Raw genomic sequence first — 55753 nt, 5'->3', positions numbered from 1 at the left:
TCCTGCATGTAGCCCTTGAGGATGCCGTCCTCGATCAGCACGGTCTCTCGCGTCGGCGTGCCCTCGTCGTCGATCGTCAGCGACCCGCGGCGATCCTGGAGCGAGCCGTCGTCGACCACCGTCACGCCCTCGGCCGCAACGCGCTCGCCGATGCGACCCGAGAAGGCCGACGTGCCCTTGCGATTGAAATCGCCTTCGAGCCCGTGACCGATAGCCTCATGCAGCAGGATGCCGGGCCAGCCATTGCCGAGCAGCACGGTCATCTCGCCCGCCGGCGCCGCAATCGAGCCGAGGTTCACCAAGGCCTGCGACAACGCCTCGTCGATCGCGCGGTTGTACGTCGCCGGCTCGAACAGGTCGTTGTAGAGATAGCGGCCGCCGATCCCGTAGCTGCCCGTCTCGCGACGCCCGTTCTGCTCGGCGACGATCGAGACGTTGAGGCGTACCAGTGGGCGGACGTCGGTCGCGACGAAGCCGTCCGCACGGACGATCTCGACCACCGACCATGTCCCCGAAAGGCTGACCGAGACCTGCGCGACGCGAGGATCACGTGCACGCGCGGCGGCGTCGATCGTCTGGCACAGATTCACCTTGTCGGCGAAGGGGACGAGGTCGAGGGGATCGGCAGCGGTGTAGCGGCGCTGGTTGGTGCCCTGCGGCGGGCCGGCCTTGGCAGCCACGCCGGGCTCGATCAGCGCCATCGTCTCGGCGGCGCGACGGATCGCGGCGGGGGTCATCTCGTTCGAATGTGCGAACGCAGTCATTTCGCCCGAGACGGCCCGCAGGCCGAAGCCCGAGCTCGTATCGTAGGAGGCGGTCTTCAGCCGGCCGTCGTCGAACCCGAACGCCTCGGCCTTGCGGTACTGGAGATACAGCTCGCCGTCATCGGCCTTGCCGAGCGCCTTGGCGGTCAGCGCCTGCGCCTGTTCGGGGTCCAGGGTATCGCGGTAGAGGAACGAACGGGGGTCTGCTGCTATCGTCATCCGATAGATATAAGAGGCTTAGCGCCCTGCGCCATCCCCGTGATCGCGCAAAGTCGCCTGGTCCGCGCCATCGGCGGCGCCGCCGACGAGGATGAAGCGCCGGTCGCAATAGCCGCAATCGACATAGCCGGTCTCGTCGATCTGCAACCAGACGCGCGGGTGGCCGAGCGCTGCGCCGCCGGGAATGTCGGTGGCGCCATCGCAGGCGACGCGGGCGTGGGTGACGCGGGTGGTTTCGAGCGGCGGATGCATGAGGGCGCGATAGCAAGCGCGCGCGGGCCGGGCAATTGGTTCTTCCACCCGCGTCCGTTGCCCTGCGACAGAAGATGGTTCACGCGAAGGCGCAAAGGCGCGAAGATGTTGCGCTTGTCGCACGGCGACTTTTCAATCGCCTATGGCGGGGCAGTTCGTTTTGTCAGCCGACCGATCGTCTGCGCGCCGCGTCCTTCGCGCCTTTGCGCCTTCGCGTGAACACATCTTCTTGCAGCATCAGGGGATGACCCGCCTTGCGGCCGCCGCTATGCCGCTGGCATGACCGAAGCTGCTATTGCCATCAAGAACCTCTGCAAGACCTACGCGCCCGTCGGCACCGCCCCGCCGAAGCGCGCGCTCGACGACGTGACGTTCGACGTGCCCCGCGGCCAGATCTTCGGCCTGCTCGGACCGAACGGTGCGGGCAAGTCCACGCTGATCAACATCCTCGCCGGGCTGGTCAACAAGACCGACGGCAGCGCCGCGATCTGGGGGTTCGACATCGACGAGCACCCGCGCAACGCCAAGGCGTCGATCGGGATCGTCAACCAGGAGATCCTGTTCGACCCGTTCTTCTCGCCGTTCGAGACGCTGGAGATCCAGGCCGGCCTCTACGGCGTCCCCAAGGCGAAGCGCCGCACGATGGAACTGCTCCGCGCCGTGCATCTGGAGGACAAAGCGCACGCCTATGCCCGCACGCTGTCCGGCGGGATGAAGCGTCGCCTGATGGTGGCGAAAGCGATGGTCCACTCGCCGCCCGTCCTCGTCCTCGACGAGCCGACCGCGGGCGTCGACATCGAACTGCGTCAGCAACTCTGGACCTATGTCCGCAGCCTCAACCAGGCCGGCGTGACGGTGGTCCTCACCACGCATTACCTCGAGGAAGCCGAAGAACTCTGCGACCGGATCGCGATCATCAACAACGGCCGCCTGATCGCCAACGAACCCACGCGCGAACTCGTCGGCAAGGCGCAGGAGAAGATCGTCGCCGTCACCGTCGATCGCGACGTGACCGACATCCCCGCCAACGCCTGCTTCCAGAAGATCACGCTCAAGGGCACGCGCACCCTCGAAATCACCTACAAGAAGGACCGCGTGAACGCCGGTGAAGTCCTCGCCGCGATCCAAGGCAGCGGCTTCGGCATCGTCGACGTCTCGACCAAGGAACCCGATCTCGAGGACGTCTTCCTCAGCCTGACTCGCGCCGCCAACGCATGACGAGCGACATCCTGATCGTCGGCTCGGGCGCCGCAGGTCTTACTGCGGCGCTCAACCTTGCCGACCGCTTCAAGGTCACGGTGCTAGCGAAGGGCGCGCTCAACGAAGGCTCGACCGCCTGGGCGCAGGGCGGGATCGCCGCGGTACTCGAACCCGGTGACACGTTCGAGAACCATGTCGAGGACACGATGGTCGCCGGCGCCGGCCTCAACGACCGCGCGATCGTCGAGATGGTCGTCGAGGGTGCCCCCGCCGCGATCGAGCGCCTGACGCATCTCGGCGTGCCGTTCGAGACCGAGGGCAACGCGCTGCACCTGACTCGCGAGGGCGGGCACTCGCACCGCCGCATCGTCCACGTCGCCGACGCGACCGGCTGGGCGGTGCAGGAGGCGTTGCAGAAGGCCGCCGAGGCACATCCGAACATCACGCTGGTGCCCGACCAGATCGCGATCGACCTCGCGACCGGCCGCCACGAGGAACGCTATTCGGGCTCCGGCAACGTCTGGGGCGTCTACGCAGTCGACCGCAAGACCGAGCGCGTCGCCCTCTACACCGCGCGCGCGACGATCCTCGCGACCGGCGGCGCAGGACGCACCTACCTGTTCTCGACCGCCCCCCGCGGCGCGACCGGCGACGGCATCGCGATGGCGTGGCGCGCGGGCGCGCGCGTCTCCAACATGGAGATGATGCAGTTCCACCCGACCTGCCTCTACAATCTGGAGGTCAAGAATTTCCTGATTACCGAGGCGGTCCGCGGCGAAGGCGGGCGGTTGATCAACCCGTCGACCGGCAAGCGTTTCATGACCTATTACGATCCTGCGCGGATGGAGCTCGCGCCGCGCGATATCGTCGCGCGGGCGATCGATGCCGAGATCAAGCGCTACGGGCTCGACTACGTCCATCTCGACATCAGCCACATGCCGCCCGAATTCATCCGGCACCACTTCCCAAATATCCACGAGAAGCTGCTCGGTCTCGGCATCGACATGACGACGCAGCCGATCCCGGTCGTCCCCGCGCAACATTACACGTGCGGCGGCATCGTAATCGATGAACACGGCAAGACCGATCTGCCCGGCCTGTACGCGGCAGGCGAGTGCACCGAGTCCGGCCTGCACGGTGCCAACCGTCTCGCCTCCAATTCGCTCCTCGAATGCTTCGTGTTCGGCGAGGCAGCGGCAGACAGCATCGCCGCTGCGTGGGACTCGCTCCCCCCGCCCCCCCCGATCCGCCCCTGGGACGAAAGCCGCGTCACCGATTCCGACGAAGAGGTCGTGATCAAGCAGACCTGGACCGAAATCCGCCGCTTCATGTGGAATTATGTCGGCATCGTCCGCACCACCAAGCGGCTCGAACGTGCCAAGCATCGCATCGAACTGCTCAACGACGAGGTCGCGGAATATTATCAGCATTTCCGCGTCACGCCCGACCTGATCGAGCTGCGCAACCTTCTCCAGACCGCCGAACTGATCGTGCGATCCGCGCTGCATCGGCACGAGAGCCGCGGACTGCATTTCACGCTCGACTACCCCGAGACGCTGCCCGAGGCGGTCGATACGGTTCTCGTTCCATAGCGTGACGGCGGCTCGGCGCATCGTCGGCGCGCTTCGTCGCAGCGACGTGCTGCCGCAGTTTCGCGTGGCCGATCAACGGATAAGGATCGATGCTTCAGTGCAGGGCGTTCAATCCATCATGACATCGGCGAGTGCGTTCAAGCGTCTTCTGGCAACCGCCCTGTTCGGCACGGCGCTCGCCGGATGCGGATCGGCGTCGCGACCGACCCCGCCCGCCGTCTCCCCGGTGCATCAGTCCGAGGGGTTCGTGTCGATCCCGGTGCCGCCGCCCCTGCCCCGTACGCCGCGCCCCGCGCCCGCCGGTCTCGTCAACGCGATCTCCGAACTGCAGAGCGGGTTCCAGGGCAAAGCTGGCATCGCGATACGCGCGGTCGACGATGGCTGGACGGTGGAGGCCGGCGGTCGCCAACTGCTGCCGCAGCAATCGGTCAGCAAGCTCTGGGTCGCGATGACCGTGATGGACCTGCGCGACCAAGGCAAGATCCGCCTTGACGAGCCGATCGTCGTGCGGCCGCAGGACCTGACGCTGTTCCACCAGCCGATCGCGATGCTGGTCAAGGGCGACGGCTACCGGACGACGGTCGGCGAGTTGCTGACGCGCGCGCTGACGCATAGCGACAATACCGCGAACGACCGGTTGCTCACGCGTGTCGGTGGGCCATCCGCGGTGCGGTCGATGATCGCGCGCAAACAACTCGGCGCGATCCGGTTCGGGCCGGGCGAGCGGCTGCTGCAAAGCGGCACGGCGGGGCTCGTCTGGCAGCCATCCTACGCGGTCAATGGTGGCTTCATGACGGCACGCAACCGGCTGTCGCCCGCGGTGCGCGAGGCTGCGCTGAACGCGTACGTGCGCAATCCGCCCGACGGTGCCGCGCCGATCGCGATCGCCGATGCGATTGCCCGGCTGGCGAAGGGCGACCTGTTGTCGGAGACCTCGACGAAGATCCTCCTGGACACGATGGGCCGCTCGGTAACCGGCCGCGCCCGCCTGCGCGCGGCACTCCCCGGCGGCTGGGAGATCGCGCACAAGACCGGCACCGGCCAAGATTTCGGCCGTCGCAACGCCGGCTTCAACGACGTCGGTCTGCTCACCGCCCCCGATGGACGTCGGTATGGGATTGCGGTCATGATCGGCGACACGGTTCGACCGATGCCCGAACGCCAGAAATTGATCCAGGCAGCCGCGGCGGCGGTGGCCAACTATGCGGGCACCACGCGCCCAAGAGGCTGAGCTTCTGCTCCCCTCCCTGAAAGGGAGGGGTTGGGGGTGGGTCGGCCGGTTCGAGCCACCAACGTCTGGAATGCGTGGAAGCCGACCCACCCCCTGCCCCTCCGTTCCAGGGAGGGGTAAGAAGATGCCCTCAGTCGAACCCGTTCGTCAGGAACCGCTCCGCCACCGCGCAGTGCATCGCGATCCCGTGCGCCATCACGCGCTCGTCGATCGTCATCTTCGTGTTGTGGAGCGGCGGGTTTGTACGCGGATCGCTACCCTCGGGCGCCGCGCCGATGAACGCCATCGCGCCGGGCAGCTTTTGGAGCACGTACGAGAAGTCCTCGGCACCCATCATCGGCGGCATCACCTGATACGCGCCCTCGCCACCGATCGCGGCCGCGCACGCCTTCATCAAATCGGTCGCGCGCTCGTCGTTGACGGTGACCGGATAGCCCTCCTCGATCGTCGGCGTACCGACCGCGCCATGCGCCGCGGCGATGCCCTCGACCATGCGGATGAACGCCGCGCGGACCTGCTCGCGCGTGCGCTCCGAAAGGGTGCGCATCGTGCCGAGCATTTCGACGGTCGACGGGATGACGTTGTGTGCGCTGCCGGCGTTGAGCTTGGTGATCGAAAGCACGGCGGGGTCAGTGACGGCGACCTGCCGCGCGACATAGGTCTGCAAGGCCGTGACGATCTCGCAGGCGATCGGCAGCGGATCGAGGCAGTCCTGTGGCATCGCGGCGTGGCCACCGCGACCGGTGATCGTCGCGCGCAGCGTATCGGTCGACGCCATCAGCGTGCCCGCGCGGCTGACGACATGCCCCATCGGCATGTTCGGCGAGATGTGCAGCGCGAAGCCCGCCTCGGGCAGCGGCGAGTCGAGCAGGCCGTCGGCGATCATATGCCGCGCGCCGTGATGCCCCTCCTCGCCGGGCTGGAACATGAACACGACCGTGCCGGGGAGCTCGTCACGCCGTGCGCACAACGCCTTCGCGGCACCAACCAGCATTGCGGTGTGCGAGTCATGGCCGCAGGCGTGCATCGCGCCGTCGATCTTCGATGCGAACGGCAGACCGGTTTCCTCCTGCATCGGGAGGGCGTCCATGTCGCCGCGGAGGAGGACAGTGCGCCCGTTGCCGCCGGCGTTGCCTGCGCGGCCACCGCGCAAGATCGCGACGAAGCCGGTGGTTGAAGTCCCCTCGCGGATCTCGAGCGGGAGGCCGGCGAGCGCAGCCTTCACCTTGTCCGAGGTGCGCGGGCAATGGAGGCCGACCTCGGGATCGGCGTGGATCGCACGACGGAGCGTGATGGCTTCGTCGAGGCTGTCCTCGCCGACAGCGGTCCAGTCGGTCGGCGTCCAGTCGGCCGTGGATTCGAAATCGAGGGACATGTCTGGCTCCTTGAAAACTGGCTTCCACCCCGGCAGAGGCCGGGGCCCAATTGAGAAGGTCGATATAACGGAGCGCCATCCGACGTTACCTCCGTTCCCCAATTGGGCCCCGGCATCCGCCGGGGTGGTGTGTTTGTTTGGGGGCGGCTCAACCCCTGGTCATGCGGGCAGTCTACCCCCGGAAGAGCCCGCCTAAAACCCCGCGCAGTACCGTGCCGACCAGACCACCGCTCGACGACGAGCGGCGGGACTTGGTGCCAAAGACCTGCTTGCCGATCTCGTTCGCCACCTGCCGCCCGATCGACGAACTCGCCGCGCGTGTCGCCGACGATGCCATCTTGGTCCAGGGCGAATTCGCCGCGTCGCGATCGGCTTCACGCTGCTGCCGATCAGCCTCGCGCTGGTCTGCAATCCGGGCCCGCTCCGCCTCTTTCGCCGCCTTCGCATCGAGCTTCGCCTGCGCCGCCGCGGCCTTCTCCGCCGCGGTCGTCGCCTTCGCCTCCGCCGCCGCGGCACTCGCCTCCTGCGTCTTAGCGGCCAGCAATTCCTCCGCAGACTCCCGATCGACCAGCGTGTCGTACTTCGCCCCGACCGCATCGGTCTCGATCATCACCTTCCGCTCGGCTGGCGTGATCGGCCCGACGCGCGACGCGGGTGGCTTGATCAGCGTCCGCTCGACCGGCGTCGGCGCGCCGTCCGGCTGGAGCAACGACACCAGCGCCTCACCCACCTTCAGCTCGGTGATGATCGTCGCGACATCGACACCCGGGTTCGCCCGGAACGTCTCCGCCGCCGACCGCACCGCCGCCTGGTCGCGCGGCGTAAACGCGCGCAACGCATGCTGGACGCGGTTGGCGAGCTGGCCCGCGACCGTGTCGGGAACGTCGATCGGGTTCTGCGTGATGAAGTACACGCCCACCCCCTTCGAGCGGATCAGACGGACGACCTGTTCGATCTTCTCCAGCAGCGCCTTCGGGGCCTCGTCGAACAGCAGATGCGCCTCGTCAAAGAAGAAGCACAGCACCGGCTTGTCGGGATCGCCGATCTCGGGAAGATGCTCGAACAGTTCGCTCATCAGCCACAGCAGGAACGTCGCATACAGCTTCGGCGAGGCCATCAGCTTGTCGGCGGCGAGGATGTTGACGATCCCCCTGCCCCGATCATCGACACCGATGAAGTCGTTCATCTCAAGCGCGGGTTCGCCGAAGAAATTCTCTGCACCTTGCGTACGCAACTGGAGCAACGAGCGCTGGATCGCACCGATCGACTGCTTCGAGACGTTGCCGTACGTCACCGTCAGCTCGTCCGCCCGCCCCGCGCATTCGGTTAGCATCGCCTGTAGATCGTCGAGGTCGATCAGCAGCAGCCCCTCCTTGTCGGCGACGTGGAAGGCGATCGTCAGCACGCCTTCCTGCACCTCGTTGAGGTCCATCAGCCGCGACAGCAGCAGCGGCCCCATCTCGCTGATCGTGGTGCGGATCGGATGGCCCTGCTCGCCGAACAGGTCCCAGAACTGGACGGGATTGTCGGCATAGGCCCAGCTATCGTCGCCGATCGCCCTGGCGCGCTCGGCAAAGCTCGCATGCGTTTTCGCGGTCGGCGAGCCGGCCATTGCGAGCCCCGACAGGTCTCCCTTCACGTCGGCGACGAAGCACGGCACGCCGTTCGCGGAGAAGCCCTCGATGATCCCCTGCAACGTCACTGTCTTGCCGGTGCCGGTCGCGCCCGCGATCAGGCCGTGGCGGTTGGCGCGTTTGAGTTCGAGCGTCTGCGGCTTGCCGTCCACGCTCGCGCCGATGAAGATGCCGTCGGTCATGGGTCTCGTCCTCGTTACTCGGCGTCGACCCTAACTCCGCGCGCCGCAAAGAAAAAGGACCGCCGCTCGGGGGAGCGACGGTCCTTCCAGGTCAGTCGTGGCGGTCGTGGGTTACTTGATCTTCACCGCAATGAAGGCCGCCGCACCGCGGCCGCGCTGGATCAGCAACAGCACCTGCGGCCGTCCCGCAGCCTTGGCTTGCGTCACCGCGGCCGACAGCTCGGCGGCAGTCCGCACCGGCGCGCCGTTGACCGCCGAAATCACGTCACCGCGCTTCAGCTTGCCGTAAGCGTCGCTCGACGCGTCGACCTGCGCGATCACGAGGCCCTGCACGGTCGCATCGACGCCGATCGAACGAGCAATCGCCGGCGTCAGCGGCTGCACGGTCATGCCGATGCCATTGCCTGCCGCCGGTGCCACCGTACCGGGCGTATCGTCGTCACCATCGGTGCTGAAGGCATCGTCACCACCGCCGGCGAGCGCCTGAAGCGCCTCGTTGGTCGGGCGTTCCGCGACCGTCACGTTGACGACCTGAGGGCGACCGCCACGCAGAACGTCGAGACGCGCGGTCTGGCCGGGCGTGACGCGCGAGACGAGATAGGACAGCGTCTGGTCGGGGCTGACCGGCTGGCCGTTGACCTTGGTCACGACGTCGCCGAGCTTCAGACCGCCCTTTGCCGCCGGGCCGTTGGGCTCGACCCGCGCGATCAGCTCGCCCTGATTCTTGGGAATGCCGAGCGCTGCTGCCGCGTCGTCGTCGACCGGACCACCAAGCCCGACGCCGAGATAGCCACGCTTGAGCGAGCCACCCTTCATGAAGGTCTCGATGATCGGCTTGGCCTGCTCCGCGGGGATCGCGAAGCCGATGCCGATATTGCCACCCGACTGGCTGAAGATCTGGCTGTTGATGCCGATCACGTTGCCGTTCAGGTCGAACATCGGCCCGCCCGAGTTACCCTGGTTGATCGAGGCGTCGGTCTGGATGAAGCGGTCATATGCGCCACCCTGGCCCGTAACGCGGTTGATCGCCGAAATGATGCCCGCCGTGACCGTGCCGCCGAGACCGAACGGCTCGCCGATCGCGAGCACCCAGTCGCCGACACGGGCGCGCGACGAGTCGCCGAAGCGAACGAACGGCAGGTTGGCGGCATCGATCTTCAGCAAGGCAAGATCGGAGTCCTGATCCTGACCGATGACGCGGGCGACATATTCCTTCTTGTTGGTGAGCGTAACGGTAATCGAATTGACCGTTGCGCCCTTCGCTCCAGGCCGGATCACGTGCGCGTTGGTGACGACATAGCCGTCCGGCGAGATCAGGAACCCCGAACCAAGCGACGCGCCTTCGCGCTTCACGGGCGCACCACCCTGGCCGCCGCCGCCCATCCCGCCGAACAGGTCGCCGAACGGCGTACCCGCGAACGGGTTGGCCTGCTGCGCCTGAACGATGGTCTGCTTGGTGGAGATGTTGACGACCGCGGGCTGGAGCTTGGCGACCATGTCGGCAAAGCTCATCGGGGCACCGGGGCGCGGGGCTGCGGCCTGGATCTGGCCAGGGTCGTTCTGCGCGACCTGCGCACCGCTCGGCTGGAGTGCAAGCGTCGCGGTAGCACCGCCGAGGAGAAGAGCACTGGTAATGGCGTAGGCGTAACGCACTAGATGTTGTCCTCTCGTTTCATCAATCGAAACAGGTTGCCGTTAGGCAAGCCGTCCTGAACGATGCTTGAATATGAACGGGACGTTCAAAGGTTCCGCAGGCTCAACGCCCGCGGCCCTCGAATTCCCGCAAATAACTGTTGTTCGGCGAAAGAATGATCGAGGTCGATCCTTCCGGCGCCGGGCCACCATCCGCACCGAACGTGTGCCGATACGACTGCATCGCGCGGTAGAAGTCGTAGAAGTCCGCATCCTTGCCGAAGCTTTCGGCGTAGATCTTCGCCGAATCCGCATCCGCCTGCGCACGGACGATCTGCGCCTGCTTCTGACCCTCTGCACGGATCGTGATCGCCTCCTGCTGGCGTGCGCTCGACATGCGTTTGAGCGCGCTTTCAAGCGGCAGGCCGACCGGCAGGTTCGCCTGCTTGATGCGGACGTCGACGATCTCGACACCGTATTGGCTGGCGACGCGCTGGAGACCCTTCTGGATGTTGTCCATCAGCTCGGACCGTTCGGGGCTCAGCAGTTCGACGAAACGCCGCTTGCCGAGTTCGTTGCGCAGCGCCGAGCCGAGGATCGGGCGAAGCTGATCGGGGATCCGGTCCTCGCTGCCGACCGCGTTGCGCATCTTGCGCGGGTCGACGATCCGGTAACGCGCATAGGCGTCGACTTCGAGCCGGAGCTGGTCGGTCGACAGCACCAGCGTGTTGTCGAGCTCGAGATCCTGCACGCGCTTGTCGATCCAGACAATCCGGTCGACGAATGGGATGCGCGCGATCAGGCCAGCGCCGGTCTGGCCGAACGGGGTGTTCGGCTGCCACGCGTTGACGGTGCGGATCGGCTGGCCGAAGCGCAGGATCACCGCCTGCTTGGTCTCGGGGACGATCGCGAAGGTCGATGCCACGAGGATCACCAGCAATAGCGCGATGATCCCGGCGACGATCGGGTTGCGGAAACTCACGGCGTTCACTGGGCAGCTCCAGACTGAGCTTGAGGCGCCGCAGCGGCAGCCGCAGGCGCTGGCGTGGTCGCCTCGGGGTTCGGGAGACGCTTGGCGTTCGACAGCGGCAGATACGGCACCACCCCGCCCGGCGTCTCGACGATCGTCTTGTCGCTCTTGGCGAGCACCGCTTCCATCGTCTCGTAATACATGCGGCGGCGCGTCACCTCGGGCGCGAGCTTGTACTGCTCGTACACCTTGTCGAACGACGCTGCCTCACCCTGCGCGCGCGCCACGACCTGCTGCGCATAGGATTTCGACTGGTTGAGGTTGGCGATCGCCTCCTGCTGTGCGGCAGTGACAGCGTTGAAGTCCTCGACGATCCGCGCGGGCGCAGCGGCCTGCTTGATCGCGACGCCCTGGATACGGACACCCGACTTGTAGTCGTTGAGGATTTGCTGCGTGAGTTCCGCGACACGCTGTTCGATCACGGTACGGCCGGTACCGATCGCCTGGTCAAGCGTGGTCGTCGCGACAACCGCGCGCATCGCGCTCTCGGCGGCGGCGCGGACGGTGTCGTTCGGCTCGGCGAGCTGGAACACGTAATCCCGTGGATCCGAAATGTCCCAACGGACCGAATAGGCCAGATCGATGATGTTCTGGTCGCCGGTCAGCGTCAAATTCTCACCGTCACCGACGGGGAAGTTATCGGTGCGGATCTTCTGCACGTCGACCACTGCCACGTCGGCGATCGGCGCGGGCATCGTCAGGCGAATGCCGGGATCGAGCGTGCCGGCGTATTTGCCGAAATAGGTGACGACGCCGCGTTGCTGCGGGCCGATCTGGTGGACCGAGGTGAACAGGATCCAGACGACCGCGATGATCGCGACGCCGATCGCCCAGAGTGCACGGGCGTTGGCGCCCGACGGCAAGCCGCCGAACCCACCAGTGCCGCCGCCACCGCCGCCCGAGCCCCGCGCCTTGCGCAGGAACTCGTCGAGCGCGGTTGGCTTGGCCGCAGGCTTGCGCCCGCCGGGCGGGAGTGCCCAGGGGTTGCGCGGGCCGGAGTTACCGTCGTCGCCCGAGCCGCCCCAGGGGCCTTTCGGTGTTTCGGTGGCGAGAATATCGGGGCGCCGGAACCAGCGCGAGAAGATCGTCATACCAACCTTTATAGGTGTGCGCTGGCGGAAAAACAGTGCCAAGCGCCCTTAGCGGTCCTATCTGGCGCGGATGATCGACATCGAAGGCGTAAAGGCGGCGGTTGCTGCAGTGGCGGGCAAGCGGGCGACCGTCCGGCTCGAAGGGACCCGAGCGGGCATCATCATCGACGCGACCGGGCTCGACCCGCAGGCGCGCGATGCGCTGGAGGCTACCGTGCGGATGGCCGCGACGCAGCCCGGCATTTCCGAAGTGCGGATCGCCGTGACCGCCGAACGCTCGACGCGGAGGCTCATTGCGGTCGCCAGCGGCAAGGGCGGCGTCGGCAAATCGACGCTCGCCGCCAACCTCGCCATCGCGATGTCGCGTGCAGGTCGCCGCGTCGGGCTGGTCGACGCCGATATCTACGGGCCGTCGCAGCCGCGGTTGATGAATGTCGAGGGCACCCGCCCGACCGCGAAGGACAAGGTGCTCGATCCGGTCCCGACCCCCTACGGCGTACCGCTGTTGTCGATGGGTCAGCTGGTCGAGCCCGGCAAGGCGATCGCGTGGCGCGGGCCGATGGCGGCAGGTGCGCTCGGCCAGTTGGTCGAGGCGGATTGGGGCGTGACCGATACGCTGGTGCTCGATCTCCCCCCCGGCACCGGCGACGTCCAGTTGACGATGGTCCAGAAGTACCGGCCCGCGGGCGCGGTGATCGTCTCGACCCCGCAGGATCTCGCGTTGATCGACGCCCGCCGCGCAATCGACCTGTTCGAGAAGGCGGGCATCCCGATCATCGGGTTGGTCGAGAACATGGCCGGCTATATCTGCCCGCATTGCGGCGAGGCGTCGGACCCGTTCGGCAATGGCGGCGCGGAGGCAGCGGCGCGCGAACTCGGCATCCCGTTCCTCGGCCGCGTGCCACTGACGATCTCGATCCGCACCGCATCCGATGCGGGCACGCCGCCCGCGTCAAATCCCGACGATACGGTATTCATGCCCATCGCGGCTCAGGTCGTCGCATGGCTCGAAAAACTGTGAAACCGGCGGGCTGCACCGACGTTGTCCTGCTACCGGTCGTACCTGGCGCGTAGAGCCACGGTACGAGCGGCCCAAGTTTCCCCATCGAGAGGCATCGATGCCATTAACCACCGATGCCGATATCAAGACCCTGCTCGAGAACGCGCGGACGATCGCGATGATCGGCGCCTCCGACCGTCCGGACCGGCCATCCTACGGCGTGATGGCCAAGCTTCAGGCGCATGGTTACCGCGTGATCCCGGTCAACCCGCAGATCACCGGCGAGCACGTCCATGGCGAGTTCGTCTTCCGCGACCTGTCGCAGCTCGGCGATCCGATCGACATCGTCGACATCTTCCGTAATTCCGCTGCCGCAGGCGAAGCGGTCGACCAGGCGATCGCGGCGGGTGCGAAGGCGGTCTGGATGCAGCTTGGCGTCGTCAACGCGGAGGCTGCGGCACGCGCGGAGGCCGCCGGGCTGCACGTCGTCATGGACCGCTGTCCGGCGATCGATATCCCCCGGCTCGGAGTCGCCCGGATCGAGCAATGACGCTTGCCCCGGCGGACGATCGCGGCCAGTCTGCGGTCCTGCCCGGGAGGCGCCGATGCTTGCGATGCTGTTGTCGATGATGATCGAAGACCCGTTGATGGCGACCGCAAGGGCCCGGATGGCCGCCGAGCAACCGTGTATCCAAAGCGCCGACGATACGGACATAACGGTGTGCGGAATGCGCACCGCCGACCGATTTCGCGTTCCGTTCGTGGTACATGACGCCGGCGATCCCAAGCATGAGAGCGTACGCAACGAGCGCACCCGCCTGCTGAACCGCACCTCCCCGCTTGGCGACCTCAGTCCGTTCCAGGTCGGCGGCGGCATGGCGGGCGTAACCATGACGGTCGGCGGCGAAGGTGGCACATCGTTCCGCAAGCCCGCGCCGTAAGGACCAGATCATGCTTGCAACAGTCCTCTCCGCGCTGCTCCAGGTGACCGCGCAGCTCCCTGCCCCACCGTCCCCTGCCGCACCGACCCCTTCCGTGCCGGATCGCTTCTCGATCCTGGTCGACCCGTGCGCGACGCAGACCAAGGACGGCAATGAGATCGTCGTCTGTGGCAAGTCCGCAACGACGACCCCGCGCCTGCCGATGCGCGACGATCGCGGGCCGCCCGACCACGCGGTCGCCTCCAATCCCAACCTCAGCGCGGTCCGCGCCCTGGATTTGTCGGATGCTCCGTGCGCCGCTCGACAGGGGGGATGCCAAGTCGGTTTCGGCCCACCGATCGCCCCGATCGCGAAAGCCGCGGTAGGGTTGATCAAGAGCGCTCTCGCGAAGAAACCCGACAAGCGGGGGCGCGTGCCGATCGATCTCGACGGCCCCGTCGGCACCGTGAACTAGGCGGAAGGAAGAAGCCAGACCAGTCAACCGCGTGTCGATCGTGCTGCGTGCGGCGATGAAGTCAGTTGGGATCAATCCACAACTTCGACGTCATCGCCCCGCCGCAAGTCAGGCGACGGTACCACCCCGGCGTAGACCGGGGCCCAATCGGGGGCTTTGGCAACAACGCCCGCGCCGTTACGGCGACCGTTCCAAATGGACCACGGCCTTCGCCGGGGTGGTAGCCTCCAAGGTCGCGGGCGGACCCCTCAATCCAGAATATGCATCCACATCGGCTGGCCGACGAGACTCTGCGATCCCCGCAGCTTCTCTAGCGCCTGCGCGATCGAGCGTTCGGGGCTTTCGTGAGTCACGATCGCCACCAGGACGCTGCCGTCGGCGATCGCACCACGCTGGATCAAACTCTCGATCGAGACGCCCGCGTCGCGCATCGCCGCGGCGATCTCGGCCAGCACGCCGACGCGGTCCGCCACGGTGAAGCGGAGATAGGCACGGCCGCGGCGCTCGCCGCTGTCCGCCTTGGGGGCTGCGGTGAGCGATACTACCGGCATCGCGAACGGAGGGCCGAATTCGCCGCGTGCAATGTCGATCAGGTCGGCTACCACCGCGCTCGCCGTCGGGCCATCGCCCGCGCCGGCGCCCTGGAACAGCAGGCGGCCGACGAAATTACCCTCTGCGACCACCGCGTTGAGCGATCCGGTAACGTGCGCGAGCGGATGATCGATCGGCACGAGATGCGGATGGACGCGCTGAAACAGGCCTTCCGCGCCCGCTTCCGCCAGCCCCAGCAGTCGCACGCGATACCCGAGCGCCGCTGCCTCGGCGATGTCCGCGCCCAGCAGGTGCCGAATGCCGCTGATCGCGACGTCATCGAACGCAGGCTGCGTCCCGAAGGCAACCGCAGCCAGGATCGACAGCTTGTGCGCCGCATCGACGCCGTCGATGTCGAAGCTTGGATCGGACTCGGCAAACCCCAGCGCCTGCGCTTCCGCCAGCACCTCGGCAAAGTCGCGACCTTCCGACTCCATCTTGGACAGGATGAAATTGCACGTGCCGTTGAGGATCCCGTAGACGCGGGCGATCTCGTTCGCGGCCGCGCCCTCCCGCAGCCCCTTGATGACCGGGATGCCGCCCGCGACCGCCGCCTCGAACTTCAGCGCGACCCCGGCCGTCTCCGCCGCCTGCGCGAGTTCGAGGCCGTGATGCGCGATCATTGCCTTGTTCGCGGTGACGAAACTGCGTCCTGCCGCCAGCGTGCTGCGCGCCAACGTCAGCGCGGGGCCGTCCGACCCGCCGATCAGTTCGACGACGACGTCCGCACCCGGCTGTTTCGCCAGCGCGGTCGTATCGTCGACCCACGCGAACCGCGACAGATCGACGCCGCGATCCTTGCTACGGTCGCGTGCGGAGACCGCGACGATCTCGATCTCGCGTCCGGCGCGGCGCGCAATCAATTCACGGTTCGCATCCAATAACCGGATTACTCCGCCGCCGACTGTCCCCAGTCCCGCAAGGGCTACGCGCAATGGTTCGCTCATTTTCGTCCTCCACTCGGGCGTCCGGTTACGTTTCGGCGGGCATTTGCGCAATCCTGATGACGCAACGACGTGGTGTCCCTATCTGAGCACCATGTCCGGCCGCTTCGATCATCTCCCCAACCGTCGCACGATCATCGATCGCCGCGCCGTCTCCGAAACCATCGCCGCGCTGGAGGGCGTCGACGCCACCGCGCTACGCCGAGACGCGACCACGCTGTTGAAGACCGCGCTCGATAAGGGTCGGGTCGAGGTCGAACGCCGCCTCGTCGAACATCCGTCGCGTGGGTTGGAAGCCTCGAGCGCGCAGGCGTATCTGATCGACGCGCTGATCCGCATCCTGTTCGATTTCACCACGCAGCGACTGTACCCGCTGCCCAACCCGACGATCGGCGAGCGCCTCACGCTGATCGCGGTCGGCGGTTATGGCCGTGCTGAGATGGCGCCGCATTCGGATGTCGACATCGGCTTCCTCACGCCGGGCAAGCAGACGCCGTGGGCCGAGCGTGTGATCGAATCGATGCTGTACGCGCTGTGGGATCTCGGGCTGAAGCTCGGCCAGTCCAGCCGCTCGCTCGACGAAATGGTCTGCCAAGCGAAAGCCGACGTCACCGTCCGTACCGCGCTGCTCGAGGCGCGCTACGTCTGCGGCGACACGGAACTGTATGAACAGGCCTCGCACCGCTTCAAGACCGAGGTCCAGGCCGACACCGCGCGCACCTTCATCGCCGACAAGCTCGCCGAACGCGATGCGCGCCACCGGAAGATGGGCGACACGCGCTACGTCGTCGAGCCCAACGTCAAGGAGGGCAAGGGCGGCCTGCGCGATCTCCACGCGTTGTTCTGGATCGGCAAATACATCTACGACGTCCAGCGCGCCGCCGAACTGGTCGAGGTCGGGCTGTTCACCAAGGCCGAGTACCGGCTGTTCCACCGCGCCGACAATTTCTTCCAGGCGGTACGCTGCCACTTGCACAGCATTACCGGGCGCGCCGAGGACCGGCTGACGTTCGACCTGCAACGCGAGATCGCCGACCGGATGCGGTTCTCCGACCGACCGGGCAAGTCGAAGGTCGAGCGGTTCATGCAGTTCTATTTCCTGCAGGCGAAGACCGTCGGCACGCTCAGCGGCGTGTTCCTCGCGCATCTCGACGAGAAGTTCGCCGCGCGGGGACGGCGCTTCGGGTTGCCGACGATCCGCCGATCGCCGCGGAAACTCAACGGGTTCGTGCTGGATCGCGGGCGGTTGGCGCTGCCGAGCGACGACTTCTTCCAGGCCGACCCCGGACGCTTGATCGAGATCTTCCAGCTCGCCGACAAGCACGGCGTCGAGATCCATCCGCTCGCGATGCGCGCCGCCGCGCGGGATGCGAAGCTCGTCGACGACGTCCGCAACAGCCCGACTGCGAACACGCTGTTCCTCGACGTGCTGACCTCGCCGCGCGATCCCGAACTTGTCCTGCGCTGGATGAACGAGGCGGGTGTGTTCGGCCGGTTCGTGCCCGATTTCGCGCGCGTCGTCGCGCAGATGCAGTTCGACATGTACCATCACTACACGGTCGACGAGCACACCATCCGCGCGATCGGCCTGCTCGCGCGGATCGAAAGCGGCGCGTTGAAGGAGGATCACCCGCTCGCCAGCGCGATCTTCGAACAGATCGTGTCGCGGCGCGCGCTGTACGTCGCGGTGCTGCTCCACGACATCGCCAAGGGACGTGGCGGCGATCACTCGATCCTCGGGGCGGAAGTGGCGCAGCGGCTCTGTCCGCGCCTGGGACTCTCGCCCGCCGAGACGGAGACCGTCGCCTGGCTCGTCCGCTGGCACCTGCTGATGTCGGCGACCGCGTTCAAGCGCGACCTCAGCGACTTCAAGACGATCCTCGATTTCTGCGACGTGGTGCAGAGCCCGGAACGCCTTCGCCTGCTGCTAACGCTGACGATCGTCGACATCCGCGCGGTCGGGCCGGGCGTCTGGAACGGCTGGAAACGCCAGTTGCTCGGCGACCTGTACGAGTCCGCGGAGGAGGTGCTGCGGCTCGGTCACAAACAGAAGGGTCGGGCCGAGCGGATCGCCGCCAAGCAGGCGCATCTGCGCAACGAACTCGGCTGGAGCGAAGAGGCTTTCGCGATGCTCGTGCACCGTCTGCCCGAAGCGTATTGGATCGCCGAACCCGAGGACGTGCTGGCGCATAACGCGCGCTTCCTCGCCACTACCGGGGATGCGCAACTCGCGATCGACGCGCATGTCTATCCGGGACGCGGCGCAACTTTGGTGACGATCTACGCGGCCGATCATCCGGGGCTGTTCTACCGCATCGCCGGGGCGATCCACGTCGCCGGGGGCAACATCATCGATGCGCGAATCCACACGACGCGCGACGGGATGGCCGTGGATAATTTCCTGGTGCAGGATCCGTTCGGGCGGCCGTTCGATGAATCCGGCCAGCTGTCGCGGCTGAAGACCGCGATCGAGGATGCGCTCGCCAATCGCGGCAAGCTTGCCGATCGGCTGGTCGCGAAACCCCTGCCCCGAACCCGCGCGGAGGCGTTCGACATCGTTCCCAACGCGTTGGTCGACAACAAGGCGTCGAACCGGTTCACGGTGGTGGAGGTCAACGCACGCGACCGGCCGGCACTGCTGAACCAGCTCGCCAATGCGCTGTTCCAGTCGAAGGTGACGATCCACTCCGCGCATGTCGCGACGTACGGAGAGCGCGCGGTTGATACCTTCTACATCACTGACCTGACGGGCGACCGGATCACCCAGCCCGCGCGTTTGCGGACGCTGGAGCGTAGATTGCTGGCAGCGGCGGCGGGGGAAGAGATCGATCTGGCGGCGTAGGATACTGGTTGCCGAGCCTCCACCACCATGCGGAACGGGTGGGGCTCGAGTTGGCCCCTTCCCTCCTCGTCATCCTCGCGCAGGCAAAGATTCGTATCCTCGAACGTTCGCGATTCCACCGCGAGGTTAGCCAATACGAGGTTCTACCCTCGGGGAATGACGGTTGGACGACGCAAAAAAGCCGGTCCGCACTTGTGTGCGGACCGGCTTTCTCATGCGTGCCGCGGGATCAGAAGCGCGAGCGCAGCGTCAGGCCGTAGGTCCGTGGTTCGCCCAGATACGACGAGAAGATCTGGTTGGCCGTGGTGCCGAACGCCTGGGTTTGCGCCTGGCTGCCGGCACCCTGGAACGGTGCGCTGAACGCAACCTGCTGATAGTTGGTGTCGAGCAGGTTCTGCGCCCATACTTCCAGCGCCCATTTCTGCTGAGGACCACGGATACCGACGCGGGCGTTCATCAGGAAGAAGCCGTCCTGTGCCTTTTCGGGAAACAGGTCCGAGCCGGTGTTGTAGTCGCTGGTCATGCGGCCATCGACGTAAAACAGCGCCGTGAGCCCGGTATGGCCGATGTCCGGCGTCCACGCGGTCGAGGCCGTCACGGTATGCTTCGGCGCATTCGACAGGTTGCTGCCCGAGAGTAGGAACAATGCGGCGTCGAGCGGCTGGCCGTTCTCGCTGCCGACCAGATCGTTGCGGAAGCGGGTGTTCGTATAGGTGTAACCGAGGTTCACCGAATAGTTCGGCGCCGGGAACAGCCCCGCTTCGAGCTCGAAGCCCTGCGAGACGACGCCGTATTTGGTCTTGCCGGTGCACGTCCCCGTCGTCGAGCTCGCATCGCGATCCGCGCCGTTCAGGCTCGTGTCGCAGGTGGAGATGTTCTGGACGATGAAGTTGGTGCCGTTGAAGGTGTTCAACTGGAAGTTCTTGAACTCCTGGCGGAAGCCCGCGACGTTGAACGTGAAGTCCTTGGAAGTGAACTTCAGGCCGACCTCGTACGCGTTGACCGTCTCCGGATCGAACCGCAAGTTGGCGGCATTGGCCGCGGTCGGTGTCGAGAACACGTTCGCGGTCAGATCCGAACGATCGAGGTTGTAGCCGCCCGCCTTATAGCCGCGCGAATAGGACGCATACACCAGCGTGTCGGTACGCGGCTTGTACGAAATCACGCCCGTGCCGGTGAACTCGCCTTCCTTGAAGCTATTCGATGGCTTGACCGCCGTCAGCGCCGACGTCGAGTTACCGGTGCAGGTCAGCGTGACGATCCCGCCGACCAGCGTCTTCACCGCCGCCGGAACCGCCGCGCTGGCGAGCAACGGGCTCAGATTGGCCTGCTGGACCGGGCAGACGGTATTGTTGTTGTTGAAGTCGGCGTGGAAATCCTTCGCCTCGTGCGTGTAGCGCAGGCCTCCGGTGATCGACAGCTTGTCGGTCAACTTGAAGATGTTGTGCGTGAAGAAGGCGTAGTTCTCGCTGTCCTGGTAATAGGTCGAGCGCGTGTCGCCGACGTCGCTGACCGTGCTGAGGCGGTCGATACCGGCAAGGATCGTACTGGTCAGCGCGCCGAATGCGGGCTGCGTGCCGGGAACCAGGCCGGACAATACGGCGCGACCGGTCGGGCTGAGGCAGCCGGCCGCCCGAGGCGCGCGGAGTGCGGCGGCGGGGTTGATCGTCGCGACGATGCGGCATGCAGCGAACGCGCCGTAATCCTTGCCGAACTTGAGATTGTCGGCAACGACCAGGTCTTCCTTCGAATAATAGCCGCCGACCAGCCAATCGAGCTTGTCGTTGAACAGCGAGCCGTTCAGGCGGACTTCCTGGCTGAAGGTGTGGAACTGGCGATAGCTGTTGCCGTCGTCGGGACGGTAGCCGATGTCCAGATTGCCGTAGTCGATATCGCCTGCGCCGCCCGATTTGTATTCCCGGTATGCCGTGATCGAGGTGAGCGACGCGCCGCCGAGGTTGATGTCGATCTGGCCCGAGCCGCCGTAATCCGTCGTGACGTTCGAATAGGCACGACCCAGCGTGTTGGCGATGCGGCGATTATACGGATCGCCGGCGCTGGGGAACACTGCGCCCAGGCTCTGCATGACCTGGACGATGCGGTTGCCGGCGGGGTTGATCGCGAAATCGCCGGGGACGCCGGGGGTCGGATCGATCTTTTCCTGCGTATTGAGATAGACCGCGCCGCAGCATTTTTCGTCGCGATGCGTATAGTCGCCAATCAGCCGCAACGTGATGTCGGAGGTGGGCTCGAACAGCAGCTGGCCGCGGACGAAATAGCGGTTGCGATCGTTGTAATCGGTCTTGTTGATGACGTCGTAATAGAAGCCGTCGCGCTTGCCGAACACGCCGTCAAGGCGGAATGCCAGCTTGTCCTTGATGATCGGGCCGGTCAGACCACCGGCAATACGGATGTTGTTGTAGTTGCCATAGGTCGCCTCGGCATAGCCGCCGAAATTGTAAGAAGGCAGCTTTGTCAGGATGTTGATCGAGCCCGCGGTCGCGTTGCGGCCCGACAGCGTGCCCTGCGGGCCGCGCAGCACTTCGATGCGATCGACTTCGCCGAGGTCGTTCAGGCCCGACCCGGTGCGGCTGCGATAGACGCCGTCGATGAACACCGCGACGGAGCTTTCGAGACCGGGATTGTCACCGACCGTACCGATGCCGCGAACACGTGCCGATGCGTTGGCTTCGCTGCCGGTCGACGAGATCAGCAGCGAGGGGACGAGCTGCGTAGCCTGCCGGATGTCGTTCGCGCCGGTATTCTCCAGCGCGGCCGAACCGACCGCGGAAACCGCGATCGGCACGTTCGACAGGCGCTCGGATCGGCGGGTCGCGGTGATGACGATGTCGCTGGCGTTACCGCCCGTGTCCGCTTGTGGCGACGCCGCCTGTCGCGCCACCGGCGTCTGGCCCGCATCGACCGAGCCCGCCGCCGTGCCCGACGTCGTCGTGGCGGTCGCCTGCGCTTCGGGCTGGGTGGTCGGCACGTCCTGCGCGAATGCCGGGGTGACGAAGGCCGCGGTCGCAACGGCGGACAACAGATATGCGGTCATACGCATCGGCATTCTCTCCCTGACCCATTCGAGTTTTTCGAATTTATGGTTTGGACGCTAGATAGAGATATCTCCGTTCCTGCGTCTAGCAATTTCCGCATACGGAAAGAGATTTTTGAACATCATGTCTCAAAAACGCCACACAGTGACAGAGACCAAACCCTAGTTTCAAATCGCAACTGTTCAGGGGTGGGGTGCGCTGAGCTTGCAACGGGCCGGCGATCTGAGGCGGGACTCGGTTTGAACGAGATCTGCCGCGGCGATCATATACGCTTCTTCTTCTAGCCCCCCTCCCTGAAAGGGAGGGGTTGGGGGTGGGTCGGCTTCCGCATGGTCTGGACGCGGGGATAAAGCCGACCACCCCACCCCCTCCCCCTCCCTTTCAGGGAGGCGCAAGACGTGCACCGACCTGATCGGCGGCGCTCAAGACCACGCAAAGCACAACCCAAACACGCCCCCGCGCACAAGAAAAAGGCCGGCCAGTCCCTCGGGACCGACCAGCCTTTCAACATCCGATCGCTGCGGCCAGAGCCGCGACGCGAGTTACTTCGGTGCGAGCACCATCAGCATCTGGCGGCCTTCCATGCGCGGATACGCCTCGATCTTGGCGATCTCCGCGACGTCGTCCTGAACGCGCTTCAACAGGTTCATGCCGAGCTGGCCATGGCTGAGTTCGCGACCGCGGAACCGCAGCGTGATCTTGACCTTGTCGCCCTCTCCGATGAAGTCGTTCACCTTCTTCATCTTCGTGTCGTAGTCATGGTCGTCGATGTTCGGACGCATCTTGATCTCCTTGATCTCCTGCGTCTTCTGCGACTTGCGTGCGAGGTTCGCCTTCTTCTGCGCCTCGTACTTGAACTTGCCGACATCGAGAAACTTGGCGACGGGCGGATCGGCGTTAGGCGACACCTCGACCAGGTCGAGGCCATGCTCGGCTGCCTGCTCGATCGCTTCGCGCGTGTACATCACGCCCAGATTCTCGCCCTCGTGATCGATCACGCGGACCTTCTGGCTCTGGATGAATTCGTTGAATCGCGGGCCGTTCATCGCGGGCGTCTGCAACGGCCGGCGTATCGTGGGAGGACGTATGGGGTTTGCTCCTGAAGTTTCTGACGAAGTATTTGGGCCGGCGTATAGCGCAGAAACGCCCGCCCGAACAGATGGCGAATAGCCGGCCCTTGCGATCACATATCGGGTGCGCGCGCCTCGTCCGCAAGACGGGCGATCGCCTCGTCGAGCGCCATCATCTCCTGGCCCTGGCTGCCGAGACGGCGGATCGCGACCGTGCCTTCGTCCGCCTCGCGCTTGCCGACCACGAACAGCAGCGGCACCTTCGCCAGCGAATGCTCGCGCACCTTGTAGTTGATCTTCTCGTTGCGAAGATCGGTTTCGACGCGAAGGCCCGCCTTGCGCAACGTCGCGGCAACCTCATGCGCATAGTCGTCCGCGTCCGACACGATCGTCGCGACCACGACCTGCACCGGTGCCAGCCAGAGCGGGAAACGGCCGGCGTGATGCTCGATCAGGATGCCGAGGAAGCGCTCGAACGTGCCGAGGATCGCACGGTGGAGCATGACCGGGCGATGCCGCTCGCCGTCCGCGCCGACGTACGACGCATCGAGTCGCTCGGGCAGCACGCGATCCGACTGGATCGTGCCAACCTGCCACGTCCGGCCGATCGCGTCGGTCAGGTGGAATTCTAACTTCGGCGCATAGAAAGCGCCCTCACCCGGCAGTTCCTCGAAGTTCGCCTTGATCGTGTCGCTCAGGCCCGACTGCATCACCGCCTCGCGCAGCTCCGCCTCGGCCTTGTCCCACATCGCGTCGTCGCCGAACCGGTTGTCGGGGCGCAGCGCGAGCTTCACCGCGTAATCCTCGAAGCCAAGATGCTTGTAGACACTGTCGAGCAGCTCGCAGAATTTCCGCACCTCCTCCACCAGCTGGTCCTCGCGGACGAAGATATGCGCGTCGTCCTGGGTGAACTGGCGGACGCGCATGATGCCGTGCAGCGCACCGTGCGGCTCGTTGCGGTGACAGCAGCCGAACTCGGCCATCCGGATCGGCAGGTCGCGGTACGATTTGATCCCCTGCTTGAAGATCAGGACGTGCGCGGGGCAGTTCATCGGTTTCAGCGCCATCAGGTCGCCCTTGCCCGACAGGATCGCGCCCTCGTCTTCCGCATTGGGGATTTCGTCGGGCACGACGAACATGTTCTCGCGATACTTGCCCCAGTGGCCCGACTGCTCCCACTGCTTGGCGTCCATCAGCTGCGGGGTCTTCACCTCGGCATAATCGGCGGCATCGAGGCGGCGACGCATATACGCCTCGAGCTGGCGCCACAGCACGAAGCCGTTGGGATGCCAGAACACCGAGCCCTGTGCTTCGGACTGGAGGTGGAACAGGTCCATCTCCGCGCCGATCTTCCGGTGATCGCGCTTGGCGGCTTCCTCAAGGCGGAAGAGATGCTGGTCGAGCTGCTTCTTGTTGAGCCAGCCGGTGCCGTAGATGCGGGATAGCATCGCGTTCTTCTGGTCGCCGCGCCAATACGCACCCGACACGCGCGTCAGCTTGAACGCGGCGGGGTCGAGCTTCCCGGTCGAAGCCATGTGCGGGCCACGGCACATGTCGAGCCATTCGCCCTGGCGGTAGATCGTCAGTTCTTCGCCCTCGGGCAATTCGGCGGCCCATTCGGCCTTGAAGCTCTCGCCCTGCTGCGTCCAGCGATCGATCAGCTGCTGGCGCGACCAGACCTCGCGCAGGAACGGCTCGTTACGGGCGATAATCGCGCGCATCTCGGCCTCGATCGCGGGCAGATCCTCGTCGGTGAACGGGCGGTCCTTTGGCGCGAAGTCGTAATAGAAGCCGTCGTCGGTCGCCGGGCCGAAGGTGATCTGCGTGCCGGGGAAGAGGTGCTGGACCGCCTCCGCCATGACGTGGGCGAGATCGTGGCGGACGAGTTCGAGCGCATCCGCCTCGTCGCGCGCGGTCACCAGCGCGAGTGCGGTATCGCCCTCGAACGGCCGGTTGAGGTCGCGCACCTGCCCGTCGATGCGCGCGGCGAGCGCCGCCTTGGCGAGGCCCGGGCCGATCGCCGCGGCGACATCCGCGGGGGTAGTCCCGGGCGCAACCTCGCGGACGGAACCGTCGGGCAGCGTGATTCGGAACATTGCAGACATGGGAGACTTTCTCTCGGGATGGCGTGCGCGGACCGATCCGCGCACCTCGTGTATATAAGGTGATACGCGCACAGGGCTACTCCAGACGGACATCCGCCGGACTGGGGAGTGTCTGGGCGTTTTGGGAGAGTGCCGATGCTGGGTGTGTTGATGATGCTGTCGGCCGCTGCCGCGCCGGCTTCGACATGTGCGCCGACGAAGTTGGCGGCGTGCCGCGATACGAACCAACTGGTGATGGCACCCGCGTTTACCGCCGCGGTCCGGCGGTTCATCGGCAAGCGCAAGGCGGCGTATCTCTATGCGGATGGCGACGTGGCGGAGCAGCAGATCGAGGTGCTGCACGGCCCGCCGGACGAACCGACGCGGATCGGGGCGTTGTACCGCTTCACTGCGTGTCGCGCGCACAGCTGCCCGGAGAAAGGCGCGGCGGTGCTCGATCCTGCGGGGAAGATCGTGGCGCTGGCGATCCTGTATTCGCCGTGCGCGACCGCCGATACGCGCGACTGCAACCGACGCGACGATCTGGTCGTATTCATGCGTGAACGGGATCGGGTGCAGCGGGTCGAGGTGGTCGCGAATTTGCGCGCCTGGGCCGTGGAGCAGGCGGCGGGGAGCTATACGGGGCCGGGCCAGCCGAAGGTTCGGTTCGGGGGAATGCAGGTGATCGATCCGACGGTTGCGGGGTAGAACCTCCACCCCAACGAAGGCCGGGGCCCAATTGGGGAACGTCGCTAACGGAGGATTGCGCGCCGTTACTACCACCTCTCCAATTGGGCCCCGGCCTCCGCCGGGGTGGAGCAATGTTAGATGCTATCTCAAGGTCAGCATGCTGTCTGATGCCCCGCTCATACCACCCCGAACGGCACCACATGGTTCGCCTGCGTATGCCCGATCTCCGCCCGCCCAAGATACGGCACGCCCATGTCGCGCGACCAGCGGATCATCATGTAGTCGAGCGTCTCGCCCCAGGGCGGGTCGTTCTCCTGCACTGCGGTCACCGCGCCGAGCCGCAGTCCCGCGATCCCCTTCAACTGCGTGGCGTTGGCGACTTTGAACAGCATGCGGTCGATCGCGTACATCGGCTCCGACACCTCCTCGACGATCAGGACGTGATCGGTCAGGTCGGGCAACCACGGCGTGCCGATCAGCGAGGTCAGGATGCTCAGGTTGAACGCCGCTGAGGGCCGTCCGCCCAAGCCCGGCTCGAGGCCCCCGCGATCGCCGCGCACCATCCAGCCGAGCGACCGCGCCACCGTCGCTTCGCCGTCATGCCGGTTGACGTCGCTGACCATCGGCCCGTGCACCGGCCGCCCGATCCTGCGGGCATAGAGCGCACCGAGCAGGAAGCCGACGTCGGAATAGCCGAGATAGGTCTTGTGCCGCGCCGCGCGGCCCAGTTCGGGCATGACCATCGCGAGGATACGGTTTGCGCCATAGCCGCCGCGCAGGAACCAGAGCGCATCGAATGCGGGATCGTTCGCGTATTCCAGGAACGCCGCCGCCCGACGAAAATCCGAGCCGGCGAAATGGCCGTCGGTCTCCAGGCATTGCGGGTGGAAGACGAGTTCGACCTCGGGGAACGCGGTCGCCGCATACGCGGTGATCTTGGCGATCGCCGCGGGATTGGTCCGGCTCGACGCGGCGAGGACACCGATGCGCATTGTTCGTGTTCCCGACCTTGCCCCGTTACCAAACCGCCCATATCGCGGGCCGATGGATATCAGCAAACCCTGTTTCTTCGTCGGCATTGGCGGCAGCGGCATGATGCCGCTCGCAATGATCCTCGCGGGTCGCGGCGCGACCGTCGCGGGCTCCGACCGCAACCTCGACCAGGGCCGCGTACCCGCCAAGTTCGACGACCTTGCCGCGAAGGGCGTCGCGCTGTTTCCGCAGGACGGCAGCGGGATCGTCTCGGCCGACCAGCTTGTCATCGCCTCCGCTGCGATTGAGGCTACGGTGCCGGACATGATCGCGGCGGAGGCTCTAGGCTGCACGCGCTCGACCCGTGCGGCGATGCTGGCGTCGCTGTTCAACGACAGCCGGCTGCCGATCGGTGTCGCGGGGACGAGCGGCAAGTCGACCGTTACAGGCATGATCGGCTGGATCCTGCATGCCGTCGGGCGCGATCCGACGGTGATGAACGGCGCGGTGATGAAGAACTTCGCCACCCCCGATGCGCCGTTCGCCAGCGCGCTGGTCGGAGAGGGCGAGGCGTTCGTCAGCGAAGTGGACGAGAGCGACGGATCGATCGCGGGCTATGCGCCGAAGATCGCAGTGCTCAACAATGTCAGCCTCGACCACAAGTCGCTCGACGAACTGCGCGTGCTGTTCGGCGACTTCATCGCGAAGGCCGAGACGGCGGTGGTGAACGCCAACGATCCCGATGCCGCAGCGCTCGCCTCGCGGGTGCCGCGGGGTCAGGTCACGACGTTCGCAATCGATGCTTCGGCCGACCTGCGCGCCGAGAACCTGAAGCCCGAGCCGTTCGCGATCCGCTTCGACATCGTGTCGCGTGGCGTGCGGACGCCGGTGAAGCTAGCGGTGCCGGGTCGCCACAACGTCTCGAACGCGCTGGCGGCGATCGGAGCGGCGATGGCGGCGGACGTGTCGCTGGCGGACGCGGTCAAGGCGATCGCGGGGTTCACAGGACTGCGCCGCCGTTTCGACCTGGTTGGAGAGGCAGGCGGCGTCGCGGTGATCGACGATTTCGGGCACAACCCGGACAAGATCGCGGCGACGCTCGACACGCTGCACGCGTTTCCGGGGCGCTTGCTCCTGTTCTTCCAGCCACACGGCTATGGCCCGCTGAAGGTGATGGGCCGCGAGCTGGTCGCCACGTTCGTCGAGCGGATGGCGGAGGACGACGTGCTGATCCTCCCCGACCCGGCTTATTATGGCGGGACGGTCGCGCGGGAGGTGACCAGCGCGGACATCGTCGCGCAGATCGTCGAGGGTGGTCGCGATGCACGGCACATCGCCGATCGCGCGGAGGCCGCCGCCGCGCTCGTCGCGGAAGCGCGACCGGGCGACCGGATCGTGGTGATGGGCGCGCGGGACGACACGCTGAGCGTGCTCGCGGCGGGGATGGTCGACGCCTTGGCTGCCACCTGATACAGAGCAAAGCGGGAGACTGCCGATGTTCCGCCGCCTGTTCCTCGACCACCCCGCCACCGTCGGCGAGAGCTATGCCGAGCATTTCGGCGTCGCCGGACGCTTCGGCCTGACGATGATCAAGGGCGGGCTCGGCGCGCTGGTCCATGCGGTCGTGCCGGCGCTGTGCAAGACGTGGGGGAGCGACACGGTCGCCGACCTGCACCGCCAGATGGTCGAGAAGCGCGGCGCGATCGCGGCCGATCAGGCGCAGATGAAGACGGTCGAATTCATCATCTGACACGCGGCGCGAGGCCGTCCCTGCGATCCTCCCCCGCAAGGGGGAGGTGGCTGGCGCTTGCCAAACGGAGGGGGCGGTAAGGGATCACCGGCGTTCCGTGTCCTCCCCCTCCGTCACCTTCGGTGCCACCACCCCCTGGCGGGGGAGAATAGAGATCGCCTGTCAAGCGTCGTTGACTTAGCGGCGCCTATATGACAAGCTTCCTTTACCGATTCGAAAGGACGCTTTCCATGCTCACGAATCCTGCCATCCGCCGCTACAACCGCCGCGTCATGCTGCTCAGTCTTGTCTACGCAGCCTTGTTGTTCGCGACGATCTATCTGTTCGTGCATGGCGCGCTGCACGGACCGATCGCTTATGTCGCGGCGCTGCTGCCGGCCCTGCCGCTGATCGGCATCTTCTTGGTGCTCGGCCGCTACATCGTCGAGGAGACCGACGAATATTTGCGCATGCTGATGATCCGCCAGTCGCTCGTCGCAAGCGGTTTCATGCTGAGCATCATGACCGGATGGGGATTCCTCGAAGGGTTCGGGCTGGTGCCGCATATCCCCGCCTATTACGCGGCCGTGCTATGGTTCGCTGGGCTGTGGATAGGCTGGGGCTACAACATCGCGACGATGCGCCGCGGGGCGTGAAGAACCGCTTGAAAGTTTTGCGCGCCGAGCGGGACTGGAGCCAGGGCGACTTGGCCGACCGTCTCGACGTGTCACGGCAAAGCGTCAACGCGATCGAGACGGGACGCTACGATCCGTCGCTGCCGCTCGCGTTCAAGATTGCCGAACTGTTCGACCTCGCGATCGAGGATATCTTCACTAGTCCGTCGAAGGAGCCCGTGACATGATCTCGAACCTCAAAGCCCGCCTTGCCGCCGCCGCGGTCGCGCTGATGATCGTCGTGCACCCCGCCGGGAGCGAAGCGCAGTCCGCGCCCGCCGCTGCGCCGAAGACCGATGCCGTCGAGACGCAGATGCAGATGCAGCACATCTCCGTGCAGACCATTGGCAAGGGCACGCCGGTGATCCTCGTTCCCGGCCTCTCCTCCCCGCGCGCGGTATGGGCAGGCGTCGTTCCCACGCTGGCCAAATCGCACCAAGTGTATGTCGTGCAGGTCAACGGCTTCGGCGGCGACGATCCCCGCGCGAACCTGTCGCCGGGCATCCTCGATGGCATCGTCGCCGACCTGCACACGCTGATTGCGACGTCGATCGCTGGGTCGAAGCTCGGCAAACCCGCGATCGTCGGGCATTCGATGGGCGGGCTGGTCGCGCTGATGCTGGCCAAGGCGCATCCCGAGGACGTCGGCACGCTGATGATCGTCGATTCGCTGCCCTATATCGGCGACATCTTCGCGCCCGGCGCGACCGTGGCGGCGCTCGAACCACAGGCCAAGGCGATGCGGGCCGGCATGGCGGCGGCGTACGGGAAGCCGGCAAACCCGGCGGCGAACGAGGCGCTTGCCGCGCGCATGGCACTCAAGCCGGCCTCTCGCGCGGTGGTTGCCGACTGGGCGGCAAAGGCGGATGCCCGCGTCTCCGCGCAGGCGATGTACGAGGACCTGACCACCGACCTGCGCCCCGACATGGCGTCGATCGCTGTGCCGATCACGCTGGTCTATCCGTGGAACGCGGTGGGTACGACCAAGCCGGCCGCCGACGCGCTATACCGGAAGGCGTATGCGACCGCGCCGCACGTGACCTTCGTCGACATCGGCGATGCGGCGCATTTCGTGATGCTCGATCAGCCTGCCGCGTTCCAGGCTGCACTCGACGCCTTTCTCCGGCGCTGAGGGGCGGCTAAGGTATCGGCATGACCGATACCGCCACCCCGCCTGCACCGACGTCGCCCGTCAAGGAGCGCCCTCGCCTCGCTTATCACCACACCCCCGGTACGGGACCGACGATCGTGTTCCTGTCGGGATACGCGTCCGACATGAACGGGACCAAAGCGATCACGCTGGAGGCATGGGCGAAGTCCGAGGGGCGCGCGTTCCTGCGGTTCGATTATGGCGGGTGCGGGCAAAGCGAAGGGGCGTTCGAAGACCAGACCCTGGCCGACTGGCGCGACGACGTGCTGGCGATGATCGACGCGCTCGTCGAGGACAGCGCGGTGATCGTCGGCTCGTCGATGGGCGGGTGGCTGATGCTGCTGGCGGCGAAGCTGCGGCCCGATCTGGTGAAGGGGCTGGTCGGCGTCGCGCCGGCGCCGGACTTCACCGACTGGGGCTTCACTACCGAAGAGAAGATGGCGCTGCTGAGCAACGGGCGGATCGAGCGTGCCAATGCGTACGGGCCGAAGCCGACAGTCTACACCCGCGCATTCTGGTCGTCGGGCGAGGCGAACCGGCTGATGTTCGGCGAGATCGCGTTCGACGGTCCGGTCCGGCTGGTGCAGGGCCAGCGCGACCCGGACGTGCCGTGGCATCGCACCGCCCGCCTCGCCGAGCTGTTGCGTTCAGCCGACGTGCAGACGTGGCTCGTCAAGGACGGCGACCACCGCCTGTCGCGCGATAGCGACATTTCCCTCATCATCCGGGCGGTCGAGGATGTGATCGCCGCCCTATGATCTCGATGTTGCTCGCCTTCGCCGCTGCCCAGATCGCTGGCCCAACCTCGGGCCAAACCTCTGGCCAAATCTTGGGCCAAACCTCTGCCCAGACCTCTGGCCTGACGCCCGCGAAGGCTGGGCCGCTCGACATCCGGGCCGACCGGTTGCAGCGCTGCATCGCGCTCGTTCAGTCCGATCCCGCGGCGGCGCGCGCCGAGGCGGCACGGTGGCGGATCGCGGGCGGACGCTTTGCCGCGCGCGAATGTGCCGGGCTTGCCTTTGCGGCGGAGAAGGCATGGCCGGCCGCGGCCGGCGAGTTCGAGGAAGCGGCGCGCGGGGCGCAGCTCGCCAAGAATATCGGCGCGGCGACCTATTGGGCGCAGGCGGGGAATGCGTGGCTGGCGGCGGCGGACCCGGTCAAGGCGCGCGCGGCGCTTGATTCGGCACTGACCGCAGGGACGTTGACCGGGTTGCCGCTCGGCGAAGCGCAGCTCGATCATGCGCGGGCGCTGGTGGCGACGGGGGACTTGGAGTCGGCGCGGACCGATATCGACCTGGCGCTGACCAACGCGGCGGACGATCCGCTGGCGTGGCTGTTGTCGGCGACGCTGGCACGGCGCGAGGGCAATCCGGCGCGCGCGAAGAAGGATATCGGCGAGGCGTTGCGGCGGTCGGCGGACGATGCTTCGGTGCAATTGGAGGCGGGGAATATCGCGGCGTTGGCGGGCGACGAGGATGCCGCGCGGGCGGCTTGGGGTCAGGCGGCTCGGCTGGCGCCGGATACGCCCGTCGGACAGAGCGCGGTGACGGCGTTGAAGCAGTTCGACGGGCAGGCTAGCGCTCCTCGTCCCAGCACGCCGATCGGACGCTAGCACGCCACCACCCCGGCGGAGGCCGGGGCCCAGTTGGAGAGGTGGTTGTGACGAAGCGCCGTCCTTAACTGGCAACGTCCCCCCAACTGGGCCCCGGCCTTCGCCGGGGTGGTAGCTTTATGCGCTCCAACAGTTGCGGCCCTTTCACGCCACCACCCCCATCCCTATCTGCTGGTCCGAACAACCCTCGGAGCCAGCATGAAATATCTCCACACGATGATCCGCGTGACCGACCCGGCGAAGACGATCGCGTTCTTCGAGACGCTGGGGCTGAAGGAGGTCCGCCGGATGGAGAACGAGAAGGGGCGGTTCACGCTGATCTTCCTGTCGGTCCCCGGCGACGAGGGTGCCGAAGTCGAGCTGACGCACAACTGGGATCCCGAGGAATATGGCGAGGGCCGCAACTTCGGGCATCTCGCCTACCGCGTCGACAATATCTACGACACCTGCCAGCGGCTGATGGACTCGGGCGTGACGATCAACCGGCCGCCGCGCGACGGCCACATGGCGTTCGTGCGGACGCCCGACAACATCTCGATCGAGCTGTTGCAGGCGGACGGCGCGCTCGATCCCGCCGAGCCGTGGGCGTCGATGCCCAACACCGGCAAGTGGTAACACGCTGATGCTCGATATCGTCCGCGTGCCGGTGCTTTCCGACAATTACGCCTGGTTGATCCACGACACCGTCTCGGGCGAGACGGTGGTGGTCGATCCGGGCGAGGCCGGGCCGGTGATCGCCGCCGCCAAGAAGCGCGACTGGCGGATCGACCGGGTGTGGACGACGCACTGGCATCCCGATCATACCGGCGGCAATGCCGAGATGAAGGCGTATGGCGCGACCGTGGTCGGCCCCGCGGCGGAGGCGGACAAGATCCCGACCCTCGACGAGCAGGTCGGCGAAGGCGATGTCGTCCGTCTTGGGGCGCACGAGGCGACCGTGATGACGGTACCGGGGCATACGCAGGGGCATATCGCGTTCCACTTCGCCGACGATGCCGCGATCTTCACCGGCGACACGCTGTTCGCGATGGGATGCGGGCGGCTGTTCGAGGGGACGCCGGCGGACATGTTCGCGAACATGCAGCGATACGCGAAGCTTTCGGACGAGACCGAGGTGTTCTGCGGGCATGAATATACGCAGAGCAACGGGCGGTATGCGCTGGTTGCCGAGCCGGACAATGCCGACATCGTCGCGCGGATGGTCGAGGTGGATGCGGTGCGCGCGAAGGGTGAGCCAACCGTGCCGACGACGATCGGGCTCGAGCGGGCGACCAACCCGTTCCTGCGGGCGACGTCGGTCGAGCAGCTTGCGACCTATCGTGCGGCGAAGGATGCGTTTCGCGGCTAATGCGCGTATGGGCGTGGCGGGGATTTTGAGGAGCGTTGCGATGCGGATGCGGACCCTGCCACTCTTGATGCTGCCGGCGGTATTGCTCGGCGCGTGTACCCAGACCCAGGCGGAGGTCGAGCGTGCGCAGGTGCACGAGGCTGGCGTGCAGGACAAGCTGGCGAAGGAACTTGCCGGGCTGGTGCCGGGGAAACCCGAGACGTGCATCAACCAGTTCACGCAGAAGCAGAGCTCGGGATACGGGCCGACGATCCTGTACCGGGTCAGCCGGCGTCTCGTCTATCGTACCGAGACCGCCGGTGGGTGCGAGGGGATCGCGCGCGGCGACATCCTCGTCACGCGAACCCCGAGTGGGCAATTGTGTCGCGGTGACATTGCGCAGACCTTGGATCAATCGTCGCGCTTCCCGACCGGAAGTTGCAGCTTCGGCGCGTTCGTGCCGTACCGGAAACCGTGATGCGCGGGGCGGTTCTTGCGGCCGTCGCGCTGCTTACGGCGGGGATGCTGGTGGCCGGCAAGTCCGACCCGTTGGCCGGTCGACGTGCCGGAACGCCGGTGCGGTGCGTCAATCTCCAGTTGCTGAACGGCCCGGAGATCGTCGATGCGCAGACGATTCTGTATCGGCAGTCGGGCAAGCGCATCTGGAAGACGGGCCCGGTTGGCGAGTGTCCGTCGTTACGGCCGCTCGATACGTTGATCGTCGAAGTCTATGGCGGGCAATTGTGCCGGAACGATCGGTTTCGGACGGTGTCCGCTGGCATGTCGATCCCGTCGGGCTCGTGCCGGTTTCGGGATTTCACGCCGTACGACAAGGTGAAGTAGGCTCTTCGTTACCCGGATGCGCCTTCCCCCACGTTTCGCACCACCCCGGCGAAGGCCGGGGCCCAATTGGGGGACGGTGCCGGCTGAAGACAACACTCCGTTACATCGACCTTTCCAATTGGGCCGCGGCCTTCGCCGGGGTGGTAGCCGGTAGGGTAGCTCGACAGCCCCTTCCCCAATCAGCTGGGCTCAATCTTCAATCCTCGAACACGGCGGCCCGCTTTTCCATGTTCGCACGGACCTGCTCGATCTGGTTGGGCGTACGGATGACCTTTACCTGCTCTTCGGTTTCCGCGTGCAGCACTGCCACCGCATCCGCGTCAGCCGCGAGGTTGTAGAGCGTCTTCGCACCGCGGATCGCGTGGGGGTTCCTCGCGGCGATTTCGCGCGCCAGCGTCATCGCCTCGCCGAGCGGGTCTTCGGACAGGCGCGTGACGAAGCCGTGTCGCAACGCCTCCGCACCATCGAACTCGCGCGCGGTGTAGGTGAGTTCGCGCAGGACGTCGTCGCGGGCGAGCGTTCGCCACAGCGCGATGCCGGCCATGTCGGGGACGAGGCCCCAATAGGTCTCGCGGATCGCGAACCGGGCTTGCGGATGCGCGATGCGGATGTCGGCGCCCGACATGATCTGGAACCCGCCACCGAACGCGACGCCGTGGACCGCGGCGATCACCGGCATCGGCAAGGTCCGCCATCCCCACGCGACCTGCTGGACGAGGTTCGCGCCGCCTTCGGTACGATCGCCCAACGCCAATCCGGACCCGCCGCTCGCCATCGACGCCATGTCCAGCCCGGCGCAGAACGCCCTGCCCTCGCCCGACAGCACGACGCAGCGGATGTCGGTCATCCCGGCGAGACGGTCGATGGCGGCGGCGATGCCGTCGAACATGGCGGGATCGATCGCGTTCATCTTGTCCGCGCGATTGAGGCGGACGTCGGCGATCCCGTCCGCGACGGCGATGGTGACCCGGTCGTTCACAGGCGATCCTCTCGATGTTTGCGGCGACGCTAATCGCGCCTGCGCTCCCCCGCAATCATGCGATCGCGCCATCCGTCGAGTTATCGCCACGGCCCGTACCGTGTCGAACGGACGATCCTATCCCAGCGCTTCGGTGAAATGCCGCCGACAGAGCGCCACGTACCGGTCGTTGCCGCCGATCTCGGTCTGCTGTCCCTCCGCGATCGCCCGCCCGCGCTCGTCGACCCGGAGGTTCATCGTCGCCTTGCGCCCGCACATGCACACCGATTTGATCTCGACCAGCGAGTCCGCCAGCGCCAGCAACCGCGCCGATCCCGGAAACAGGGCGCCCTGGAAATCGGTCCTCAGCCCATAGGCCAGTACCGGGATGCCGACGACGTCGCAGATATGCGCGAGCTGATCTACCTGCACGGCGGTCAGGAACTGCGCCTCGTCTACCAGCACGCACGAGAGTGCGACCTCGGCGTGCTGACGCATCACGCAGGCGGCGATATCCGTCACCGCATCGAACGCGATAGCCGGCGCCTCCAGCCCGATCCGCGACGTGATCGTGCCCGCGGCGAATCGGTCGTCGATGGCGGCGGTGAACAGCATCGTCCGCATCCCGCGCTCGCGGTAGTTGAAGTCCGCCTGCAACAGGTTCGTCGACTTCCCCGCGTTCATCGACGCGTAGTAGAAATACAGCTTGGCCATGGGGGCAAAGAGCGGGAACGCGGGGGGATGTCCAGACCCGTTCCCATTTCGTTCGTCCCGAGTAGCTGCTGAGCTTGTCGAAGCGGCGTATCGAAGGACAGGTTGGTAGGCGGAACCTGTGCTTCGATACGAGCCCTCGATACGCTTCTGCGAAGCTACTCGGTCTCTACTCAGCACGAACGGAAAGGGGGGCGGAGGCGCTATGTGCGGGAGAGTTCAGGGGCGTAGGAACCGGATGGGGCGGGCGAGGTATTGCAATCGACCCGCCATCAGCCTGACTCGCTGAAACTGGGGCACTAAACGGCCTCCAGTATCAATCTTCGGTCAGATCCCGCGCCACATGCGGATTGCGCAGCAGCGTGTCGATGTGCGTACCCTCGTCGAAGCTCTCGTCCGCGAGGAACTTCAGCTTGGCGGCATACCGCATCTGCACCCGGTTCGCGACTTCGCGCTGAAGGTAGGCGGTGTTGGTGCGCAGCGCCTTCAGCACCTTTTCCTCGTCCTTGCCGAGCAACGGCTTCACGAAGACGGTGGCGTGGCGGAGATCGGGGGACATGCGGACTTCGGTGATCGTCACGAGGTGCTTTTCAAGCACCGGATCGTGCACGTCGCCGCGTGCGAGGATGTCCGACAGCGCGTGACGCGCCTGTTCGCCGACTCGCAACGAGCGGACGGCTTTTGCTTCTGGGGTATCGGTCTTCATCTTAAGCTCCCTCTCCCCCTCGGGGAGAGGGCGGGGGTGAGGGGCGCCGCATACGCCAGCGCCTGGGACAGCCCCTCACCCAACCCTCTCCCCGCAGGGGAGAGGGCTTCAGTAGTTACAAAGTGCGTTCGCGCATCTCGACTTCGAACGTCTCGAGGACGTCGCCGGCCTTGATATCCACGAAGTTCGACGTGAACGTCACGCCGCACTCAAGCCCAGCACGAACCTCGGCGACATCATCCTTGAAGCGACGCAGCGATGCGATTTCGCCCTGGTAGATGATGACGTCGTTGCGCGTGATGCGCGCCTTGAGCGCCTTGCGGATGTTGCCCTCGGTGACGAGCAGACCTGCCGCCTTGCCGTGCTTGCCCGCCGAGAAGACCTCGCGGATATCGGCACGACCGACGACCGTCTCGAACGCTTCCGGCCCAAGCTCGCCTGCCATCCCCGCCCGGATCTCGTCGATCAGGTCGTAGATCACGTCGTAATACTTGAACGCGACCTTCTGGCGCTCGGCGATCTCGCGGGCCTTGGCGTTCGGGCGGACGTTGAAGCCGATGATCGGAGCCCCCGAAGCGGCCGCCAGGGTGACGTCCGACTCGGTGATGCCACCGACGCCCGAGCTCAGCACGCGTGCCTTGATCAGGTCGGTGGAGATCTTGTTGATCGCCCCGACGATCGCCTCGACCGTACCCTGCGTATCCGCCTTCACGACCAGCGGATATTCGATCGCCTGCTTTTCCTTCAGCGCCGAGAACATGCTCTCGAGGCTGGCAGGAACCGATGCGGTCCGCTTGTCGGTCTTCACGCTGCGACGATATTCCGCGACTTCGCGGGCACGCGCCTCGTTCTCGACCACCTGGAACGGATCGCCCGCCTGCGGAACACCCGACAGACCAAGGACCTCGACCGGCATCGCCGGCCCCGCTTCCTTGATCTGCTTGCCCTTGTCGTCGACCAGCGCGCGGACCTTGCCGCTCTCGCCACCGACCACGAAGATGTCGCCGACCCGCAGCGTACCGCGGTTGACGAGGATCGTCGCGACCGGGCCACGGCCCTTGTCGAGCTTGGCCTCGATCACCGTACCCTCGGCCGCGCGATCCGGATTGGCGCGCAGTTCGAGCAGTTCGGCCTGGAGCTGGATCTTCTCGATCAACGCATCGAGGCCGATCTTCTTGGTCGCGGAGACTTCGACGTCCTGAACGTCGCCGCCCATGTCCTCGACCACGATCTCCTCGCTCAGCAGGCGCTCGCGCACCTTCTGGGCATTGGCGCCTTCCTTGTCGATCTTGTTGATAGCCACGATCATCGGCACGCCCGCCGCCTTGGTGTGGGCGATCGCCTCCACCGTCTGCGGCATCAGGCCGTCGTCCGCCGCCACCACCAGGATGACGATGTCGGTGACGTCCGCGCCGCGTGCACGCATCTGCGTGAACGCCTCATGGCCCGGGGTGTCGAGGAAGGTGATCTTCGACTTGTCCTTCAGCGTGACCTGGTAGGCGCCGATATGCTGGGTGATGCCACCCGCTTCGCCGCGCACCACGTCGGTGCCGCGCAGGGCATCGAGCAGCGAGGTCTTGCCGTGATCGACGTGACCCATGATCGTGACGACCGGGGCGCGGGGCTTCAGCGTCTCCTCGGCATCGTCGATCGTGTCGTTGGCCAGATCCTGGTCGACATCGCTGACACGCGTCAGATTGTGGCCGAACTCGGTGACCAGCAACTCGGCGGTATCCTGGTCGATCGTCTGCGTCATCGTGACGGGCATGCCCATCTTGAACAGCGCCTTGACGAGGTCGGCACCCTTCTCGGCCATGCGGTTGGCGAGTTCCTGCACCGTGATCGCCTCTGGGACGACGACGTCGCGGATCTGCTTGGCCTGTGCCTCGCGCGGACCACCGGTGCCACGACGCTCCTTCTCGCGCGCACGCTTCAGCGCGGCGAGTGAGCGAGCGCGTGCACCATCACCATCGCCGAGCGCGCGGTTGACGGTGAGCTTGCCCGAGGTGCGACGATCGTCGCCCTTGCGGTCACGCTGCTGCGGACGCGCAGGCACGGCGTCGCGACGGACGCCACCAGCCGGCGCGTTGACACCAGTCGCGCCGGGGCGAGCCGCGGTCGTGCCGGCATTCGCAGCCGTGGTCGGCGCTGCGGCAGCGGGAGCTGCGACAGGCTTCGGCGGCGGCGGAGGACGCTCGGGACGCGCCACCGGCGAGAACCGGCGCGGTGCCGGGAACGCCGGATCGCGGGTCAGTTCGATGACGGGCGGCGGTGCCGGCGGAGCAACGGGGGCCGGTGCGGGCTTGGGAGCCGGTGCAGGAGCGGCAGCTACCGGAGCAGGCTTCGGTGCAGGCGCAGGTGCCGCGGCAACCGGCGCCGGGGCAGGGGCCGCAGCAACGGGGGCTTCGACCGGAGCAGGCGCAGGCGCTGGCGTTGGTGCTGCGACCGGAGCGGGAGCCGCTTCGACCACAGGGGCCGGTGCAGGCGCCGGAGCCTCGACGGGCTTCGGCGCCTTGGCTTCAGCCTCGGCACGTGCACGCTCGGCGACGCGATTACGCTCGTCCTCGATCGCCTTGGCGCGCTCGGCCTCCTGGCGACGACGCCCTTCTTCCAGCGTGTTCATGCGCTGCTCTTCAGCCTCGCGGAGCAGCTTGGCCTGGCGCTCTTGCGGCGACAGATTGCTCTGCTGCTGACGAACGGGGGCGGGCGCAGGCTGCGGTGCGCGCGCCTGCGGTGCCGGGGCTGCGGGGGCAGCCGCCGGGGCGGGCGCGGCAACCGGTGCGGCATCCGCGACCTGCACGTCGGGCTCGCCCGGACGGCGCAGGACGCGCGCGCGCTTGGTTTCCACGATCACCGTATTCGATCGGCCGTGGCTGAAGCTCTGCTTCACCTGGCCGGTCTCGACCGTGCGCTTCACACCCAAAGGTGCGCGCATGCCAAGTTTCGGCTTCTCGTTGTCCGTGTCGCTCACTCAAATTCCTCAGTCATGTCCACGGCCGGGCGTGTTCCGGTCGATCCGGACGCCTGTTGTATCGGTGGCGCCCCATTTTGTGGTGACGCCGATGCGCCCTGCGAGGCCGTTTCGCAAGACACGGAAGAAGGTTCGGGGCCGATAAAATGCAGCCAACGGTCGAGCGCTTCGCTCACCCGCTTTGCTGCAGCGCGGTCGGTCAGGCCAATGTGTACCACATTTTCCCGCCCCAGCGCCAACGCCAATATGGTGCGCGATACCGGGAGTGCCAACCCCCGCAAACCCGAGCCCTCGACATCGTTGCCGATGCGCCAGGCCTGATCGAGCTTGCGGTTGCCGTCCTCGGCCGCATCGGACGCGTGATACAGCGCCTTCAGCTTGCCCTGGCGTGCGTTCTGCTCGATCCGGTCGGAGCCGATCAGCACCGTGCCGGAGCGCGATTCGAGCCCGAGCCGGTCGAGCGCGTTACGCTCGAGCGCGGACTCGATCTTGGCCGGAAGCTCGGGATCGATGGTGAACTCGCCGGTCTTGAACGCGCGCGAAAGAGCGCCCTTGAGCTTGCCCTTCTTGATCGCGGCTTCGAGCTCGACTCGAGTCACGCCGATCCACGCGCCGCGGCCGGGAGCCTTGGCGCGCACGTCGGGAAGGATCTGGCCATCGGGCGACAAGGCGAGTCGCACAAGATGCGGCCGCACGTCGCGTTCCCCGGAGAGGATGCATTTGCGGATGGGTTCGTCATCATCCCCCTCCCGCAAGCGGGAGGGGCTAGGGGTGGGCACGCGCTCACCCCTATTGCCGCCCTTGGCTTTAGCCTTGGACGCGTGAGACTTGGCCGAAGCGTCGCCCTTGGCCGAAGCCGGGCGCCCACCCCTCGGTCCCCTCCCGCTTGCGGGAGGGGAGGAAGGTAGGGTGTCGGTAGCGCCTAGCGCCTCATCGGGAGGGTTCCGCATGTGCGTCCTCCTGCGCTGGAGTCGTCTTCGGAGCGTCGCGGTCGACCAGCAGCTGGCCACCCGCGCCGTAATTTTCGGTCGAGATTTCTTCGATCACGATCTGCACCGCAGCCGGGTTCTTTCCCAGCCGCTGCACGAGCGACTGGGTGACGTCGGCGACGATGCCGGCCTTCTGGTCCTTGGTGGCGGACCCCGAGATGCGGATGCTGACGAAGGGCATCAGGCCTTGTCGCCCTCGCTCTTCGTGTCGGTCTTGTCCGCCGCGTCTTCAACCACGGCGTCCTCGACCGAAGCGTCGTCCGCCGAAACGTCCTCAGCTACGGCTTCGTCGGCCGTCGTCTCTTCAGTCGCAGCGTCCTCGACCACGGCGTCGTCAGCCGAAGCCTCTTCCACCGGAGTCTCGTCCGCCTCGACGTCGTCAGCCGGAGCCTCGGGTGCCTCGTCCTCGAACCAGTGCGCGCGGGCGGCCATGATGATCTCGTTGCCCTGCTCGTCGCTCAGGCCATATTCCGCGAGAATTCCGCCCTTGGGCTCGGGACGCTTCGGCGCATCTTCATTGCGACGGCGCGGTTCGACGCGCTTCTTCTCGACCAGCTCGTCGGTCGCCAGATCGGCGAGATCGTCGAGCGTCTTGATGCCCGCCTTGCCGAGCGTGACCAGCATCGCCTCGTTGAGATACGGCATGCCGGCCAACGCGTCCTCGACGCCCAGCGCGGTACGCTCTTCGCGGCTCGCGGCGTCGCGACGCTCAAGCGCCTCGGTCGCGCGGTTCTGCAACTCGCCCGCCAGGTCCTCGTCGAAGCCCTCGATGCCGGCGATCTCCTCGACCTCGACATAGGCGACCTCCTCGAGGTTCGTGAACCCTTCGGCGACCAGCAGCTGCGCGAGCGTCTCGTCGACGTCGAGCTCCTTCTCGAACATCGCCGAACGCTCGACGAAGTCCTTCTGGCGCTTCTCCGATGCATCGGCCTCGGTGAGGATGTCGATCGCCTTGCCGGTCAGCTGCGACGCGAGCCGGACGTTCTGGCCACGACGGCCGATCGCCAGCGAAAGCTGGTCATCGGGAACGACCACCTCGATGCGCTCTTCTTCCTCGTCGATCACGACGCGCGACACGGAGGCCGGCTGCAACGCGTTGACGACGAAGGTCGCGATGTCGGGCGACCAGGGGATGATGTCGATCTTCTCGCCCTGCATTTCCTGCACGACGGCCTGAACGCGGCTACCCTTCATGCCGACGCACGCGCCGACCGGATCGATCGACGAATCATGCGAGATGACGCCGATCTTCGCGCGCGAACCCGGATCGCGGGCCGCGGCCTTGATCTCGATGATGCCGTCGTAGATCTCGGGCACTTCCTGCGCGAACAGCTTCTTCATGAAGTCGGGGTGCGCGCGGGACAGGAAGATCTGCGGCCCACGGTTCTCGCGGCGGACGTTGAGGATCAGCGAGCGGATGCGGTCGTTGACGCGCACCACTTCGCGCGGGATCTGCGCGTCGCGGCGAATGACGCCCTCGGCGCGGCCCAGGTCGACGACGACGTGGCCGAACTCAACGCGCTTGACGACGCCGGTGATGATCTCGCCCGCGCGGTCCTTATACTCTTCGAACTGGCGCTCGCGCTCGGCGTCGCGGACCTTCTGGAAGATGACCTGCTTGGCGGCCTGTGCGGCGATGCGGCCGAACTCGATCGGGGGCAAAGGATCGACGATGAAGTCGCCAAGTGCGGCGTCCTTCTGGAGCTTCTGCGCGCCCTTGACGTCGACCTGCTTGAAATAATCGTCGACCGCCTCAACCACTTCGACGACGCGCCACAAGCGCAGATCGCCGGTGTTCGGATCGAGCTTCGCGCGGATGTCGTTCTCGGCGCCGTAGCGCGAACGGGCGGCACGCTGGATCGCGTCCTCCATCGCCTCGATCACGATCGCCTTGTCGATCATCTTCTCCGACGCGACCGAATTCGCGATCGCGATCAGTTCCGCGCGGTTTGCGGTGACTGCCGTGGCCATCAATGCTGTCCTTCTTCGGTGTCGGCCTCGTGAGCATCGGGCTCATCGGTGGGCGTATCTTGATAGAAAACCTCGTCCGCGCCTTCGGTGGAAAGCGGCGCGGTCGCGGCGATGAGTCGGTCGGTCATGACGAGCTTGGCGTCGGCGACCTGCGAAAAGTCGATCGTCATGAGCTTGTGCTTGTTGACGTCGACGGTGATCTTCGTCCCCTCGACGCCCATCAGATTGCCCGAAATCTGCTTGCGGTCCTCGAACGGCTCGACGAGGCGGATACGCGCCTCCTGGCCTTCCCAGTCGGCAAAGTCCTGCAACCGGGTCAGCGGGCGATCGATACCGGGGCTCGATACTTCGAGACGGTACGCGTCCTCGCCGACCGGGTCCTTGCCCTCCGCTTCGAGCGCATCGAACTTGTCCGAGATCCGGCGCGACAGCTCGGCGCAATCGTCGATCACCAGCTGGCGGGTGTCGGGGCGCTCGGCCATCACCTGCAACGTCGGATCGGACTTGCCGCCCTGCATGCGCACGCGCACGAGGCTGAGGCCGAGCGCGGTCGCCTCGGGTTCGATCAGGTCGGTCAGCAGGGCGATATTCGCCATCGAAATTCCAAACAGGGCCAAAGCACAGGTGATTGCCGCCGCGGAGCAAGCCCCGCAGCCTCTTCATCTGGCGATGTAGAGAAGTGGTGCCTCTATACGCGGGGTGGCGCTGCTCCGCAAGCGGGAGCAACCTTCGTTCAGCACGCTGCGTTAGCGCAGGGATTTCCGGGAGAAGATCATGATTCGCAAAACGCTGTTCGCCACTGGGTTGCTGACAACCACGCTGCTCGCCTCGACCGCCTGTTCCGCGCAACCGGTAGCGGCGGGCAAGCCGTTCAAGGAGACGGTGGTCGCCGATTTCGATTCGCCCTGGGCGATGACGTTCCTGCCCGACAAGCGCATGCTCGTCACCGAGAAGAAGGGCCAGATGCTGCTCGTCTCCGCCGACGGCAAGTCGCGCCAGACGGTCGCGACGATCACGGTCGATTCGGCCGGGCAGGGCGGGCTGATGGACGTCGCCCTCGCCCCCGACTTCGCGACCAGTCAGCGCGTCTATTTCAGCTATTCGACCGCCGGCGAGGGCGGCAAGGGCGTCGTCCTCGCGCGCGGTCGCCTGCGTCCGGATGGTGGTGGTGGCGAGCGTCTCGGTGAGATCGAGGCGCTGTTCAGCGCGCGGCCGTTCGTCGAGGGCAACGGCCATTATTCCGGCCGCATCGCCTTCTCGCCCGATGGCAAATACCTGTTCTTCACCAACGGCGAGCGCCAGAAATTCACTCCCGCGCAGGACCCGAAGATGACGCTCGGTAAGGTGCTGCGCCTCACGCTCGACGGCAAGCCCGCCCCCGGCAATCCGCTGGTGGCGAAGGGCTTCGCACCCGAAATCTGGAGCTACGGCCACCGCAACCTGCTCGGCATCGCTTTCGATGCACAGGGCAATCTCTGGGAGCAGGAGATGGGCCCCAAGGGCGGCGACGAGGTCAATCTGATCAAGCCCGGCCTCAACTATGGCTGGCCCAACGCGTCTAACGGCAGCAATTACGACGGCTCCGATATCCCCGATCACAAGCCCGGCGATGGTTACGAGCCGCCCAAGGTGTTCTGGAACCCGGTGATCTCGCCCGGCGGGTTGATGATCTATTCGGGCAGCATGTTCCCGCAGTGGAAGGGCGACGCGTTCATCGGCGGGTTGTCGTCGAAGTCGCTGGTCCGCGTGCACTTGACCGGCACGAATGCGGCCAAAGGCGACCAATGGGACATGGGGGCAAGAATCCGCGAAGTCGAACAAGGCCCGGATGGCGCCATCTGGGTGCTGGAAGACGGCGGCGACTCACAAGGCCGCCTGATCAAACTGACCGCGAAGTAACCTAAATTCCCCTCCCGCTTGCGGGAGGGGTCAGGGGAGGGCGCGACGTACGTACTGGCGTCCAGTCTGTGAGGCACGCCCCTCCCCCGACCCCTTCCGCTAAGCGGAAGGGGAGCAGACGCGCTAGTCCCGCACGATCAGGTAGTTCATCCGCGCGGCGGCGATCGGCTTGTCGCGCTCGCCCTGCCACGCGGTCGCCTCGACATTCGCAACCCGGTTGCCCAACCGAGTCACTACGCCAGCCGCCCGCGTAGGCTTGTCCCTGCCACCCCGCATGAAATCGACCGTGACGTTCACCGGCTTGATCCGGGCTTCAGAGCCAGTGGCACCTTCAGCCTCCAGCGCATGCTGCAAAGCCGCGATCGCCGCCATCTCGAGCAACCCCGAGATCGCACCCCCATGCAGAAACCCCGGCCGCCCCAGCACGTCATCCGCAAACGGCATCAGCAATACCGGCGGCGCACCGTCCTCGGCTTCGACCGAAACGCGCAGGATCTCGGCATAGGGAGGCAAGCCGATCGTCATGCCTCGATCCTTCTGTTGAGACCCATGCCGGCAACATCGCCCACCACCATGAACGTCCCCGCGACATGCGCCAGCGGATCGCTCGGGTCGCCGTCATGCGCCTGCCCGCGTACGAACGCGATCGAGCGCGTGATCCGGTAGCACTCCCCCCGGCCGATCACGGTCTTGCCAGGCGTCGCCGGCCGCAGGTAATCGACCCGCAGGTCCAGCGTGGCATGCGGCACGAACGCGTTGCGCTTTATCCAGATCGCGAGGCTCGTCGCCATGTCCATCATCGTGATGATCGGCCCCGACGCGATCACGCCGCTCGCGCGGTCGCCGATCAGCCGTTCGTCATAGGGCAGCGCAAGCTCCGCCCAGTCGTCGCCATGCGCGTGATAGCGCATCCCCAGCGCGGCGCCGTGCCCGCCGAACCCGCGCGTCGCAAACCATTGTGGATCAAAACCAGCCATCCGCCGCCTCTACACGCCGGGTGCGCGCACGCAACATTGCAGCGGATCGCCGCGTGTAATACCGCCACGCCGCCGGGCGACAGGTCCAACCTGCGGCGCGCGTGGTCGGACGGACCTTAACCGTCGGGCACTTCGGGGACAAAAAGATGCACGGCTGGATCATTCTCGACAAGCCGCTGGGGCTTGGATCGACGCAGGGGGTGTCGGCGGTGAAGCGTGCTTTGCGCAACGGCGGGTATGGCAAGTTCAAGGTGGGGCATGGCGGGACGCTCGATCCGCTGGCTACCGGGGTTTTGCCGATTGCCGTCGGGGAGGCGACCAAGCTGGCCGGTCGGATGCTCGATAGCGACAAGATCTATGATTTCACGGTGATGTTCGGGGTTCAGACGGATACGCTGGATGCCGAAGGGGTAAGCATCGCTACCTCCGACGTGCGGCCGACTCTCGCTGCGGTGGAGGCTGTGCTCGCGCAGTTCACCGGGCCGATTTCTCAGGTGCCGCCGGCGTATTCCGCTTTGAAGGTGGATGGCGAGCGGGCGTATGATCTGGCGCGGGCCGGACATGAGGTGGTGCTCGCGAGCCGGGACGTGACGATTCATTCGCTATCCTCTCTGGTACTGGGAGGGGGACCAGCGCAGCTGGTGGAGGGGGATCTCCGCGAGCGTGACGCGTTTGGCGAGCCCCCCTCCACCCCCGTCCAAGCGGACGGCGGTCCCCCTCCCCGTGCCGGGGAGGATTTGCAGGAGGTCACCCTGCCCCATTCCCCCCTTGAGGAGGTCACGCTCACCGCGCATGTGTCGAAGGGCACCTACATCCGCTCCCTCGCGCGCGACATCGCGATCGCCCTCGGAACGGTCGGCCACGTCACCATGCTTCGCCGAACCAAGGCCGGCCCGTTCGACCTCAGCGCCGCGATATCGCTGGACAAACTGGACGAACTCGCTAAGGCCTCCGCGCTTGAAGATGTACTTCTGCCCTTGAGGGTGGCGCTGGACGACATCCCGGCTCTCTCCCTCACCCCCGACCAGGCAGGGGCGCTCCGACAGGGGCGTATCTTGGCCGGGATCGCCGCAGACGATGGCCAATACTTCGCCGAACTGGACGCTGTCCCGGTCGCGCTGGTCGAGGTCGAGGACGGAGACGTCCGGGTCGTTCGCGGTTTCAATCTGTGATGTCGAGGACATGAATTCATGACGATTACCGCTGAACGCAAGACCGAGCTCGTCAAGGAGCATTCGCGCGCCGAGGGTGACACCGGTTCGCCGGAAGTCCAGGTCGCGATCCTGACCGAGCGCATCAAGAACCTAACCGAGCATTTCAAGGGCCACAAGAAGGACAACCACTCGCGTCGTGGTCTTCTCATGATGGTCAACAAGCGCCGGACGCTGCTGGATTATCTCCGTCACAAGGACGGCCAGCGCTATCTGGATCTGATCGCGAAGCTCGGTCTCCGCAAGTAACCCAAGTAACCAGAGGGGCGGCCGAAAGGTCGCCCCTTTTGGCATCAGGGCAAAAAGAATTTAAACTGGCGGCGCACGCGACAAGCAGCGTACCCCAATTGGGCCCCGGCCTTCGCCGGGGTGGAATTTAGGGAGAGGCAATTCGGCCGATCCCTTTAGGAGCGACAACTCGCTCCACACCGCCGCGGGCCGGCTAAGCCCGCACATAGGCCCCGTTCGCATCTGGCGACCGGAGTGAAGGAAAAAGAATGTTCGATACCAAGACCGTAAGCGCCCAGTGGGGCGGCAAGACGCTGACGCTCGAGACCGGCCGCGTTGCGCGCCAGGCCAACGGCGCAGTCCTCGCCACCCTCGGCGAGACCGTCGTTCTGTGCGCCGTGACGGCTGCACGGACCGTCAAGGAAGGGCAGGATTTCTTCCCGCTCACCGTCCATTACCAAGAGAAGTTCTCCGCGAGCGGTCGCATCCCCGGCGGCTTCTTCAAACGTGAGCGCGGCGCGACCGAAAAGGAGACGCTGACCAGCCGTCTCATCGATCGCCCGATCCGCCCCCTCTTCCCCGAGGGTTTCTACAACGAGATCAACGTGATCTGCCAGGTTCTGTCGTATGACGGCGAGAACGAGCCGGACGTCCTTGCGATGGTCGCGGCCTCGGCAGCGCTGACGATCTCGGGCGTGCCGTTCATGGGCCCGATCGGCGCGGCACGCGTCGGTTATGTCGATGGCGCGTACATCCTCAACCCGACGCTGGAAGAAGCCAAGGCTGGCGATCTCGACCTCGTCGTCGCTGCCACCGGCCAGGCCGTGATGATGGTCGAATCGGAAGCCAAGGAGCTTTCGGAAGAGATCATGCTCGGCGCCGTGCAGTTCGCCCACAAGGCCTGCCGCGAAGCCGCGAACCTGATCATCGATCTGGCCGAGAAGGCTGCCAAGGATCCTTGGGAAATGGCCGAGCAGGCCGACCTCTCGACCGCCAAGGACAAGCTGAAGAAGCTGATCGGCAAGGACATCGCGGCTGCCTACAAGGTCACCGACAAGTCCAAGCGGTCCGACCTGCTGAATGCCGCTCGTGCGAAGGGCAAGACCGCATTTGCAGACGCGTCCCCGCAGGACCAGATGGCTGCCGGCAAGCTGATGAAGAAGCTGGAGGCGGAGATCGTCCGCGGCGCCATCCTCAAGGACGGCACCCGCATCGACGGCCGCACCACCACGCAGATCCGTCCGATCGAGGCGATGGTCCACTTCCTCCCGCGTACGCATGGCTCGGCCCTGTTCACGCGTGGCGAAACGCAGTCGATCTGCACCACCACGCTCGGTACGCGTGACGCAGAGCAGATGATCGATGGTTTGAACGGTCTCAGCTACGAAAACTTCATGCTGCACTACAACTTCCCTCCCTATTCGGTCGGTGAAGTCGGTCGCTTCGGTGCGCCGGGTCGTCGCGAAGTCGGTCACGGCAAGCTCGCATGGCGCGCGCTGCACCCCGTGCTGCCGACCAAGGAAGAATTCCCGTACACGATCCGCGTCCTGTCGGACATCACCGAGAGCAACGGCTCGTCGTCGATGGCGACGGTCTGCGGCGGTTCGCTGTCGATGATGGATGCCGGTGTGCCGCTCAAGCGTCCGGTGTCGGGCATCGCGATGGGCCTGATCCTCGAGGGCAAGAACTTCGCGGTTCTCAGCGACATCCTTGGCGACGAGGATCACCTCGGCGACATGGACTTCAAGGTGGCTGGCACGTCCGAGGGCATCACCACGATGCAGATGGACATCAAGATCGCCGGCATCACCGAAGAGATCATGGGCAAGGCGCTGGCGCAGGCCAAGGAAGGTCGCGCGCACATTCTGGGCGAAATGGCCAAGGCGCTCGACCACACCCGTGAGGAACTGTCGGCGCACGCACCGCGCATCGAGAGCTTCCAGATCGACAAGTCGAAGATCCGTGAAGTCATCGGCACCGGCGGCAAGGTGATCCGCGAGATCGTCGCGCAGACCGGCGCCAAGGTCGACATCGACGACGAGGGCGTGATCAAGGTGTCGTCCTCCGACCCCGCGCAGATCGAAGCCGCGATCAAGTGGATCAAGGGCCTCGTCGAGGAAGCCGAAGTCGGCAAGGTCTATGACGGCAAGGTCGTCAACCTGGTCGATTTCGGGGCGTTCGTGAACTTCATGGGTGGCAAGGACGGTCTCGTCCACGTGTCCGAAATCAAGAACGAGCGCGTCGAGAAGGTGTCGGACGCGCTGACCGAAGGCCAGGAGGTCAAGGTCAAGGTTCTCGAGATCGATCCCCGCGGCAAGGTTCGCCTTTCGATGCGTGTCGTCGACCAGACGACCGGCGAAGAGCTGGAGGACACGCGTCCTGCTCGTGAGCCCCGTGAGGGTGGCGATCGTGGTCCGCGCGGCCCGCGTCGTGATGGCGATGGCGGCCGTGATGCCGGTAACGGCGGCGGCGGTCGTGGTCCGCGCGGCGAAGGCGGCGGCGGCGACCGCGGCTCGCGTGGCCCGCGTCGTGACGGCGATGGCGGCCGTGACGCAGGCGGCAACGGCGGTGGCCGCGGTCCGCGTCGTGACGGCGGTGGCAACGGCGGAGAGCGTGCAGCACGCACCGACGGCGACAAGGCACCGGAGTTCGCGCCGGCGTTCCTGACCGGCGATCGCGACTAAGCCTTTGCGGCCTAACGGCAATTGATGGAGGGGCTCGGGAAACCGGGCCCCTTTCTCATGTCAGGCTCCCTTCGCCCCGTTCCGACTTGAAAGATTGACGTATGTTGGAACGGAGCGGCATGCCGGATGTTCGAACCGCTATGAACGCTATTTCGAAGTCCGTTATCCTCGTCGTCGATGACGATGCCCTGGTCCGGGTCCATTCCAACCTCGCGTTGGAGGATGCCGGCTACGAAGTCGTCGAAGCCAGCAATGCGGCCGACGCCTTGGCGAAGCTCGAAGAGCGACCCGATATTGCCGCACTCTTTACCGATGTCCGCATGCCCGGTGCTCTAAATGGCATCGATCTGGCCAATGCCGTGCACGCGCAACGTCCCGATATCGCGATCCTCGTTACGTCGGGTGCCGATAACGGAGCCAGTGACGCGTTGCCAAGTGCCGCACGCTTCGTGAAGAAGCCCTATACCGGCGCACAACTCAGCAAACTTCTTCAGTTCTGATCGGCCAAGCGAACAGACCCTCATCCGGGTTTTCTTGCCGAATTCGCGACGAACTTCGCGCATCATAAGAGTTGCCGCGTGTCGATATTAGGATCATCCTCCGTCGCCTGAGCATCGACTCGCGGGGGCGGCATGATGGCATCGGTGAACATTGCAGGGTTTACAGGGCGGAACGTCGTGGCGAGCGAGCGCCGCTTCTTCCTTGGCATGGCGATAGCGATCGCCGTCACGGTGATCTTCGGCTTCACGCTGAATGCCGCGCGGATGCACTGGACTTTTCTCGAACTCCCCGGCCAAGTTCATTTGCACGCCGCCGCATTCCTTGCGTGGATCTTGCTCTATGTTGTGCAGAACTGGTTGATCGTCCGAGGTTCGATCGTCCGGCACCGCCAGCTTGGCGTGCTCGGCGCCATTATCGCAGCGTTGATGGTCGTGCTCGGCATCGTGACTACCGTTGCAGCCGTCCAGCAGCACCGGGTACCGCCGTTCTTCCCGCCCGGCGTTTTTCTCGTGCTCGACGTGCTCGGCATCCTCGGCTTCGGAATCCTGACCGCTTGGGCGATCGCGCTGCGGAAACAGGCTGCGTGGCACAAGCGCCTGATGCTGTGCGGGACGATCCTGGTCATGTCGCCGGCGCTCGGGCGGATCCTGCCGATGCCGCTGCTGGGCCAGTTCGCGCCGCTCGCGGTGTTCGCGTCGATGGCGGTGTACGTCATAGTGGGGATGATCTTCGACCTGCGCCTGCGCGGGCGGATTCATCCGGCCTATTACTGGGGTGGCGGCGTGCTGGTCGTGACCAACGTGCTGGTCGGCCCGCTTGGCTTCAGCCCGCCGGTACTGCGGCTGGTCGAGCACCTTGCGGCCTGATCGGGGCGCCTGATCGGCGCTATATGTCGGGATAGTGGGGAGCTTCTGTTGCTCGGTGCCCCCCGTACCGCCGGTGTCCACTTCTGTTGCCCGGTGTGGCCCGAACCGCGCTTTCGTCCGTATAACTTAGGTCGTTAGACCGTCAGTTATGCGGCAATTGCGAGTGCTTCGTTATCGTTGGCACTTGTGTATGGGCCGTTGCGGTGGTCCCATTCCGAGCGAAACATAGCGTCGTTGAACACACGTCGATCCTAGTTCGACCCCGTCATCGTCCCCCTCTTGCGAAGAGGGCGGTGGTGGAGTCGCCGGGTACTGCCCCCGGGTCCGCTGTGTCTATGACACGCCACGGTTTATCGCCATAGCCGCCAAGAGAAGATTCCCTCGACGGCTTGACCGATATAGGGGGGCCGCATCGATCTGAAAAGCCCGGCCAAATGAAAAGACTGGGGCGGTGGCGGCCCTCCCCGAATAAATCTCCAGCGGGTTAGCACACAGCGTGCCAAACCGCCTTCCGCTCGCCACAAAGCGCGTGCATAGCAACCTGCATTATGTTGACGCAGCGCTCCCGCTACGCGCTCCGCGCGATGATCTTCCTTGGCGGTGCTCCCGCCGGTGGCCCTCCCATCCCGATGACGCGGATCGCCGCCGAGGCGAACGTGCCGCGCAAATTCCTCGAACTGATCCTCGCCGACCTGCGCGAGTCCGGCTTGCTCCACAGCCATCGCGGAAAGATGGGCGGCTACCGCCTCTCACGGCCGAGCCATCTGATTTCGCTCGGCGAGATCATCCGGATTATCGAGGGGCCGCTGGCGCTGGTGCCGTGCGTGAGCCGGACCGCGTACCGCCCGTGCCTCGACTGCAAGAGCGAGGCGGACTGCGCGATCCGCTATGCGATGATGCGCGTGCGCGACGAGACCGCGCGGATCCTGGATGGCACGAGCCTGGCGGATGCGAACGCCGAGGATCTGGTAGCGGCGTAACCCTATCCTTCTCCCCTAGGGGAGAAGGTGGCGCCGCAGCGCCGGATGAGGGGGAGTTGGGATGTGGAGTACCGAGCCTCACTCCCCTCACCCTTCCGTCGCCTACGGCTCCTCCCTCCCTCTCCCCGCAGGGGAAAGGGACAAAGCGATCACCCCCGGGCCTTCAGCTCGTCGCGGATTTCGCGGAGCAGCGCGATCTCCACCGGCTCGGGCGCAGGCGCGACGGCCACCGCCTCTTCCTCGCGCTTCAACCTTGCCGTCTCGCGCTCGATCAGCGCCGCCGTCCGGTTCACCACGCGCAGGATCATGAAGATGATACCCGCAACGATCACGAAATTGACGAGCTGCGTCGCGAACGCGCCATAGCCGAGCAGCGGCACGCCCGCCTTCTTCAACGCCGCGTAATCGCTCAGCGAGCCCGCGTAGTTCGCCGGCACCGGCCCCATCCGCCAGAAATAGCTCGAGAAATCGAGCCCGCCGAAGATCTTGCCGATCACCGGCATCAGCACGTCGTCGGTCAGCGACGTGACGATCTTGCCGAACGCCGCACCGATGATCACCGCGATGGCGAGATCGAGCACGTTGCCGCGCATGATGAACGCCTTGAATTCCTTGAGCATCCGCGCTCCCCTTGCTGTTCGACCTTTAGGCTAGCCACCGATTTCGGTTTCGCCAACCCTGCGGACTGTCCTATGAGGGTGACACAGGTATTCAGGAGAGCCCCGATGTCACGTGCCCCAATCGCCCGCGGTACCGCCGCGATCCTCCTCGCATCGGCGCTGGCCGGATGTGGGATCAACAGCATTCCGACTGCGGAAGAGACCGCGAAGGCGCGCTGGGCCGACGTCCAGAACAATTATCAACGCCGCGCCGACCTGATCCCCAACCTCGTCGCGACCGTGAAGGCAGCAGGCGCGCAGGAAAAGGACATCCTCGTCCAGGTGACGCAGGCACGCTCTGCCGCGAACTCGGTGCAGGTTTCGGCCGCCGATCTCTCCGACCCTGCCAAGATGGAGCAGTATCAGCGCGTCCAGGGTGCCGTCGGGCTCTCGCTCCAGCGTTTGCAGGAGGCGTATCCCGAGCTGAAGAGCCAGGGCAACTACACCACGCTGATGAGCCAGCTCGAGGGTACCGAGAACCGCATCACGATCGCGCGGCGCGATTACAACGGCGCGGTGCAGGCGTATAACACCAAGATCCGCACCTTCCCCGACGCGGTCGGCGCGAAGATCTTCTATGGCGCCAAGCCGATGGTGCCGTTCGCGGCGACCACGCCGGGTGCCGAGACCGCACCGACGGTGAACTTCGGCAACGCGAGCTGATCCGAGCATTATGCTCCGCCATCTCCTGAAGCTAGCGTTCGCGGTGCTGCTGGTTAGCGGCGCCGCAACCGCGCAGACGCTTCCCAAGTTCACCGGCTTCGTCGTCGATGCGGCGAACGTCATCCCGCCCGATCAGGAAGCGGCGCTGACCAAGCGGCTCGACGATCTGCAAAAGTCGACTGGCAACCAGCTGGTCGTCGCGACGGTGCCGGACCTCGAAGGCTATCCGATCGAGGATTACGGCAATCGGCTGATCCGAAGCTGGGGCGTCGGGCTCAAGGACGCGAACAATGGCGCGATCCTGCTGGTCGCGCCGAACGACCGAAAGGTGCGGATCGAGGTCGGCTACGGCCTGGAACCGGTGCTGACCGACGCGTTCTCCAGCGTCGTCATCAACCAGCAAATCCTGCCGCGCTTCAAGGCGGGCGACATCCCCGGCGGCATCGTCGCGGGGACGAACGCGGTGGCGGACCAGCTCGCGCTGCCCGATGCGGAGGCGCGCGCGAAGGTGACGGCCGCGGCGGCGGAGTATGACAAGACGCATCGTCGATCGAATTCGGGCGGTGGCGGTGTGCCGATCGGGCTGATCTTCTTCGGGATCGTGCTGGCGGCGATCGTCATTCCGATGATCTCGCGGCGCGCGGGTGGCAAGCATTACGTCGATGGCGGCAGCCGCAGCGGTGGCAGCGGCGCCTTGCCGATCGTCTTGTGGAGCATCGCCGACGCGATGACTCGTGGCGGCGGTAGTGGCGGCGGCGGAAGCTGGGGCGGTGGCGGCGGCGATAGCGGCGGCGGCTGGGGCGGCGGTGGTTTTGGCGGCGGCGGCGGTGGATCCGGCGGCGGCGGCGGCGCATCGGGGGGATGGTGACATGCGGTTGAGCGACACCGACCACGACCGCGTCACCGCGGCGGTCACGCAGGCGGAAACCGCGACGACCGGCGAGATCGTCACGATCGTCGCACGGCAGTCGGATGCCTATCACGATGTGTCGATGCACTGGGGCGTGCTGGCGATGCTGCTGACGCTGGCGCTGCTCGCATACCACCCGGTCGCGGCGGACCACATCTACGCGCTGGTCGATCCCTGGCAGTCGGCACCGCAGGGTGCGCTGTACGTGGTCGCGCTGGTGCTGGTGACCTTGGTGTTTCTGGCGGTGCGGCTGGTGCTGGCGTGGACACCGGCGCGGCTGGCGCTGACGCCGGGTGCGACCAAGGCGCGGCGCGTGCGGCGGCGGGCTCTGCTCCTGTTCCGTGCGGGGGCCGAGAAGCGGACCAAGGGTTCGACCGGCGTCTTGCTGTATCTGTCGCTGGCCGAGCACCGCGCGGAGATTATCGCCGACGACGCGATCCACTCGCGCGTGCCCAACGAGACCTGGGGCGCAGCGATGGCCGCGGTGCTGGCCGGTGTCCGCGACGATCGCCCCGCCGACGGGATGGCGGATGCCGTCGCGCAGATCGGCGCGGTACTAGCGGAACATTTCCCGCGGACCGGTGCGCCGGTGAACGAACTTCCGGACAGGCTGATCGAACTATGAGCAAGACCGTATGGGCCGGAAAATTCCTGACCGTGCAGACCGAGGGCACGTGGGAATTCGCCGCGCGCCAGGGCGAGATCGCGGCGGCGGTGATCATCGCGATCGACGAAGGCGACGTGATCCTGGTGGAGCAGTTTCGCGTGCCGCTGGGCCGCGCATGTCTCGAACTGCCGGCCGGGCTGGTCGGTGACGAAACCGCGGGCGAGAGCGTCGCGGTGGCGGCCGGCCGCGAGCTAGAGGAAGAGACCGGCTACCGCGCAGACGCGATCGAGGATCTTGGCGTGTTCTATTCGTCGCCCGGGATGACGTCGGAATGCTTCACGCTGGTCCGCGCGACCGGGCTAACGAAGGTAAGCGACGGCGGCGGGGATGGTGACGAGAACATTACCGTGCACCGGGTGGCACTGGCGGACGTGCCGGCGTTCGTGGCGGAGAAGCGTAAGGCTGGCGTGGCGATCGATACCAAGATGCTGCTGATTCTGGCGGGGTCGATACTCTAACCAAGACCTGTTTCCCCGCGAAGGCGGGGACCCAGACTGGGCTCCCGCCTTCGCGGGAGAACAAGGACGTACGGGAGGGCCTAGCGCCGCTCCCGCGGGCTTACTTGAAATTGTCCGCGTAGCTCTGCAGCTTCAGCGTCTTCTGCGGTGCCGGCACGACGGTGTAGCCGAAACCTTCCCGCTCGCAGTGCGCGATCGCGGCTTCCGCGGTCGGGAACAGCAAGCGCAGTTGATCGCGGGTGTCGCCGCTGCCGGCCCAGCCGGTGAGCGGGTCGGGGCGCTTGGGCTCCGAGGGTTCGAATTCGAGCTGCCAGGCGTCGGTCCGGTGCTTGCCGGACTGCATGGCGTTCTTGGGGCGCTGAAAGATACGGGCGGTTGGCATGAGCCCCCTTATCGCGAACCGGCGGCCCTTGCATCCGCCTTTTTCGTGCGCAGCGTGGCGGACGCTGCGGCGGGGTCGTCGGGCCAGGGATGCTTGGGGTAGCGGCCGCGCATTTCCTTCGCCACCGCGGTCCAGCTGCCCGCCCAGAAACCGGGCAGGTCTCGCGTCGTCTGGATCGGGC

The 55753-nt window shown here is 66.0% G+C and carries 55 protein-coding genes, 1 other RNA gene and 1 pseudogene (2 of these 57 only partly in view); 31 read left to right on the top strand and 26 right to left on the bottom strand.

Features of this window, described 5'->3' with window-relative positions; translation table 11 throughout:
- A protein-coding gene (gene tldD / locus BM244_RS10540; RefSeq protein WP_093398826.1) for a metalloprotease TldD crosses the window boundary here: on the bottom strand, positions 1 to 983 show its 5' portion. It extends 445 nt beyond the left edge of the window; the window shows 983 of its 1428 coding nt (coding positions 1-983); the start codon lies at positions 981 to 983; the stop codon falls past the left edge of the window.
- Between the two features lie 18 nt (positions 984 to 1001).
- The gene (locus tag BM244_RS10535; RefSeq protein WP_093398825.1) at positions 1002 to 1235 is read right to left on the bottom strand and encodes a zinc-finger domain-containing protein; all 234 of its coding nucleotides are present in this window, start codon (positions 1233 to 1235) and stop codon (positions 1002 to 1004) included.
- 279 nt (positions 1236 to 1514) lie between these two features.
- Here BM244_RS10535 and BM244_RS10530 point away from each other — a divergent pair, with 279 nt between their 5' ends.
- The 3 genes from BM244_RS10530 to BM244_RS10520 all read left to right on the top strand — a co-directional run bounded on the left by BM244_RS10530 (position 1515) and on the right by BM244_RS10520 (position 5258).
- Complete coding sequence (locus BM244_RS10530) at positions 1515 to 2453, top strand: ABC transporter ATP-binding protein (protein WP_093398824.1); 939 nt, start codon at positions 1515 to 1517, stop codon at positions 2451 to 2453.
- Complete coding sequence (nadB, locus tag BM244_RS10525) at positions 2450 to 4027, top strand: L-aspartate oxidase (RefSeq protein ID WP_093398823.1); 1578 nt, start codon at positions 2450 to 2452, stop codon at positions 4025 to 4027. Before BM244_RS10530 ends, nadB begins: the two co-directional genes overlap by 4 nt.
- 118 nt (positions 4028 to 4145) lie before the next feature.
- Positions 4146 to 5258, top strand: a complete 1113-nt coding sequence (locus BM244_RS10520) for a serine hydrolase (RefSeq protein WP_093399102.1) — start codon at positions 4146 to 4148, stop codon at positions 5256 to 5258.
- Between the two features lie 130 nt (positions 5259 to 5388).
- On the opposite strand, the gene BM244_RS10515 is transcribed toward BM244_RS10520, so the two are convergent.
- The 5 genes and pseudogenes from BM244_RS10515 to hflK form a co-directional block, all read right to left on the bottom strand.
- Complete coding sequence (locus tag BM244_RS10515) at positions 5389 to 6633, bottom strand: M20 metallopeptidase family protein (protein ID WP_093398822.1); 1245 nt, start codon at positions 6631 to 6633, stop codon at positions 5389 to 5391.
- Between the two features lie 172 nt (positions 6634 to 6805).
- A pseudogene (locus BM244_RS10510) lies at positions 6806 to 8452 on the bottom strand (helicase HerA-like domain-containing protein); the annotation flags it as partial.
- Positions 8453 to 8560: 108 nt separating this feature from the next.
- Positions 8561 to 10102: a Do family serine endopeptidase gene (locus tag BM244_RS10505; RefSeq protein ID WP_093398820.1), complete on the bottom strand. Its 1542-nt coding sequence runs from the start codon at positions 10100 to 10102 to the stop codon at positions 8561 to 8563.
- A 103-nt stretch (positions 10103 to 10205) separates the two neighbouring features.
- On the bottom strand, positions 10206 to 11063 hold the full coding sequence (gene hflC, locus BM244_RS10500; RefSeq protein WP_093399101.1) for a protease modulator HflC: 858 nt from the start codon (positions 11061 to 11063) through the stop codon (positions 10206 to 10208).
- A gap of 5 nt (positions 11064 to 11068) precedes the next feature.
- A complete protein-coding gene (gene hflK / locus BM244_RS10495) occupies positions 11069 to 12202 on the bottom strand; it encodes a protease modulator HflK (protein WP_093398819.1) in 1134 nt (377 codons plus the stop codon).
- A gap of 70 nt (positions 12203 to 12272) precedes the next feature.
- On the opposite strand from hflK, the gene BM244_RS10490 reads away from it, so the two are divergent.
- The 4 genes from BM244_RS10490 (at position 12273) to BM244_RS10475 (ending at position 14597) form a co-directional block, all read left to right on the top strand.
- Positions 12273 to 13223, top strand: a complete 951-nt coding sequence (locus BM244_RS10490) for an Mrp/NBP35 family ATP-binding protein (protein WP_093398818.1) — start codon at positions 12273 to 12275, stop codon at positions 13221 to 13223.
- 97 nt (positions 13224 to 13320) lie between these two features.
- The gene (locus BM244_RS10485) at positions 13321 to 13752 is read left to right on the top strand and encodes a CoA-binding protein (protein WP_093398817.1); all 432 of its coding nucleotides are present in this window, start codon (positions 13321 to 13323) and stop codon (positions 13750 to 13752) included.
- Positions 13753 to 13807: 55 nt separating this feature from the next.
- Positions 13808 to 14143, top strand: a complete 336-nt coding sequence (locus BM244_RS10480; protein WP_093398816.1) for a hypothetical protein — start codon at positions 13808 to 13810, stop codon at positions 14141 to 14143.
- A gap of 10 nt (positions 14144 to 14153) precedes the next feature.
- Positions 14154 to 14597: a hypothetical protein gene (locus BM244_RS10475; protein ID WP_093398815.1), complete on the top strand. Its 444-nt coding sequence runs from the start codon at positions 14154 to 14156 to the stop codon at positions 14595 to 14597.
- 248 nt (positions 14598 to 14845) lie between these two features.
- Here the strand turns inward: BM244_RS10475 and BM244_RS10470 are convergent, their stop codons facing one another.
- Complete coding sequence (locus tag BM244_RS10470; RefSeq protein ID WP_093398814.1) at positions 14846 to 16135, bottom strand: homoserine dehydrogenase; 1290 nt, start codon at positions 16133 to 16135, stop codon at positions 14846 to 14848.
- Positions 16136 to 16226: 91 nt separating this feature from the next.
- On the opposite strand from BM244_RS10470, the gene BM244_RS10465 reads away from it, so the two are divergent.
- The gene (locus BM244_RS10465) at positions 16227 to 18974 is read left to right on the top strand and encodes a [protein-PII] uridylyltransferase (RefSeq protein WP_093398813.1); all 2748 of its coding nucleotides are present in this window, start codon (positions 16227 to 16229) and stop codon (positions 18972 to 18974) included.
- A 229-nt stretch (positions 18975 to 19203) separates the two neighbouring features.
- Here BM244_RS10465 and BM244_RS10460 read toward each other — a convergent pair whose 3' ends face one another.
- The 3 genes from BM244_RS10460 to thrS all read right to left on the bottom strand — a co-directional run bounded on the left by BM244_RS10460 (position 19204) and on the right by thrS (position 25205).
- Entirely contained in the window at positions 19204 to 22035 is a 2832-nt protein-coding gene (locus BM244_RS10460) for a TonB-dependent receptor (RefSeq protein WP_093399100.1), read from the bottom strand.
- 537 nt (positions 22036 to 22572) lie between these two features.
- A complete protein-coding gene (gene infC, locus BM244_RS10455; protein ID WP_093398812.1) occupies positions 22573 to 23076 on the bottom strand; it encodes a translation initiation factor IF-3 in 504 nt (167 codons plus the stop codon).
- A 137-nt stretch (positions 23077 to 23213) separates the two neighbouring features.
- Positions 23214 to 25205 carry a threonine--tRNA ligase gene (gene thrS / locus BM244_RS10450; RefSeq protein ID WP_093398811.1) on the bottom strand — a complete coding sequence of 664 codons (1992 nt, stop codon included), beginning with the start codon at positions 25203 to 25205 and terminating at the stop codon, positions 23214 to 23216.
- Between the two features lie 135 nt (positions 25206 to 25340).
- Between thrS and BM244_RS10445 the strand changes: the two genes are divergently transcribed.
- Positions 25341 to 25892 carry a hypothetical protein gene (locus BM244_RS10445; RefSeq protein ID WP_093398810.1) on the top strand — a complete coding sequence of 184 codons (552 nt, stop codon included), beginning with the start codon at positions 25341 to 25343 and terminating at the stop codon, positions 25890 to 25892.
- 158 nt (positions 25893 to 26050) lie between these two features.
- On the opposite strand, the gene BM244_RS10440 is transcribed toward BM244_RS10445, so the two are convergent.
- Entirely contained in the window at positions 26051 to 26866 is an 816-nt protein-coding gene (locus BM244_RS10440) for an LD-carboxypeptidase (protein ID WP_093398809.1), read from the bottom strand.
- 52 nt (positions 26867 to 26918) lie between these two features.
- Here BM244_RS10440 and BM244_RS10435 point away from each other — a divergent pair, with 52 nt between their 5' ends.
- From BM244_RS10435 to BM244_RS10385, 11 genes are all read left to right on the top strand, one after another.
- Positions 26919 to 28316, top strand: coding sequence for a UDP-N-acetylmuramate--L-alanine ligase (locus BM244_RS10435; RefSeq protein WP_093398808.1), 1398 nt, complete (start codon positions 26919 to 26921; stop codon positions 28314 to 28316).
- 25 nt (positions 28317 to 28341) lie between these two features.
- The gene (locus BM244_RS10430; protein WP_093398807.1) at positions 28342 to 28596 is read left to right on the top strand and encodes a DUF6356 family protein; all 255 of its coding nucleotides are present in this window, start codon (positions 28342 to 28344) and stop codon (positions 28594 to 28596) included.
- 230 nt (positions 28597 to 28826) lie between these two features.
- Positions 28827 to 29231 (top strand): hypothetical protein, encoded by a 405-nt coding sequence (locus tag BM244_RS10425; protein WP_093399099.1) that lies wholly within the window; start codon positions 28827 to 28829, stop codon positions 29229 to 29231.
- Positions 29228 to 29437 (top strand): helix-turn-helix transcriptional regulator, encoded by a 210-nt coding sequence (locus tag BM244_RS10420; RefSeq protein WP_093398806.1) that lies wholly within the window; start codon positions 29228 to 29230, stop codon positions 29435 to 29437. Before BM244_RS10425 ends, BM244_RS10420 begins: the two co-directional genes overlap by 4 nt.
- Entirely contained in the window at positions 29434 to 30381 is a 948-nt protein-coding gene (locus BM244_RS10415) for an alpha/beta fold hydrolase (protein ID WP_093398805.1), read from the top strand. The genes BM244_RS10420 and BM244_RS10415 overlap by 4 nt, the downstream gene beginning before the upstream one ends.
- A gap of 20 nt (positions 30382 to 30401) precedes the next feature.
- Complete coding sequence (locus BM244_RS10410) at positions 30402 to 31157, top strand: alpha/beta hydrolase family protein (protein WP_093398804.1); 756 nt, start codon at positions 30402 to 30404, stop codon at positions 31155 to 31157.
- A complete protein-coding gene (locus BM244_RS10405) occupies positions 31154 to 32011 on the top strand; it encodes a hypothetical protein (protein ID WP_093398803.1) in 858 nt (285 codons plus the stop codon). The genes BM244_RS10410 and BM244_RS10405 overlap by 4 nt, the downstream gene beginning before the upstream one ends.
- 198 nt (positions 32012 to 32209) lie before the next feature.
- Complete coding sequence (locus BM244_RS10400; protein ID WP_093398802.1) at positions 32210 to 32626, top strand: VOC family protein; 417 nt, start codon at positions 32210 to 32212, stop codon at positions 32624 to 32626.
- A 7-nt stretch (positions 32627 to 32633) separates the two neighbouring features.
- Positions 32634 to 33359, top strand: a complete 726-nt coding sequence (gene gloB, locus BM244_RS10395; RefSeq protein WP_093398801.1) for a hydroxyacylglutathione hydrolase — start codon at positions 32634 to 32636, stop codon at positions 33357 to 33359.
- 40 nt (positions 33360 to 33399) lie between these two features.
- Positions 33400 to 33816, top strand: coding sequence for a hypothetical protein (locus BM244_RS10390; RefSeq protein ID WP_139226903.1), 417 nt, complete (start codon positions 33400 to 33402; stop codon positions 33814 to 33816).
- Positions 33816 to 34181, top strand: coding sequence for a hypothetical protein (locus BM244_RS10385; protein WP_093398799.1), 366 nt, complete (start codon positions 33816 to 33818; stop codon positions 34179 to 34181). The genes BM244_RS10390 and BM244_RS10385 overlap by 1 nt, the downstream gene beginning before the upstream one ends.
- A 196-nt stretch (positions 34182 to 34377) precedes the next feature.
- Here BM244_RS10385 and BM244_RS10380 read toward each other — a convergent pair whose 3' ends face one another.
- The 8 genes from BM244_RS10380 to rimP form a co-directional block, all read right to left on the bottom strand.
- Positions 34378 to 35160, bottom strand: a complete 783-nt coding sequence (locus tag BM244_RS10380) for a crotonase/enoyl-CoA hydratase family protein (protein ID WP_093398798.1) — start codon at positions 35158 to 35160, stop codon at positions 34378 to 34380.
- A 117-nt stretch (positions 35161 to 35277) separates the two neighbouring features.
- A complete protein-coding gene (locus BM244_RS10375) occupies positions 35278 to 35853 on the bottom strand; it encodes a thymidine kinase (RefSeq protein WP_093398797.1) in 576 nt (191 codons plus the stop codon).
- A gap of 313 nt (positions 35854 to 36166) precedes the next feature.
- Positions 36167 to 36556, bottom strand: coding sequence for a 30S ribosome-binding factor RbfA (gene rbfA, locus BM244_RS10370; protein ID WP_093398796.1), 390 nt, complete (start codon positions 36554 to 36556; stop codon positions 36167 to 36169).
- A 115-nt stretch (positions 36557 to 36671) separates the two neighbouring features.
- Positions 36672 to 39527: a translation initiation factor IF-2 gene (gene infB / locus BM244_RS10365; RefSeq protein WP_093398795.1), complete on the bottom strand. Its 2856-nt coding sequence runs from the start codon at positions 39525 to 39527 to the stop codon at positions 36672 to 36674.
- Positions 39524 to 40282 carry a DUF448 domain-containing protein gene (locus tag BM244_RS10360; protein ID WP_254784371.1) on the bottom strand — a complete coding sequence of 253 codons (759 nt, stop codon included), beginning with the start codon at positions 40280 to 40282 and terminating at the stop codon, positions 39524 to 39526. The genes infB and BM244_RS10360 overlap by 4 nt, the downstream gene beginning before the upstream one ends.
- 175 nt (positions 40283 to 40457) lie before the next feature.
- Positions 40458 to 40697, bottom strand: a complete 240-nt coding sequence (locus BM244_RS10355) for a tautomerase family protein (protein ID WP_093398793.1) — start codon at positions 40695 to 40697, stop codon at positions 40458 to 40460.
- Complete coding sequence (nusA, locus tag BM244_RS10350; RefSeq protein WP_175518158.1) at positions 40697 to 42487, bottom strand: transcription termination factor NusA; 1791 nt, start codon at positions 42485 to 42487, stop codon at positions 40697 to 40699. Before nusA ends, BM244_RS10355 begins: the two co-directional genes overlap by 1 nt.
- Complete coding sequence (gene rimP / locus BM244_RS10345; RefSeq protein WP_093398792.1) at positions 42487 to 43083, bottom strand: ribosome maturation protein RimP; 597 nt, start codon at positions 43081 to 43083, stop codon at positions 42487 to 42489. Before rimP ends, nusA begins: the two co-directional genes overlap by 1 nt.
- Positions 43084 to 43261: 178 nt before the next feature.
- On the opposite strand from rimP, the gene BM244_RS10340 reads away from it, so the two are divergent.
- Positions 43262 to 44386 (top strand): PQQ-dependent sugar dehydrogenase, encoded by a 1125-nt coding sequence (locus tag BM244_RS10340; protein WP_093398791.1) that lies wholly within the window; start codon positions 43262 to 43264, stop codon positions 44384 to 44386.
- Between the two features lie 123 nt (positions 44387 to 44509).
- Here the strand turns inward: BM244_RS10340 and BM244_RS10335 are convergent, their stop codons facing one another.
- A complete protein-coding gene (locus tag BM244_RS10335) occupies positions 44510 to 44911 on the bottom strand; it encodes a PaaI family thioesterase (RefSeq protein ID WP_093398790.1) in 402 nt (133 codons plus the stop codon).
- Complete coding sequence (locus BM244_RS10330; protein ID WP_093398789.1) at positions 44908 to 45363, bottom strand: PaaI family thioesterase; 456 nt, start codon at positions 45361 to 45363, stop codon at positions 44908 to 44910. The genes BM244_RS10335 and BM244_RS10330 overlap by 4 nt, the downstream gene beginning before the upstream one ends.
- A gap of 146 nt (positions 45364 to 45509) precedes the next feature.
- Between BM244_RS10330 and truB the strand changes: the two genes are divergently transcribed.
- The 5 genes from truB to BM244_RS10305 all read left to right on the top strand — a co-directional run bounded on the left by truB (position 45510) and on the right by BM244_RS10305 (position 50853).
- A complete protein-coding gene (gene truB / locus BM244_RS10325) occupies positions 45510 to 46535 on the top strand; it encodes a tRNA pseudouridine(55) synthase TruB (protein ID WP_093398788.1) in 1026 nt (341 codons plus the stop codon).
- 18 nt (positions 46536 to 46553) lie between these two features.
- The gene (rpsO, locus tag BM244_RS10320) at positions 46554 to 46823 is read left to right on the top strand and encodes a 30S ribosomal protein S15 (RefSeq protein WP_055881152.1); all 270 of its coding nucleotides are present in this window, start codon (positions 46554 to 46556) and stop codon (positions 46821 to 46823) included.
- 248 nt (positions 46824 to 47071) lie between these two features.
- A complete protein-coding gene (gene pnp, locus BM244_RS10315; RefSeq protein ID WP_093398787.1) occupies positions 47072 to 49486 on the top strand; it encodes a polyribonucleotide nucleotidyltransferase in 2415 nt (804 codons plus the stop codon).
- A gap of 140 nt (positions 49487 to 49626) precedes the next feature.
- Positions 49627 to 49986 carry a response regulator gene (locus BM244_RS10310; RefSeq protein ID WP_175518157.1) on the top strand — a complete coding sequence of 120 codons (360 nt, stop codon included), beginning with the start codon at positions 49627 to 49629 and terminating at the stop codon, positions 49984 to 49986.
- Between the two features lie 135 nt (positions 49987 to 50121).
- Positions 50122 to 50853 carry a hypothetical protein gene (locus tag BM244_RS10305; RefSeq protein WP_139226902.1) on the top strand — a complete coding sequence of 244 codons (732 nt, stop codon included), beginning with the start codon at positions 50122 to 50124 and terminating at the stop codon, positions 50851 to 50853.
- Between the two features lie 72 nt (positions 50854 to 50925).
- On the opposite strand, the gene ssrA is transcribed toward BM244_RS10305, so the two are convergent.
- Positions 50926 to 51281: a transfer-messenger RNA gene (ssrA, locus tag BM244_RS10300) on the bottom strand.
- A gap of 120 nt (positions 51282 to 51401) precedes the next feature.
- Here ssrA and BM244_RS10295 point away from each other — a divergent pair.
- Positions 51402 to 51833 (top strand): RrF2 family transcriptional regulator, encoded by a 432-nt coding sequence (locus BM244_RS10295; protein ID WP_060526568.1) that lies wholly within the window; start codon positions 51402 to 51404, stop codon positions 51831 to 51833.
- Positions 51834 to 51982: 149 nt separating this feature from the next.
- Here the strand turns inward: BM244_RS10295 and mscL are convergent, their stop codons facing one another.
- Entirely contained in the window at positions 51983 to 52453 is a 471-nt protein-coding gene (mscL, locus tag BM244_RS10290) for a large conductance mechanosensitive channel protein MscL (protein ID WP_093398784.1), read from the bottom strand.
- 105 nt (positions 52454 to 52558) lie between these two features.
- Between mscL and BM244_RS10285 the strand changes: the two genes are divergently transcribed.
- Genes BM244_RS10285 through BM244_RS10270 form a run of 4 tightly spaced genes read left to right on the top strand, consistent with a single transcriptional unit; the run spans position 52559 to position 55190 of the window.
- On the top strand, positions 52559 to 53155 hold the full coding sequence (locus BM244_RS10285; RefSeq protein ID WP_093398783.1) for a LemA family protein: 597 nt from the start codon (positions 52559 to 52561) through the stop codon (positions 53153 to 53155).
- Positions 53156 to 53165: 10 nt separating this feature from the next.
- Positions 53166 to 54023 carry a TPM domain-containing protein gene (locus BM244_RS10280; RefSeq protein WP_093398782.1) on the top strand — a complete coding sequence of 286 codons (858 nt, stop codon included), beginning with the start codon at positions 53166 to 53168 and terminating at the stop codon, positions 54021 to 54023.
- A gap of 1 nt (position 54024) precedes the next feature.
- The gene (locus BM244_RS10275) at positions 54025 to 54690 is read left to right on the top strand and encodes a TPM domain-containing protein (RefSeq protein ID WP_093399098.1); all 666 of its coding nucleotides are present in this window, start codon (positions 54025 to 54027) and stop codon (positions 54688 to 54690) included.
- Positions 54687 to 55190: an NUDIX hydrolase gene (locus tag BM244_RS10270; protein WP_093398781.1), complete on the top strand. Its 504-nt coding sequence runs from the start codon at positions 54687 to 54689 to the stop codon at positions 55188 to 55190. The genes BM244_RS10275 and BM244_RS10270 overlap by 4 nt, the downstream gene beginning before the upstream one ends.
- 100 nt (positions 55191 to 55290) lie before the next feature.
- Here BM244_RS10270 and BM244_RS10265 read toward each other — a convergent pair whose 3' ends face one another.
- Both BM244_RS10265 and hrpB read right to left on the bottom strand, forming a co-directional pair.
- Positions 55291 to 55572 (bottom strand): ETC complex I subunit, encoded by a 282-nt coding sequence (locus BM244_RS10265; protein WP_056051595.1) that lies wholly within the window; start codon positions 55570 to 55572, stop codon positions 55291 to 55293.
- Positions 55573 to 55580: 8 nt separating this feature from the next.
- Positions 55581 to 55753, bottom strand: partial view of an ATP-dependent helicase HrpB gene (hrpB, locus tag BM244_RS10260; protein ID WP_093398780.1) — the final stretch only. The gene runs 2356 nt beyond the window's last position; 173 of the gene's 2529 nt are visible here — the last part of the coding sequence; its start codon lies beyond the right edge, outside the window; it ends in the stop codon at positions 55581 to 55583.

Origin of the sequence: Sphingomonas sp. OK281 (genome assembly GCF_900115295.1) — a bacterium.
In the GTDB taxonomy this organism is placed as follows: domain Bacteria; phylum Pseudomonadota; class Alphaproteobacteria; order Sphingomonadales; family Sphingomonadaceae; genus Sphingomonas.
Note: the sequence above shows the minus strand (reverse complement) of the source record. Positions and strands in the feature narration are given on the sequence as shown.

Coding starts and splice junctions, on each gene's coding strand:
- BM244_RS10535 (WP_093398825.1), bottom strand. CDS start 1,235: ATGCATCCGCCGCTCGAAACCACCCGCGTCACCCACGCCCGCGTCGCC.
- BM244_RS10530 (WP_093398824.1), top strand. CDS start 1,515: ATGACCGAAGCTGCTATTGCCATCAAGAACCTCTGCAAGACCTACGCG.
- nadB (WP_093398823.1), top strand. CDS start 2,450: ATGACGAGCGACATCCTGATCGTCGGCTCGGGCGCCGCAGGTCTTACT.
- BM244_RS10520 (WP_093399102.1), top strand. CDS start 4,146: ATGACATCGGCGAGTGCGTTCAAGCGTCTTCTGGCAACCGCCCTGTTC.
- BM244_RS10515 (WP_093398822.1), bottom strand. CDS start 6,633: ATGTCCCTCGATTTCGAATCCACGGCCGACTGGACGCCGACCGACTGG.
- hflK (WP_093398819.1), bottom strand. CDS start 12,202: ATGACGATCTTCTCGCGCTGGTTCCGGCGCCCCGATATTCTCGCCACC.
- BM244_RS10490 (WP_093398818.1), top strand. CDS start 12,273: ATGATCGACATCGAAGGCGTAAAGGCGGCGGTTGCTGCAGTGGCGGGC.
- BM244_RS10485 (WP_093398817.1), top strand. CDS start 13,321: ATGCCATTAACCACCGATGCCGATATCAAGACCCTGCTCGAGAACGCG.
- BM244_RS10480 (WP_093398816.1), top strand. CDS start 13,808: ATGCTTGCGATGCTGTTGTCGATGATGATCGAAGACCCGTTGATGGCG.
- BM244_RS10475 (WP_093398815.1), top strand. CDS start 14,154: ATGCTTGCAACAGTCCTCTCCGCGCTGCTCCAGGTGACCGCGCAGCTC.
- BM244_RS10470 (WP_093398814.1), bottom strand. CDS start 16,135: ATGAGCGAACCATTGCGCGTAGCCCTTGCGGGACTGGGGACAGTCGGC.
- BM244_RS10465 (WP_093398813.1), top strand. CDS start 16,227: ATGTCCGGCCGCTTCGATCATCTCCCCAACCGTCGCACGATCATCGAT.
- BM244_RS10460 (WP_093399100.1), bottom strand. CDS start 22,035: ATGCGTATGACCGCATATCTGTTGTCCGCCGTTGCGACCGCGGCCTTC.
- infC (WP_093398812.1), bottom strand. CDS start 23,076: ATGAACGGCCCGCGATTCAACGAATTCATCCAGAGCCAGAAGGTCCGC.
- thrS (WP_093398811.1), bottom strand. CDS start 25,205: ATGTCTGCAATGTTCCGAATCACGCTGCCCGACGGTTCCGTCCGCGAG.
- BM244_RS10445 (WP_093398810.1), top strand. CDS start 25,341: ATGCTGGGTGTGTTGATGATGCTGTCGGCCGCTGCCGCGCCGGCTTCG.
- BM244_RS10440 (WP_093398809.1), bottom strand. CDS start 26,866: ATGCGCATCGGTGTCCTCGCCGCGTCGAGCCGGACCAATCCCGCGGCG.
- BM244_RS10435 (WP_093398808.1), top strand. CDS start 26,919: ATGGATATCAGCAAACCCTGTTTCTTCGTCGGCATTGGCGGCAGCGGC.
- BM244_RS10430 (WP_093398807.1), top strand. CDS start 28,342: ATGTTCCGCCGCCTGTTCCTCGACCACCCCGCCACCGTCGGCGAGAGC.
- BM244_RS10425 (WP_093399099.1), top strand. CDS start 28,827: ATGCTCACGAATCCTGCCATCCGCCGCTACAACCGCCGCGTCATGCTG.
- BM244_RS10415 (WP_093398805.1), top strand. CDS start 29,434: ATGATCTCGAACCTCAAAGCCCGCCTTGCCGCCGCCGCGGTCGCGCTG.
- BM244_RS10410 (WP_093398804.1), top strand. CDS start 30,402: ATGACCGATACCGCCACCCCGCCTGCACCGACGTCGCCCGTCAAGGAG.
- BM244_RS10405 (WP_093398803.1), top strand. CDS start 31,154: ATGATCTCGATGTTGCTCGCCTTCGCCGCTGCCCAGATCGCTGGCCCA.
- BM244_RS10400 (WP_093398802.1), top strand. CDS start 32,210: ATGAAATATCTCCACACGATGATCCGCGTGACCGACCCGGCGAAGACG.
- gloB (WP_093398801.1), top strand. CDS start 32,634: ATGCTCGATATCGTCCGCGTGCCGGTGCTTTCCGACAATTACGCCTGG.
- BM244_RS10390 (WP_139226903.1), top strand. CDS start 33,400: ATGCGGATGCGGACCCTGCCACTCTTGATGCTGCCGGCGGTATTGCTC.
- BM244_RS10385 (WP_093398799.1), top strand. CDS start 33,816: ATGCGCGGGGCGGTTCTTGCGGCCGTCGCGCTGCTTACGGCGGGGATG.
- BM244_RS10375 (WP_093398797.1), bottom strand. CDS start 35,853: ATGGCCAAGCTGTATTTCTACTACGCGTCGATGAACGCGGGGAAGTCG.
- rbfA (WP_093398796.1), bottom strand. CDS start 36,556: ATGAAGACCGATACCCCAGAAGCAAAAGCCGTCCGCTCGTTGCGAGTC.
- BM244_RS10355 (WP_093398793.1), bottom strand. CDS start 40,697: ATGCCCTTCGTCAGCATCCGCATCTCGGGGTCCGCCACCAAGGACCAG.
- nusA (WP_175518158.1), bottom strand. CDS start 42,487: ATGGCCACGGCAGTCACCGCAAACCGCGCGGAACTGATCGCGATCGCG.
- rimP (WP_093398792.1), bottom strand. CDS start 43,083: ATGGCGAATATCGCCCTGCTGACCGACCTGATCGAACCCGAGGCGACC.
- BM244_RS10340 (WP_093398791.1), top strand. CDS start 43,262: ATGATTCGCAAAACGCTGTTCGCCACTGGGTTGCTGACAACCACGCTG.
- BM244_RS10335 (WP_093398790.1), bottom strand. CDS start 44,911: ATGACGATCGGCTTGCCTCCCTATGCCGAGATCCTGCGCGTTTCGGTC.
- BM244_RS10330 (WP_093398789.1), bottom strand. CDS start 45,363: ATGGCTGGTTTTGATCCACAATGGTTTGCGACGCGCGGGTTCGGCGGG.
- truB (WP_093398788.1), top strand. CDS start 45,510: ATGCACGGCTGGATCATTCTCGACAAGCCGCTGGGGCTTGGATCGACG.
- rpsO (WP_055881152.1), top strand. CDS start 46,554: ATGACGATTACCGCTGAACGCAAGACCGAGCTCGTCAAGGAGCATTCG.
- pnp (WP_093398787.1), top strand. CDS start 47,072: ATGTTCGATACCAAGACCGTAAGCGCCCAGTGGGGCGGCAAGACGCTG.
- BM244_RS10310 (WP_175518157.1), top strand. CDS start 49,627: ATGAACGCTATTTCGAAGTCCGTTATCCTCGTCGTCGATGACGATGCC.
- BM244_RS10305 (WP_139226902.1), top strand. CDS start 50,122: ATGGCATCGGTGAACATTGCAGGGTTTACAGGGCGGAACGTCGTGGCG.
- BM244_RS10295 (WP_060526568.1), top strand. CDS start 51,402: ATGTTGACGCAGCGCTCCCGCTACGCGCTCCGCGCGATGATCTTCCTT.
- mscL (WP_093398784.1), bottom strand. CDS start 52,453: ATGCTCAAGGAATTCAAGGCGTTCATCATGCGCGGCAACGTGCTCGAT.
- BM244_RS10285 (WP_093398783.1), top strand. CDS start 52,559: ATGTCACGTGCCCCAATCGCCCGCGGTACCGCCGCGATCCTCCTCGCA.
- BM244_RS10280 (WP_093398782.1), top strand. CDS start 53,166: ATGCTCCGCCATCTCCTGAAGCTAGCGTTCGCGGTGCTGCTGGTTAGC.
- BM244_RS10275 (WP_093399098.1), top strand. CDS start 54,025: ATGCGGTTGAGCGACACCGACCACGACCGCGTCACCGCGGCGGTCACG.
- BM244_RS10270 (WP_093398781.1), top strand. CDS start 54,687: ATGAGCAAGACCGTATGGGCCGGAAAATTCCTGACCGTGCAGACCGAG.
- BM244_RS10265 (WP_056051595.1), bottom strand. CDS start 55,572: ATGCCAACCGCCCGTATCTTTCAGCGCCCCAAGAACGCCATGCAGTCC.